General features: G+C 66.7%; 43 protein-coding genes. 23 read left to right on the top strand and 20 right to left on the bottom strand.

What is annotated here, in order from left to right; all coding sequences use genetic code 11:
- Window positions 1–120: DNA translocase FtsK (locus IP69_RS22525; protein WP_156323464.1), on the top strand; the 120-nt coding region annotated here is incomplete at its 5' end.
- An 864-nt stretch (window positions 121–984) separates the two neighbouring features.
- On the opposite strand, the gene IP69_RS14050 is transcribed toward IP69_RS22525, so the two are convergent.
- From IP69_RS14050 to IP69_RS14035, 4 genes are all read right to left on the bottom strand, one after another.
- Window positions 985–1,665, bottom strand: a complete 681-nt coding sequence (locus IP69_RS14050; protein ID WP_349236299.1) for an aspartate/glutamate racemase family protein — start codon at window positions 1,663–1,665, stop codon at window positions 985–987.
- Between the two features lie 11 nt (window positions 1,666–1,676).
- The gene (locus IP69_RS14045; protein WP_082359324.1) at window positions 1,677–2,594 is read right to left on the bottom strand and encodes a 3-hydroxyacyl-CoA dehydrogenase NAD-binding domain-containing protein; all 918 of its coding nucleotides are present in this window, start codon (window positions 2,592–2,594) and stop codon (window positions 1,677–1,679) included.
- Window positions 2,595–2,613: 19 nt separating this feature from the next.
- Window positions 2,614–3,588 (bottom strand): tripartite tricarboxylate transporter substrate binding protein, encoded by a 975-nt coding sequence (locus tag IP69_RS14040; protein WP_054143453.1) that lies wholly within the window; start codon window positions 3,586–3,588, stop codon window positions 2,614–2,616.
- A gap of 93 nt (window positions 3,589–3,681) precedes the next feature.
- Window positions 3,682–5,355, bottom strand: coding sequence for an IlvD/Edd family dehydratase (locus tag IP69_RS14035; protein WP_248306837.1), 1,674 nt, complete (start codon window positions 5,353–5,355; stop codon window positions 3,682–3,684).
- Between the two features lie 112 nt (window positions 5,356–5,467).
- Between IP69_RS14035 and IP69_RS14030 the strand changes: the two genes are divergently transcribed.
- The 4 genes from IP69_RS14030 to IP69_RS14015 all read left to right on the top strand — a co-directional run bounded on the left by IP69_RS14030 (window position 5,468) and on the right by IP69_RS14015 (window position 11,820).
- On the top strand, window positions 5,468–6,190 hold the full coding sequence (locus IP69_RS14030) for a GntR family transcriptional regulator (RefSeq protein ID WP_248306835.1): 723 nt from the start codon (window positions 5,468–5,470) through the stop codon (window positions 6,188–6,190).
- Between the two features lie 182 nt (window positions 6,191–6,372).
- Window positions 6,373–7,941, top strand: coding sequence for a cryptochrome/photolyase family protein (locus IP69_RS14025; protein WP_082359323.1), 1,569 nt, complete (start codon window positions 6,373–6,375; stop codon window positions 7,939–7,941).
- A gap of 127 nt (window positions 7,942–8,068) precedes the next feature.
- The gene (locus tag IP69_RS14020; RefSeq protein ID WP_054143450.1) at window positions 8,069–9,193 is read left to right on the top strand and encodes a metallophosphoesterase; all 1,125 of its coding nucleotides are present in this window, start codon (window positions 8,069–8,071) and stop codon (window positions 9,191–9,193) included.
- A complete protein-coding gene (locus IP69_RS14015) occupies window positions 9,190–11,820 on the top strand; it encodes a DNA-binding protein (protein ID WP_054143449.1) in 2,631 nt (876 codons plus the stop codon). Before IP69_RS14020 ends, IP69_RS14015 begins: the two co-directional genes overlap by 4 nt.
- A gap of 25 nt (window positions 11,821–11,845) precedes the next feature.
- Here IP69_RS14015 and IP69_RS14010 read toward each other — a convergent pair whose 3' ends face one another.
- Complete coding sequence (locus IP69_RS14010) at window positions 11,846–12,670, bottom strand: MipA/OmpV family protein (protein WP_054143448.1); 825 nt, start codon at window positions 12,668–12,670, stop codon at window positions 11,846–11,848.
- A 187-nt stretch (window positions 12,671–12,857) separates the two neighbouring features.
- Here IP69_RS14010 and IP69_RS14005 point away from each other — a divergent pair, with 187 nt between their 5' ends.
- From IP69_RS14005 to IP69_RS13995, 3 genes are all read left to right on the top strand, one after another.
- Window positions 12,858–14,945, top strand: a complete 2,088-nt coding sequence (locus tag IP69_RS14005) for a molybdopterin oxidoreductase family protein (protein ID WP_054143458.1) — start codon at window positions 12,858–12,860, stop codon at window positions 14,943–14,945.
- 103 nt (window positions 14,946–15,048) lie between these two features.
- The gene (locus IP69_RS14000; RefSeq protein ID WP_054143447.1) at window positions 15,049–15,411 is read left to right on the top strand and encodes a hypothetical protein; all 363 of its coding nucleotides are present in this window, start codon (window positions 15,049–15,051) and stop codon (window positions 15,409–15,411) included.
- A 137-nt stretch (window positions 15,412–15,548) separates the two neighbouring features.
- Complete coding sequence (locus tag IP69_RS13995; protein ID WP_082359321.1) at window positions 15,549–16,355, top strand: YafY family protein; 807 nt, start codon at window positions 15,549–15,551, stop codon at window positions 16,353–16,355.
- Here the strand turns inward: IP69_RS13995 and purN are convergent.
- The 4 genes from purN to IP69_RS13975 form a co-directional block, all read right to left on the bottom strand.
- Window positions 16,283–16,846, bottom strand: coding sequence for a phosphoribosylglycinamide formyltransferase (purN, locus tag IP69_RS13990; RefSeq protein ID WP_054143457.1), 564 nt, complete (start codon window positions 16,844–16,846; stop codon window positions 16,283–16,285). The two genes, IP69_RS13995 and purN, sit on opposite strands and share 73 nt — an antisense overlap.
- A 56-nt stretch (window positions 16,847–16,902) precedes the next feature.
- Window positions 16,903–17,976 (bottom strand): phosphoribosylformylglycinamidine cyclo-ligase, encoded by a 1,074-nt coding sequence (gene purM, locus IP69_RS13985; protein ID WP_054143446.1) that lies wholly within the window; start codon window positions 17,974–17,976, stop codon window positions 16,903–16,905.
- Between the two features lie 114 nt (window positions 17,977–18,090).
- Entirely contained in the window at window positions 18,091–19,398 is a 1,308-nt protein-coding gene (locus IP69_RS13980; RefSeq protein ID WP_054143445.1) for a M23 family metallopeptidase, read from the bottom strand.
- Window positions 19,399–19,485: 87 nt separating this feature from the next.
- On the bottom strand, window positions 19,486–19,950 hold the full coding sequence (locus tag IP69_RS13975; RefSeq protein WP_054143444.1) for a peroxiredoxin: 465 nt from the start codon (window positions 19,948–19,950) through the stop codon (window positions 19,486–19,488).
- Between the two features lie 224 nt (window positions 19,951–20,174).
- Here IP69_RS13975 and IP69_RS13970 point away from each other — a divergent pair, with 224 nt between their 5' ends.
- Window positions 20,175–23,633, top strand: coding sequence for a hypothetical protein (locus IP69_RS13970; protein WP_156323463.1), 3,459 nt, complete (start codon window positions 20,175–20,177; stop codon window positions 23,631–23,633).
- Window positions 23,634–23,639: 6 nt separating this feature from the next.
- Here IP69_RS13970 and tyrS read toward each other — a convergent pair whose 3' ends face one another.
- Both tyrS and IP69_RS13960 read right to left on the bottom strand, forming a co-directional pair.
- The gene (tyrS, locus tag IP69_RS13965) at window positions 23,640–24,884 is read right to left on the bottom strand and encodes a tyrosine--tRNA ligase (RefSeq protein WP_054143456.1); all 1,245 of its coding nucleotides are present in this window, start codon (window positions 24,882–24,884) and stop codon (window positions 23,640–23,642) included.
- Window positions 24,885–25,057: 173 nt separating this feature from the next.
- The gene (locus IP69_RS13960) at window positions 25,058–25,729 is read right to left on the bottom strand and encodes an alpha/beta hydrolase (protein WP_054143442.1); all 672 of its coding nucleotides are present in this window, start codon (window positions 25,727–25,729) and stop codon (window positions 25,058–25,060) included.
- A 297-nt stretch (window positions 25,730–26,026) separates the two neighbouring features.
- Between IP69_RS13960 and IP69_RS13955 the strand changes: the two genes are divergently transcribed.
- From IP69_RS13955 to IP69_RS13920, 8 genes are all read left to right on the top strand, one after another.
- On the top strand, window positions 26,027–27,232 hold the full coding sequence (locus IP69_RS13955) for a cysteine desulfurase family protein (protein WP_054143441.1): 1,206 nt from the start codon (window positions 26,027–26,029) through the stop codon (window positions 27,230–27,232).
- A 60-nt stretch (window positions 27,233–27,292) separates the two neighbouring features.
- A complete protein-coding gene (gene sufB / locus IP69_RS13950) occupies window positions 27,293–28,762 on the top strand; it encodes a Fe-S cluster assembly protein SufB (protein ID WP_054143440.1) in 1,470 nt (489 codons plus the stop codon).
- On the top strand, window positions 28,762–28,983 hold the full coding sequence (locus IP69_RS13945) for a hypothetical protein (RefSeq protein ID WP_054143439.1): 222 nt from the start codon (window positions 28,762–28,764) through the stop codon (window positions 28,981–28,983). The genes sufB and IP69_RS13945 overlap by 1 nt, the downstream gene beginning before the upstream one ends.
- Window positions 28,984–29,106: 123 nt before the next feature.
- Entirely contained in the window at window positions 29,107–29,859 is a 753-nt protein-coding gene (sufC, locus tag IP69_RS13940; protein ID WP_054143438.1) for a Fe-S cluster assembly ATPase SufC, read from the top strand.
- On the top strand, window positions 29,859–31,208 hold the full coding sequence (sufD, locus tag IP69_RS13935) for a Fe-S cluster assembly protein SufD (protein ID WP_054143437.1): 1,350 nt from the start codon (window positions 29,859–29,861) through the stop codon (window positions 31,206–31,208). Before sufC ends, sufD begins: the two co-directional genes overlap by 1 nt.
- Window positions 31,208–31,417, top strand: coding sequence for a 4-oxalocrotonate tautomerase family protein (locus IP69_RS13930; protein WP_054143436.1), 210 nt, complete (start codon window positions 31,208–31,210; stop codon window positions 31,415–31,417). The genes sufD and IP69_RS13930 overlap by 1 nt, the downstream gene beginning before the upstream one ends.
- A gap of 4 nt (window positions 31,418–31,421) precedes the next feature.
- Window positions 31,422–32,660, top strand: a complete 1,239-nt coding sequence (locus tag IP69_RS13925; protein WP_054143435.1) for a cysteine desulfurase — start codon at window positions 31,422–31,424, stop codon at window positions 32,658–32,660.
- Between the two features lie 62 nt (window positions 32,661–32,722).
- A complete protein-coding gene (locus tag IP69_RS13920) occupies window positions 32,723–33,061 on the top strand; it encodes an SUF system Fe-S cluster assembly protein (protein ID WP_248306836.1) in 339 nt (112 codons plus the stop codon).
- A 13-nt stretch (window positions 33,062–33,074) separates the two neighbouring features.
- On the opposite strand, the gene IP69_RS13915 is transcribed toward IP69_RS13920, so the two are convergent.
- A complete protein-coding gene (locus tag IP69_RS13915; RefSeq protein ID WP_156323462.1) occupies window positions 33,075–33,407 on the bottom strand; it encodes a hypothetical protein in 333 nt (110 codons plus the stop codon).
- 171 nt (window positions 33,408–33,578) lie between these two features.
- Here IP69_RS13915 and IP69_RS13910 point away from each other — a divergent pair, with 171 nt between their 5' ends.
- A complete protein-coding gene (locus IP69_RS13910; protein ID WP_054143432.1) occupies window positions 33,579–34,466 on the top strand; it encodes a PhzF family phenazine biosynthesis protein in 888 nt (295 codons plus the stop codon).
- A gap of 3 nt (window positions 34,467–34,469) precedes the next feature.
- On the opposite strand, the gene IP69_RS13905 is transcribed toward IP69_RS13910, so the two are convergent.
- The gene (locus IP69_RS13905) at window positions 34,470–35,546 is read right to left on the bottom strand and encodes a malate/lactate/ureidoglycolate dehydrogenase (RefSeq protein WP_197279883.1); all 1,077 of its coding nucleotides are present in this window, start codon (window positions 35,544–35,546) and stop codon (window positions 34,470–34,472) included.
- Window positions 35,547–35,749: 203 nt separating this feature from the next.
- Between IP69_RS13905 and IP69_RS13900 the strand changes: the two genes are divergently transcribed.
- Complete coding sequence (locus IP69_RS13900; RefSeq protein ID WP_054143430.1) at window positions 35,750–36,136, top strand: iron-sulfur cluster assembly accessory protein; 387 nt, start codon at window positions 35,750–35,752, stop codon at window positions 36,134–36,136.
- Between the two features lie 20 nt (window positions 36,137–36,156).
- Here IP69_RS13900 and IP69_RS13895 read toward each other — a convergent pair whose 3' ends face one another.
- Window positions 36,157–37,245, bottom strand: coding sequence for a GGDEF domain-containing protein (locus IP69_RS13895; RefSeq protein WP_197279880.1), 1,089 nt, complete (start codon window positions 37,243–37,245; stop codon window positions 36,157–36,159).
- Window positions 37,246–37,414: 169 nt separating this feature from the next.
- Window positions 37,415–39,004, bottom strand: coding sequence for a DEAD/DEAH box helicase (locus IP69_RS13890; protein WP_054143428.1), 1,590 nt, complete (start codon window positions 39,002–39,004; stop codon window positions 37,415–37,417).
- Window positions 39,005–39,167: 163 nt separating this feature from the next.
- Between IP69_RS13890 and IP69_RS13885 the strand changes: the two genes are divergently transcribed.
- Window positions 39,168–39,863 carry an alpha/beta fold hydrolase gene (locus tag IP69_RS13885; protein WP_054143427.1) on the top strand — a complete coding sequence of 232 codons (696 nt, stop codon included), beginning with the start codon at window positions 39,168–39,170 and terminating at the stop codon, window positions 39,861–39,863.
- 3 nt (window positions 39,864–39,866) lie between these two features.
- On the opposite strand, the gene IP69_RS13880 is transcribed toward IP69_RS13885, so the two are convergent.
- Both IP69_RS13880 and parE read right to left on the bottom strand, forming a co-directional pair.
- Window positions 39,867–40,124: a hypothetical protein gene (locus tag IP69_RS13880; RefSeq protein WP_156323461.1), complete on the bottom strand. Its 258-nt coding sequence runs from the start codon at window positions 40,122–40,124 to the stop codon at window positions 39,867–39,869.
- 114 nt (window positions 40,125–40,238) lie between these two features.
- Window positions 40,239–42,374 (bottom strand): DNA topoisomerase IV subunit B, encoded by a 2,136-nt coding sequence (parE, locus tag IP69_RS13875; RefSeq protein ID WP_082359317.1) that lies wholly within the window; start codon window positions 42,372–42,374, stop codon window positions 40,239–40,241.
- Between the two features lie 274 nt (window positions 42,375–42,648).
- Between parE and IP69_RS13870 the strand changes: the two genes are divergently transcribed.
- Window positions 42,649–42,864: a hypothetical protein gene (locus tag IP69_RS13870; RefSeq protein WP_054143425.1), complete on the top strand. Its 216-nt coding sequence runs from the start codon at window positions 42,649–42,651 to the stop codon at window positions 42,862–42,864.
- Between the two features lie 135 nt (window positions 42,865–42,999).
- Entirely contained in the window at window positions 43,000–44,460 is a 1,461-nt protein-coding gene (locus IP69_RS13865; protein WP_197279878.1) for a hypothetical protein, read from the top strand.
- Here the strand turns inward: IP69_RS13865 and IP69_RS13860 are convergent.
- The 3 genes from IP69_RS13860 to IP69_RS13850 all read right to left on the bottom strand — a co-directional run bounded on the left by IP69_RS13860 (window position 44,431) and on the right by IP69_RS13850 (window position 47,657).
- A complete protein-coding gene (locus IP69_RS13860) occupies window positions 44,431–45,570 on the bottom strand; it encodes a glycosyltransferase (RefSeq protein WP_082359316.1) in 1,140 nt (379 codons plus the stop codon). The genes IP69_RS13865 and IP69_RS13860 overlap by 30 nt on opposite strands.
- 245 nt (window positions 45,571–45,815) lie before the next feature.
- The gene (gene glnA / locus IP69_RS13855) at window positions 45,816–47,225 is read right to left on the bottom strand and encodes a type I glutamate--ammonia ligase (protein WP_054143423.1); all 1,410 of its coding nucleotides are present in this window, start codon (window positions 47,223–47,225) and stop codon (window positions 45,816–45,818) included.
- A 93-nt stretch (window positions 47,226–47,318) separates the two neighbouring features.
- Window positions 47,319–47,657: a P-II family nitrogen regulator gene (locus IP69_RS13850; RefSeq protein WP_054143422.1), complete on the bottom strand. Its 339-nt coding sequence runs from the start codon at window positions 47,655–47,657 to the stop codon at window positions 47,319–47,321.
- Between the two features lie 304 nt (window positions 47,658–47,961).
- Here IP69_RS13850 and IP69_RS13845 point away from each other — a divergent pair, with 304 nt between their 5' ends.
- Window positions 47,962–49,488 carry a bifunctional ADP-dependent NAD(P)H-hydrate dehydratase/NAD(P)H-hydrate epimerase gene (locus IP69_RS13845; RefSeq protein WP_054143421.1) on the top strand — a complete coding sequence of 509 codons (1,527 nt, stop codon included), beginning with the start codon at window positions 47,962–47,964 and terminating at the stop codon, window positions 49,486–49,488.
- The last annotated feature ends 31 nt before the right edge of the window (window positions 49,489–49,519 follow it).

The raw sequence follows: 49,519 nt of genomic DNA, 5'->3' as shown, positions 1-49,519 counted from the left end.
AACCGCGCCGCCTCGATCATGGAGCGGATGGAGCACGAAGGCATCGTCGGCCCCGCCAACCACGCCGGAAAACGCGAGATCCTGGTCGAGACCGGCAGGGCCAGGGAAGACGAGGATTAAGGGCGATACGATCGACACGCAACCATGCCATCACCCCGCGCGATCGAGTCGCGCCGAGCCGGCGCAACTTGCAGCAAGGCGGCGCCGCGGGAGAGGCGATCGTGGCAAGAGTGATGATTGGGCTGACGGCTTGCCGATCAAGAGCGGGTGTTGCTCGGCGAGTTCCCGCGCCGACTTTGGGCAAACCGGGCCATCATCAGACCTGGACACATCTAGAACCTCATCGGCTCACGCCAGTTGCGCGCTTTGCCGGCGCAGACCCAGTCTTTTTGCATCAGCCGCGACCCGATATATCGATATTGCGAGCTGCCGCCGGGTGCGGCGTTGACCGTGTGCCACGTATGCGAACGGCCTGGAACAATGCCGAACGCTCCGCAATCGGGCCCGCCACGCTGCTTTTGGGTGCATATCCGGGCATAGACGCGCCCATTGCACCGATTTGTCAGCCTAACGGTAAGGTTTGGACCACGCCAGCTTTGGCTGGAGGTCAGGCACCTGGGGGCGGGCTCAAAGCAGCCATCGCGATCCTGCGCCTGAGCAGCCCGGGTCGAGAATAAGGCGGCCACGATGGCCAGGGCGGCCAGCATCGTTGAATGGGGCAACAACTGCTGAATACGCCGACTCATGAACTTCCCCCCGTCGCTGTGTGACTGATGCCCGCTTTCGTCGCCGCCATGTCGAGTCAAGCGGCTGACCCGTCCTGACCCAAGATCACCGGATTCTGCCTGCCGATCAATTGTCTCAGCATCACGCATGGCTGGATCGGCAATCCAGATGAGATGGCCCCGCGTCGCAAATGCGTCGGCGCACCGCGAGGTTCACCGCGGTGTGGGGCGAACTGTCTCGATAAGGGCGGTCGCCCCTTCAGTTCTGTAGAGCCCGTTTCAGCCCGCGAATGGCCGCCTCCGGCGTCGTCACGACGCGCAGGCCCGTCGCCGCTTCGATTGCCGGTTTGGCGCGGGCGAGCGAGAACTGGCCGAGGATCAACGTGTCGACCCCCGTGAGGCGGGCAGCCGCTTCCGCCACCAGGCGGTCATGGGTGGCGCCATCGCCGGCCTTGAGCGCCGCCAGCGCGCCCTCGACAACAATGCCGGCGACATCGACCGGCTTGCCGGCCATCACGTTGAGTTCCTGCGTCAGCGCGGGCAGGGAGGGGGCGAAGGTCACGATCAGGCCGATCCGTCCGCCCAAGGCCAGCGCCTCGGCGAAGGCGGATTCATTGGGCCGCAGCACCGGGATCGGCAAGGCGCGCTTGACGGCGTCGATCGCCGGCCCAAACGCCGAGCAGGTGAACAGGATCGCCTGCGCCGGCCCGGCCGTGCCTTCGGTTGCCGCCGCATAGCGCCCCAGCGTCAGAAAGCGCTCGGTCATCGCCTCGTCGAGCCTGCCGCGGGCGGCCAGATCGGTCGCGAGCGATGTGTCGAGCAGGTCGAAGGCTTTAGCCTGCGGCCAGTGCGCGGCAAAGGCCGCTCGCGCCGGCAGCACGGATTCCTCGAGCGCATGGATCAGGGCGATGCGCGGGCCCGCTTCGGTCATATCGGTCATGGGTAGCCTTGTCAGTCGCTGACCAGCGTGCGGGTCTTCAGCAGGGCGAGCAAGCCCTCGTCGCGGCGCGCCTCCAGCTCGGCGATCGAGCGGCCGGCCGCTTCCTCCGCGACGCCCGCGACAATCTTGGCCTGGACCTCGGCATCGAGCGACGGATTGCCGAGCGATTCCCAGCGCCGCACCTGGCTGGGCCCGAGATGGGCGAGATAGCCGGCGATTCCGCCTTCGCCGCCGCCGAGATGATAGGTCATGTGCGGACCCATCAGGGCCCAGCGCAGGCCAGGACCGTTGCAGAGCGCCGCGTCGATGTCGGCGACGCTCGCCACGCCCTGCTCGACCAGATGAACCGCCTCGCGATAGAGCGCCGAGGCCAGCCTGTTGGCGATGTGCCCGGGCATTTCGCGGTTGAGCACGACCGGGCGGCGTCCGAGCGCGCGATAGAAATCCGCGGCCCGCGTCACGACATCGGGGTCGGCCCCGACGATCTCGACCAGCGGAACGAGATGCGGCGGATTGAACGGATGCGCCACGATGATCCGCCCCGGCCTGGCGCAATCGCCGACGATGCTGCTGCGGACCAGCGCCGAGGTCGAACTGGCGATGATGGCGTCCAGCGGGAGCAGGGCGTCGATCTTGGCGAGCAGCTTGCGCTTGACCGCCTCGTTCTCCGGCCCGTTTTCCTGGACGAAGCCGGCCCCCTCCAGCGCCTCTGCGAGGCTGCTGAAGAAGGAGACATTGCCGGTCCCGGTTAGCCCGAGCTCGGCCAGTTGAGCCCGCGCCCGTTCGACTTGAGACAGGAAGCGCGCCTCTGCCTCCGCATTGGGATCATAGGCGCGGACGGCCACGCCAAGCGCGCTGGCAAGTGCCGCCCAACTGGCGCCGATCATGCCGGCGCCGACGATGGCGAGTGTCTGGATGGGATCGCTCACAGCGTATGTTCCAGTACGCTCACTCGGCCTTGATCCCGCTCGACTTGATCAGCTCGCCCCATTTGGTGATCTCGGCGTCGATCCGGGCTGCGGCCTCGGCAGGCGTGCTCGGCGCGGGAACGACGCCCTGCAGCGCCAGCGCCTCTTTCAGCTTCGGGCTTTGCAAGGCCTTGTTCAGCTCGGCATTGAGTTTGTCCAGCACCGGCTGCGGCGTACCGGTCGGCGCGAGCAGGCCGAACCAGGACGAGACCTCGAAGCCGGCGAGCCCCTGCGAAATCGCGGTCGGCGTCTCCGGCATGAAGGTCGAGGCTTCCGTGCCGGTGGTCGCGATCGCCCGAAGCGAGCCGCCCTTCACATGCTGCAGCACGGCGGGAATCGTGTCGAACATGATCTTGACCTGGCCGGCGACCATGTCGGTCATGGCCGGGCCGGAGCCGCGATAGGGCACGACGGGCATCTTGGTGCCGGCCTTCAGGTTGAACAGTTCGCCGGAGAGATGCTGCGGCGAGCCCTGGCCCGAAGACGCGTAGGAATAGTCGTCGGGTTTCGCCTTGATCAGCGTGATCAGCTCGGGAACCGTCTTGGCCGGCACCGACGGGTGGACGACGAGCGCGAGCCCGACATTGCCGGCGAGCCCGACCGGTACGAACTCCTTCTTCAGGTCGAAGCCGGGCTTCGCCTGCAGGCTCATATTGATCGAATGGCTGGTCAGCGCGCCCAGAAGCAGGGTGTAGCCGTCGGGCTGCGCGCGTGCGGCCGCTGCCGCCCCGACGCTGCCGCCGGCTCCGGCCCGGTTCTCGACAACCAGGCGCTGGCCGAGGCTGTTCGACATCTCCTCGGCGACGACGCGGCCGATGATGTCGGTCGCTCCGCCTGGCGCATAGGGCACGATCAGCGTGATCGGCTTCTGCGGATAGGCCTGGGCGAAGGCCGTGGCGGGCAGCGCGATGGACAGGCCAGCGAGCGCACCGATGACGAGGCGACGGTTGATCATGGGGTTTTCTCCAAAGGGGCAGGGCGGACCGGTAGGCTCCAGTCTCGGTGGAAAGGCTTGGGCCGGGCTGGCCGTCAGCAGAAGTCCAAGTCGTCAGCAGAAGTCGAAGTCGCAGCCCTCATCCGCTTGCAGGACGGTGGTGAGATAGAGGTGGCGATAGCCGCGCGAGGGTTCCGCCAGATGGGCCGGCGGCTGCCACTCACTCTTGCGTCGTTCCAGTTCCGCATCGTCGACCAGCAGTGCGATCTCGCGGGCCTCGACATCGAGCCGGATCATGTCGCCGTTGCGGACGAGGCCGAGCGGGCCGCCGACGGCCGATTCCGGCGTGATGTGCAAAACGATCGTGCCGAAGGCCGTGCCGCTCATGCGGGCGTCCGAAATCCGGACCATGTCCTTGACGCCAGCCTGGGCCAGCTTCTTGGGGATCGGAATATAGCCGGCTTCGGGCATGCCGGGAGCGCCTCGCGGACCGGCATTCGTCAGAACGAGAACGTCGTCGGCCGCCACGTCGAGATCGGGGTCGTCCATCCGGCGAACCATGTCCTCGACCGAGGTGAAGACCACCGCGCGCCCGGTATGCTTCAGCAGGGCAGGCGAGGCAGCCGAATGCTTGATCACGGCCCCGCCCGGCGCGAGGTTGCCGCGCAGCACGGCCATGCCGCCGGTCGGCTTCACCGGGCTTGCGGTGGTGCGGATGATCGTCTGGTTGGGCACGTCCTCGGCCGCGTCGGCGATCTCGCCGATGGTGCGGCCGTCGATGGTTGGGGCCGAACGGTCGAGATGGTCGCCGAGCTCCTTCATCAGCTTGGGCACGCCACCGGCCCAGTGGAAATGCTCCATATAGTGATCGCCGGAGGGCTTGAGGTCGATCAGCACCGGCACCTTGCGGCCGATAGCGTCGAACTCCTCGAGATCGATCGAGAGCCCGGCGCGGCGCGCGATCGCCGCCAGATGGACGAGCCCGTTGGTCGAGCCGCCAATCGCCTGCAGCACGGTCAGCGCGTTGCGGAACGCGGTCTTGGTCAGCAATTCGCTCGGCTTGGGGCTGCCCTGGGCCAGCCGCACGGCCTCGCGCCCGCTGGCTTCTGCGGCGCGGATGCGGTCGGCATGGGTGGCGGGAATCGTGCCCGAGCCCGGCAGCGCGATGCCGAGCGCCTCGACCAGGCAGCCCATCGTCGAGGCCGTGCCCATGACCATGCAGGTGCCCTGCGTCGGCGCGAGCCGCCCGCTCAGCACCTCGATCTCGGCCTCGTCGATCTGGCCGGCGCGATGTTGGCCCCAGAGCCGGCGGCAATCGGTGCAGGCGCCGAGGATCTCGCCCTTGTGGTGGCCAACCAGCATCGGCCCCGTGATGAGCTGGATCGCCGGAACATCGGCTGAGACCGCGCCCATGAGCTGGGCCGGAACGGTCTTGTCGCAGCCGCCGATCAGCACGACGGAATCGCAGGGCTGGGCCCGGATCATCTCCTCGGTGTCGATCGCCATCAGATTGCGCAGGAACATCGAGGTCGGATTGGCGAAGGATTCGTGGATGGAGATCGTCGGGAACTCCATCGGCAACCCGCCCGCCAGCATCACGCCGCGCTTCACCGCCTCGATCAGCCGAGGCACATTGCCATGGCAGGGGTTGAAGTCGCTGAAGGTGTTGGTGATGCCGATGATCGGCCGGTCGAGCGCATCGTCGGAAAAGCCGGCGGCCTTGATGAAAGCCTTGCGCAGGAACAGCGAGAAGCCAGGGTCGCCATAGGTCGCGAGATTGCGGCGCATGCCGCGTGCAGCGGGCCTCAAGGATGGGGTATCGTCGGACGTGCTCATGGCGGTTAGGAATATGACCGACGCCAGGATTGTCAACAATTATGTCGAAGAGTTATAAGCTGGAATGAGCATGTCTTCCCTGAAGGAGCGGACCGCCCTCAAGGCCCAGACCACCGAGCGCGTGCGCGATGTCGCGGCCATGCTGGAGGAGGAGATCGTCCTCGGTTGGCTCCTGCCGCGCGAGCGGCTGGTCGAGGAGGAACTGGCCGAACGGCTTGCCGTGAAGCGCCATGTCGTGCGCGAGGCTCTGGCCGATCTGGAGCGTGTCGGCCTTGTCGAGCGCATCCCCAATCGGGGCGCGGTCGTGAAGCTGCTCGATCCCGTGGAGGTGCGGCAGATCTATTCGGTGCGCGAGGCGCTGGAGACGCTGGCCGCGCAGCAAATCCCGCTTCCGCTGTCTGGCCTGATCCTGGAAGAGTTGCACGCCGTCCAGCAACAGCATGCGGTGGCGGTCGAATGCGCCGATGCGCGGGCGGCGTTCCGCGCCAATATGCGGTTCCACGAGACGCTGTTTCGCGCCTGCGGCAATCGCCATCTCGTCGAGTTGATCCAGGCGATGGCGCAGAAGGTTCATGGCGCGCGGTCGATTACCGCCGCGAGCCCCGAGCATCTGCGCCTGGCCCGCGACCAGCACGCCGCGATGGTCGAGGCGCTGGCCAATGGCGACCGTGACCGCCTTGTCGCCCTCTGCCGCCAGCATCTGGGACCGTCGCGGGATGCCTATATCGCCACGGTGGAAGCCCGCTTCGCTCGGGACCGACAGCAGGTCGCGGCGCCGCAGCCATAGCCGGTCGAGGTCGCGGCCCCGTTCGCCACAGCCGCGCCTGCGCCAATCCCGCCGGCCTCGTCCGATCGGCGCGCCGCTGAACCGTTCCGTCACGCGCGGCGTAACCGTCGCAAAGCCAGGAGCGCTGTGATGGGACTGCTTCGATCCGGAGTGAGCTGCTGGTGCTTGCAGAGGCCTGCCCGTTGAAAACGCTGGTCCTCATCCTGGGCGACCAGCTGAGCCGCGACGTCGCGGCGCTCGACGGCATCGATGCCGCTCGCGACGTCGTGCTGATGGTCGAGGTCGGGCAGGAGGCGACCTATGTTCGCCACCACAAGCAGAAGATCGCTTTCATTCTCTCAGCGATGCGGCATTTCGCGCAGGAGCTTCGCGACGAGGGGCTGAGCGTCGATTATGTCAGGCTCGACGATCCGGCCAACACGGGCTCCTTCACCGGCGAGCTGGCGCGCGCGGTGTCGCGTCACGCACCCGATCGGGTCGTCGTCACCGAGCCCAGCGAATGGCGGGTGCGCCGGATGATGGACGACTGGTCGCGCGATATCGGCCTGCCGGTCGCGATTCGCGACGATGACAGGTTCCTGTGTTCGCGCGCCGACTTTGCCGCCTGGGCCGATGGGCGCAAAGCCTATCGCATGGAGTTTTTCTACCGCGAGATGCGCCGTCGATCCGGCCTGCTGATGGAGGGCGACGCGCCGGTCGGCGGGCAGTGGAATTTCGACGCCGAGAACCGCAAGCGCCTGCCGGCGTCGCTGGCGCTGCCGCCGCGCGGGCGGACGCGCCCCGATGCGGTCACCGCCGAGGTCATCGCCCTGGTGGCCGAGCGTTTCGCCGATCATTTCGGTGATCTCGACGGATTCGGCTGGGCGGTCACGCGTAACGACGCTCTCGCCGCGCTCGATCATTTTATCGCCGACGCCTTGCCGTTCTTCGGCGATTATCAGGATGCGATGGCTGAAGGAGAGCCCTTCATCTTCCACGCGTTGCTGTCGCCCTATCTCAATGTCGGCCTGCTGCTGCCGCGCGAGGTCTGTCTCGCAGCCGAGACCGGCTGGCGCGCCGGCCATGCGCCGCTCAACGCGGTCGAGGGTTTCATCCGGCAGATTCTCGGCTGGCGCGAATATGTCCGCGGCATCTACTGGCTCGAGATGCCCGGCTATGCGCAGACCAACGCCCTTGCCGCCGAGCGGCCGCTGCCCTGGTTTTACTGGTCGGGCGAAACCGAGATGAACTGCCTGGCCAACGCGATCGGCGATACGCGGCGCAACGCCTATGCTCACCATATCCAGCGGCTGATGGTGACCGGCAATTTCGCGCTGCTCGCCGGCATCCGCCCGGCCGAGGTCGAGGAGTGGTATCTTGCCGTCTATGCCGACGCTTTCGAATGGGTCGAGCTGCCCAACACCCATGGCATGGCGCTCTTCGCCGATGGCGGGCTTCTGGCCTCGAAACCCTATGCGGCGTCGGGGGCCTATATCGACCGGATGTCGAATTACTGTGGGTCTTGCGTCTACGACCCCAAGATCAAGACAGGCGAAGGCGCCTGCCCGTTCAACCCGCTCTATTGGAACTTCCTGATCGAGAACCGCGGCAGGCTCGGCAACAATCCGCGCATGGCGATGCCCTACAAGACGCTGGACAAGATGCCGGCCGACCGCGTCGCAACCATCATACGCGAGGCAAACGCCTTTCTCGACGCTCTCGAGGACGCAAAGCCGCTGCACAGGGCAGGGCAGCCGGATCTTTTCGCGTGATGCCGGCGCCTGACGGGCTTGGGCCAAGCCGGCCAGGTCTCCGGGTGGGTCGCCAAACGCAGCAAAGCCACGCAGTGTCGGTGTGAAGGCGGGAGCGGATTCGCGCACCCGCCCGCAGCGAGGCCTGATGTTCCGCTTTCTCCACTCCTCGGACCTGCATATCGGCAAGCGCTTCGGCAATATGCCGGAAGAGCTGCGCGGCCGGCTGCGCGAGGCGCGTCACGGCGTGATCGACCGGCTGGCGGCGCAGGCGCGGGCCGGCGGAGCCGGGACCATCCTGCTCGCGGGTGATTGTTTCGACACCGAGACGCCAAGCCCCGCCATGCTGCGCCAGGCGCTGGCGGCCATGGAAAGCCATGCGCCGCTGCGCTGGATCGTCCTGCCGGGCAACCATGATTCGCTGCAGGCGGATGAATTATGGGCGGCGGCGCGCGCTGCATTGCCGGCTCATGTCTTGCTGGCAACCGACGCCTCACCGATCGCGCTTGAGCCCGGCATTGTCGTCCTGCCAGCGCCGTGCACCACCCGCCGGCCCGGGCGCGATTTGACCGACTGGCTGGACAGCGCCGCGACGCCCGATGGCAGCCTGCGTATCGGGCTCGCTCATGGCGCGATCCAGAGCTTCGGTGAGGATGGGATCGGGCTCGAAATCATCGCCCCTGATCGGGCTCATCGTGCCGGGCTTGACTATCTCGCTCTCGGCGATTGGCACGGCCAGATGCAGATCGGCCCGCGCAGCTGGTACAGCGGCGCGCCCGAGCCGGACCGCTTCAAGCATGATCAGCCCGGCCGGGCGCTGCTTGTCTCGCTGGCTGCGCCCGGGGCCATGCCAGACGTCACGCCGGTTGAAACCGGCAGCTTCGACTGGCGCAGCCTGCCGCTCGACCTGATCTCCGGCGACGATGCGGCCGGCCTCCTGGCCGAGCGCTTGCCCCTGGGCCCCGTCCGACGGCAGACGCTGCTGCGCGTCATCGCCACGGGGCGGTTGCGGCCGCAAGCGCGGGCGGCGCTCGATGCCGCGGCGGCGCATGTCGCGCCGGAATTTGCCCATCTCGTGCTTGAAACCGAGGCGCTGGCGACCGATTGCGAGAGCGCGGATCTCGACGCGATCGACCGGGCCGGGGCGTTGCGCCAGGCGGCCGATCTCCTGCTGGCCGAAAGCCTCGACGACCATCGCCCAGCCGGCGAGCGCCAGGCGGCACGCGACGGCCTGGTCCGGCTGTTCACCTATTGCGAAGCGATGCCGTCATGAAGCTGACGGCGCTGCGGCTTTACAATGTCCGTCGATTCGCGGGGCAGGGCGTTGCCGTCGAGGGCATCGGCGACGGGGTCAACGTGCTCTGCGCCGCCAATGAATTCGGCAAATCGACCTGCTTTGACGCGCTGCATGCGCTGTTCTTCCAGCCCCATACGGGCACGCCCGGCGCCGTGCAGGCCCTGCGGCCCTATAGCGGCGGCAATCCGCTGGTCGAGGCCGACATCGCCACGGGCGAGGGCGCCTTTCGGCTGACCAAGCAGTTCTACGGCGGAAGGCGCGCGATGGTGCGCGAGCGCGGCTCGGGCCGCATCATTGCGCAGGCTGACGAGGCCGAGCGTTTCATCGCGCGGTTGGTCCAGGGTGGCACGAGCGGGCCGGCGGGGCTGCTCTGGGTGCGCCAGGGCATCACCGGCATCGAGCGGCGCTCGCCCAAGGACGAGGAGGGCGAGAAGCGCGCGCGCGAATCCGTGCTGACCTCGGTGCAGGGTGAGGTCGAATCGCTGACCGGGGGCCGGCGCATGGCCCAGGCGGTGGCAGCCTGCGAAACCGAATTGTCGGTTCTGGTGACGGCGACCGGGCGGCCCAAGACCGGCGGTGCCTATGCGCAGGCGATCGAGGAGCGCGACCGGCTGGTCGAAACCGAGAAGCGGCTTTCGGCGGAGGTCCGTGAACTGCGCGAGGCGCTGGACCGTCGTCGGTCCTTGCGCACAAGGCTGGCCGCGCTCGACGACCCGGACCAGCAGGGCATGCGGCTGCGCGACCTCTTCCAGGCGGAAGCGGCCTGGACGACCGCCAAGGCCCAGGGCGAGGCGCTGAAGACGGCGGACGTCGAGGCGGCGCTGGCGCGAAACCATCTCGATGCGGCACGCCAGACGCTCGAAATCTATCGCCAGAATCTGGCGCGGCACGGGCTGCTCGAAGCGCGCGAGGCTGATAGCCTGACCCAGCGCGACGCGGCCGCGTCCCAACAGCGCGAGGCGCGCGAGGCCGGACAACAGGCGACCCGTGCTGTCGAGGAAGCGGAAGCTGCCGAACGCGAAGCGCGCGATCTCCTGAGCCGACTAGAGAAATCGATGCAGGCGCGTGCGGCCGCCGAGCAACTGGCGCGGTTGCAGCACGATCATGCCCGTGCCGAAGCCGGCCGGGTGGAGGTCGAGACGATCCAGGCCGAGGTGAAGGCGCTCGCCTTGCCCCCAGGCGCGGTGAAGCAGCTGGAGGCGGCCGAAACCGCGCTCGTCGGGCTGCGGGCGGCCCAGACGGCGCAGATGCCGCTGCTGCGGGTCGACTACCGCGCCGGCGCGCTGGGCACGATCGGGCTCGACGGCGTGGCGCTGGCCGATGGCGAGGAGCGCGCGCTGACACGCCAGGCCACGATCGAGATCGAGGGCGTCGGGACGCTTAGCCTGACCCTGCCGCAGGCGCGCGAGGGGGAGACCGGTCTGGCCGAGGCGCTAGCGCGGCGGGTTGCGCTGCTGGCTGCGCTGGGCGTCGCCGATCTGGCAGAGGCGCGCCAGCGCGAGAGCGCCTTGCGCGACCTGAGCGGTCGCCTCGATCTGGCGCGGCAACGGCTCACCTTGCTCGCGCCCGACGGGCTGCCTGCGTTGCGGGAGGCGATCGCCAGGCTCGAGGCGCAAAGCCTCGCCGCAACCGAGATCAAGGGCGATCCCGAAGCCGTGCGCGGAAGCCTGGCGACGGCCGAGGCGCGCGTCACGGCCTCACGCGGGGCGCAGCGGGCGGCCCAGAGCGCGCGCGACGAAGCCGGGGCGGCGGTCGTCGCGGCCGAGCGGGCGCTGGCGAGCGTCACCTCGGAGCGGGCCGGGCTGGTGGCGGTGCTGGGCGCAGCGGACGGGCGCGCGGCCCATGAGGCGCAGTTGGCGAACGACTTGGCCCAGGCCGAAGCGATCTTGGAGGCTGCACAGGCGCGCGTCGAGACCCTGCGCGCCAGCGCCACCGATCTCGCCGGAGCGGAGGCGAAGTTCAGGCGGATGCGCTCGGTCGTCGATGGCGCGGCCACTGAAATCGCGAGCTTGCGAGAGGAGGCCGCCGAGCTGAACGGCCGGATCCGGGCGCGGGCGGATGCGGCCGTCGAGGAGGCGTGGCAGGAGGTGCTGGACCGGCTGGCCGCGGCAGGCACGCGGCTTGGCAGTCTGGAGCGGGAGGTCGCCCTGCTGACGCGCCTGCGCGATGCGCTGCAGACGGCGCGGACCCAGGCACGCGACCATTATTTCGCGCCGGTGATGGCGGAGCTTCGACCTTTGCTGGGGCTGCTCTTCGAGGGTGCGAGCGTGACCTTCGACGAGGAAACGCTCCTGCCTCGCACCGTCAGCCGCAACGGACTGGAGGAGCCGGTGGGCTTGCTCAGCGGCGGCATGCGCGAACAGCTCGCGGTGCTGACGCGGCTCGCCTTCGCGCGGCTCCTGGCCAAGGATGGCCAGCCGGCGCCGGTCATTCTCGACGATGCGCTGGTCTACTCCGACGACGACCGGATCGAGCGGATGTTCGACGCCCTGCACCGCCAGGCCAGCGACCAGCAGATCATCGTCTTCTCCTGCCGCCAGCGCGCCTTCGCGCAGCTTGGCGGCACTGTGCTGCGCATGGTCCCCTGGACGCCGGACGCGTGACGATCAGGCGTTGATTGAGCGATGGTCAAAAGCCCAGATCGAAGGCGTAGCTCGCCGAGACACCGACCGTGATCGAATCCCGCGAGCCGAAGCCGCGTACGACCGGCGACTTCGCGGCATCGCCGACGAGATGCTTGTATTCGACATAGGCCGTGGTCTGCAGGCGCTCGGACCAGTAGTAGGTCGCCTGGGCAATGGCGCCGTAGGACAGGACGCCGCTGTTGAAGCGCTGCAGCAGACCGCCGGTCCCGGCCGCGCCCGGGATCGACCCGAAATAGGTCCGGACATAATCGGCGCTGGTGACGACCATGCGCGGCCCGATGCCGAGCTTCCAAGTGTCGTTGATGCGGGCGAAGGCGTCGAGCTTCATCTCGGCGACGAGGCCGTCATGGGCGACGATGCCCCGGCGCAGATCGACGCGGGCGCGCAACCATGAGGCAGGGTAGAATTCGACGAAGGCGCCAGCCTCGGCCCCGAACTTGACGTCCGGCACGCCGATCAGGGCGCGATTGGTGCTGGCCTTGCGCTCCCACAGCAGATTGCCGGAGAAGCCAACCCGCCAGGCGGTACCGGAAAAGAACCCGATCGAGATGGCGTCGTCCTCGGCCGACCACCAGGTGCTTTTCAGTCCCCTGCCGAGCGAGATGATCGGCTTGGGGCGGAAGATGTAGTCGTTGGAGCCGAGGTAATCGGGCTGGCGATGCAGGCCGGCACCCAGCGTCAGTGTCCAGTTCTGCGCCGATTGCGGCGAGGTGAGGGTGCTGTACTCGGGTGACTGCGCGGCGGCGCGGTCCGCGGGTGACAGCAGGAGGCAGGCGACGAGGCCCGTCAGAAACGCAACGCTACGCATGGAACTCAACTCCGGCGCAACGGCGCCACTCATGACCTGATGCCGCCAAGCTGAACCATTAGGATTAACCCGAGGTTGACAGGCGCGCTCCCGCGAGAGGCGTCTCGAAATCCAGGCTGCGTCTCATGGAGCTCGAACCACGCCTGACAGCGGTTCCCTTTTTCGAGCCATGCGTTACCAAGGCGATATGACGGAACTGCCTCGCATCGCCCATCACCCCTCGACCTGCCCGCATGACTGTCCCTCCGCCTGTTCGCTGGAGGTGGAGGTCATCGACGGGCGCAGCATCGGTCGCGTTCGCGGCAGCAGGCGCCAGAGCTACACCGACGGCGTGATCTGCGCCAAGGTCGCCCGCTACGCCGAGCGCATCCATCATCCCGACAGGCTGCTGCACCCGCTGCGGCGGACTGGCCCCAAGGGTTCGGGCCAGTTCGAGCGCATCTCCTGGGACGAAGCGCTCGACGAGATCGCGCAGCGCTTCCTCGCCATCGAAGCGGAGCATGGCCCCGAGGCCGTCTGGCCCTATTACTATGCCGGCACGATGGGCCTCGTCATGCGCGACGGCATCAACCGCCTGCGGCATGCCAAGCGCTATTCCGGCCAGTATTCGACGATCTGCACGACCACGGCCTGGACCGGCTTCATCGCCGGAACGGGTCGGCTGGCGGGGCCCGATCCGCGCGAAATGGCCAAGTCCGACTGCGTGGTGATCTGGGGCACGAACGCCGTGCACACGCAGGTCAATGTGATGCACCACGCGATCAAGGCGCGAAAGACGCGCGGCGCCAAGATCGTCGCCATCGACATCTACCACAATGCGACGCTGGCCCAGGCCGACCTTGCCCTGGTGCTGCGGCCGGGCACCGATGCGGCGCTGGCCTGCGCCGTCATGCATGTGCTCTTCCGTGATGGCCATGCCGACCGGGCCTATCTCGCCGCCCACACCGACGCGCCCGAAGAGCTCGAGGCCCATCTCCAGAGCCGCACCCCCGAATGGGCTGCCGCGATCACCGGGCTCGACGTCGCGCAGATCGAGGAATTCGCCGCGCTCGTCGGCACGCGCAAGAACAGCTTCTTCCGCCTCGGCTATGGCTTCGCCCGGCAGCGCAATGGCGCGGTCTCGATGCATGCGGCGCTCTGCGTGCCGACGGTGACCGGCGCCTGGCAATATGAGGGCGGCGGCGCCTTCCACAGCAACAGCGGCATCTACAATTGGCGAAAAAGCCTGATCGAGGGCCTCGACGTCCGCGATCGGAGCGTGCGCGAACTCGACCAGTCGCAGATCGGCCGCATCCTGACGGGAGACGCCACCGCGCTGCGTCAGGGCGGGCCGGTGCGGGCCCTGCTGATCCAAAACACCAACCCGGTCTCGGTCGCGCCCGAGCAGGAACTCGTCAAGCAGGGCTTTGCCCGCGAGGACCTGTTCACGGTCGTGCACGAACAGTTCATGACCGAAACCGCGCGGATGGCCGACATCGTGCTGCCGGCGACGCAGTTCCTGGAGCATGACGACCTCTACCAGGGCGGCGGCCACCAGCACATCATGTGGGGTGGCAAGCTCGTCGAGCCGGCGGGCGAATGCCGCTCGAACCATGACCTCATCTGCGCACTCGCGAAACGGCTGGGTGCGCAGCATCGCGGCTTCGAGATGACGCCGCGCGAGATCGTCGACTGGACGATGCGCGAAACCGGGCGCGGCACGCTCGACGAGCTGATCGCCAATGATTTCATCGATATACAGCCGGATTTCCGCACCGCGCATTATCTCGACGGCTTCGGCTACCGCGACCGCAAATTCCGCTTCAAGCCGGACTGGCCGAAGGTCCCCAACGCCAATGCCGGCCCGGTCGGCCCTTGGGACCGGATGCCCGCGCTGCCCGACCAGTGGGACGTGCTCGACAATGTCGATGCCGACCACCCGTTCCGGCTGGCGACGAGCCCGGCCCGCAGCTTTCTGAACTCGACCTTCACCGAGACCCCGAGTTCGGTGAAGAAGGAGGTCGGCCCGACACTGATGCTGCATCCCGATGACGCGGCCCGCCTGGGCATCGCGGCGGGCGACGAGGTCATCGTCGGCAACAGCCGTGGCAGCGTGCATCTGGCGGCCGTGCTGTTTGCCGGCGTCGTGCAAGGCGTCGTCATCGCCGAATCCATCTGGCCCAACGCCGCCCACCGGCATGGCCGCGGCATCAACACGATCACTGGCGCCGACGGTCCCGCGCCTTTCGGCGGCGCCGCGTTCCATGACAATAAGGTCTGGATCAAAAAGGCGTGACCACTCGCACCCTTGATTTTCGGCCGGTGCTATGGACCATCGCCCGGGCGGGTGGGCCCATTTGGGGCGCCAGAACGCCAGCTTTCGAAGGACGAACGACATCATGATCATGCGGCGGATAGGTTCGGTCTTTCTGGCCGGTGGATTGTTTGTGCTGGCGGGGCTCGGCGCGCAGGCGGCGAGCGGTCCCAGCGCGTTGCCGCCGCCGGACCCGACGGCGAAGAACCTGACCCCCTACATGATCCAGCTGCGCGCCTTCGACGCTTGCCTGGTGACGCAGTCGCGCCTGATGGGCACGACCCGTGAAGCAGTGCATACCCCGTGCAGTTGCTACGCCAAGGGCACGGTCAGCGCGATGACCCGCGACGAGATCCAGGCTTTCCGCGACACGGGCTATTTCAACGATTCGGCCCGCGCCAAGGGGCTCGGCTTCGTTGATCGGTGCAAGCTCAGGCGGCCGATCTGATTGGATACGGCATTTCCTGCTGCATGATGTGCCGACGCGCCTAGCGAACCTTGGCGCCGGCTCCTGCCACCCTGCTGACAAATCCTGTCAGCAGGGGTAAGGCATGGTGACGTCGTTCAAGCCGGGAACCCGTCACCATGCAGCGCGCCGAACGATTGCTCGACATGATCCAGGGCTTGCGCCGCCGGCGCCGGCCGGTCACCGCCGAGACTCTGGCCTCCGAACTCGACGTGTCGGTGCGCACCGTCTACCGCGACATCGCCGCACTAGTGCGCCAGGGCGTTCCGGTGCGCGGCGAGGCCGGTATCGGCTACGTGCTCGATGCCGGGTTCGATCTGCCGCCCCTGATGCTGTCACCCGACGAGATCGAAGCGGTGCTGGTCGGCATGCGCTGGCTCGGCGAGCGCGCCGACCCGGTCCTGGCGCGAGCGGCGGAGGATGTCGTCAGCAAGATCGCAGCCGTGCTGCCGCCGCATCTGCGGCCGATCCTGTTGGACGGTGCCCTGTTTGCGCCGGCCTATGGCCGCGATGTGCCGGTGGATCTGGTCGATGTCGCGGCGGTGCGTGCGGCGATCCGCCAGGGCCGCAAGCTCGAGGTCCGCTATCGCGACGAAAGCGGCCAGGACACGCAGCGCATGATCTGGCCGATCGGCATGAGCTTTTATGAGCGCGTCCGTGTTGTCATCGCCTGGTGCGAATTGCGCCAGGCCTTCCGCCATTTCCGCACCGACCGCATCACCGATCTCGTGGCGCGCGAGGAGCGCTATCCCGCCCGCCGGGCCGATCTGTTCCGGCGCTGGCAGAAGGAAGAAGAAGCACGCTGCCTGGAGGACGCCAGCCGGCGTCAGGAGGCGGCGGGGCTCGAAGAGGCTCAGCGCCGGACAACCGCCCCGTCGACCAGTGCGACGCGGCCGGCAGCGACATCGGCCAGCGCGATCGGATAAAGGCGATGCTCTTCCACGAGGACGCGCGCCGACAGCGTGTCCTCGTCGTCGCCGTCCAGAACCGGCACCGTCGCCTGCATGATCACCGGCCCGGCATCGAGTTCGGGCACGACGAAATGAACGCTGCAGCCATGCTCGAAGACTCCGGCTTCCAGCGCCTGTCGATGCGTATGCGTGCCCTTGAACAAGGGTAGCAACGAGGGATGAATGTTGATCATCCGCCCCGCCCAGCGCTGGACGAACCAGGGCGTCATGATCCGCATGAAGCCGGCCAGCACGACGAGATCGATCTGGTTGATGCGCAGGACCTCGTCCATGGCGCGCTCGAAGGCTTCGCGATCCTTGGCGAAGGCACGATGATCGACGGTCGCGGTCGCGATGCCGAAGGCTTTGGCTCGGTCAAGTCCACCGGCGCCGGGCACATTGGAGAGCACGAGCGCGATCTCCGCCGGGAAGCCATCCGCCCGCGCCGCCTCGACCAGCGACACCATGTTGGAGCCGCGTCCCGAGATCAGGATCGCGACGCGCGGACGCGCAGCCGATGGGGTCACAGCGAGAGCTTGCCGCGATAGGCAACCTGCTCTTCGCCCTGCGCGACCGGCACGATTTCGCCGAGCCGCACCGGCGTCTCGCCGGCGGCCGTCAGCGCCGCCTCGACCTCGTCGGCCCGGGCGGCCTCGGCGGCGACGATCATGCCGATGCCGCAGTTGAAGGTCCGCAGCATCTCGCGTTCGGCGACGCCGCCGACCTTCGCCAGCCAGCCGAAGACGGGCGGAACGGGAATCGCGGCGAGATCGAGCCAAACGCCCAGCCCCTCAGGCAGCACCCGAGGAATGTTGTCGGGAAAACCCCCGCCGGTGATATGGGCGAGCGCCTTGATGCCGCTCGTCGCCCTGATCGCCTGGAGCAGCGGCTTGACGTAGATTCGTGTCGGCACGAGCAGCGCCTGCGCCAGGCTGGTCTCGGGCGCGAAGGGCGCAGGCGCATCCCAGGCGAGGCCGGTTAGCGCCACGATCCGCCGGACCAGCGAATAGCCGTTGGAATGGACGCCCGAGGACGGCAGGCCGAAGACGACATCGCCGGGCTGCAGATCGGCCCGCGGCAACAGCGAGCCGCGCTCGGCGGCGCCGACCGCAAAGCCCGCAAGGTCGTAATCCTTCTCGGCATACATGCCGGGCATTTCGGCGGTCTCGCCGCCGATCAGCGCGCAGCCCGCCTGACGGCAGCCATCGGCGATGCCACGCACGATCTCGATGCCCACCTGGGGATCGAGCTTGCCGGTGGCGTAGTAATCCAGAAACAGCAGCGGCTCGGCGCCCTGGACGATCAGATCGTTGACGCACATCGCCACGAGATCGATGCCGATCGTGGAATGCAGGCCGCTCTCGATCGCGATCTTGACCTTGGTGCCAACGCCGTCATTGGCGGCAACCAGGATCGGGTCGGCGAAGCCGGCGGCCTTCAGGTCGAACAGCCCGCCAAAGCCACCGATCTCCGCATCGGCGCCCGGCCGGCGCGTCGCGCGCACCAGCGGTTTGATGGCATCGACCATGGCGTTGCCGGCATCAATATCGACACCCGCCTGCGCGTAGGTCAGTCCGTTGCCGCCCGGATTGCTCATCTCGTATCCGCCTCGAATTGCGTTCGGGCGAGCGATAGGCAAGCGGACGGCACGATGCAAGGCGTTCGGGTGCGCTGGGCGGTGGAACCCCTTGGAAACCGGCTTGCTGCGTCGTCAGCGCAGGGTCGCGAGCTTGCCGCCGGCCCGCAGGAAGCGGCCGGGATCGACCGGCTCGTCATGGATGCGTGTTTCGTAGTGCAGATGCGGCCCCGTCGAGCGACCCGTCGAACCGACGCGGCCGATCACCGTGCCCGTCGTCACGCTTTGGCCGACCGAGGCAAGGATCGCCGACATATGGGCGTAGCGCGTGGTGATGCCGTTGGCGTGTTCGATCTCGACCATGTTGCCATAGCCGCCCGAATATTCCGCCGTCACCACCCTGCCGGGCGCCGTGGCGCGGATCGGCGATCCGCTTTCGGCGCGGAAATCGACGCCGGTATGCATGGCCGGACCGCGTGTGAACGGATCGACGCGATAGCCGTAATTCGAGGAGAAATCGACGTCGCCCGCCATCGGCTTGGCAAGCGGCAGCTGCTCGGCCAACCCGCGCAGGCGCATCACGGCGACAATGCGGGGTTGCAGCGCGCTCAGCGTCGCCTCGAAGGGGCCAGCCGAGGGGTTGATCTTGAAGGGTACGAACGGACCGCCCACGCCCTTCGCGACGCTGCCCTGCGCGGCGAGCCGGTCGGCATCGAGCCCGGTTTCCGAGAGTGCGCCGCGCAGGCGCTTCTGCGATTCGGCCAGCGTCTCGTCCATATCCTTGAGGGCCGCCAGCTGCGCACCGGCGGTCTTGGCAATGGCGCGGTCCAGATGGGTGAGGGCGGCCTCGACGCGCTTTGCCGGGGGCTGGATCTCGGCCTCCCCGGAATGCCAGGGCGAGGTGCGGGTTTCGTTGGCGCCCCGCAGTGTCGGTTGTTCGGGGGCCGGTGTCGGCTTGGTCGGCATGATCGGCGCGAAGCTTGTGACGCCTGAAGCCCTGACCGGTTCGTCAGGTTGAATCATGCGTGCGCGGAACGGGGTTTTCGGTGCGGTCACGATGCCGCCGGCCTGGAGCGTGTCGGCCAGGGCGGTCACGAGCGACTGCCGCGATTCGAGCTCGGCCTGGCGCGTCGCCAGTTCGTCGACGCGCGCCTCGACGCCATCCTGGTCTAGCAGGGCGCGGCTGGCGAGGCGGTCGACATCGGCGCGCAGGGCTGCGATGCGGTCCTCATAGGCGTATTGGCGGCTGGTTTCGCGCGCGATCAGCCTTGCCGCAAGGTCGTCCTTGCTCAGAATATACCAGCCAGCGGAGCCGCTGCCGGCGGTCGTCAGCGCCAGCCAGGCGAGGCCCAGCACCACCGTCGACCGCCGGATCGTATAAGTCTTGTGCGTGACCAAGCCCGAAACCGGGAGGGCGGGACCTGTCGAGGCGGAATGTGTCATGAACGCGGGACCGGAAAGTTACGCTGCCGATACCGTCATCAGACGCCGTTAAGGTTAATCTTTCGCAAACCGCCTTCTAAATCGGAGTCAGATCGCCTGGGCTGCCGCCAGCACCTCCGCGGCATGACCCGGCACCTTCACCTTGCGCCAGATCCGCGCGATCGTTCCGTCGCGGTCGATCAGGAAGGTGGTGCGCTCCACACCCATGTAGCTGCGGCCATACATGCTCTTCTCGACCCAGATGCCATAGGCCTGCAGCGCGACCTGCGCCTCGTCGGCGACGAGGGCGAAATCCAGCCCGTGCTTGGCCTTGAACTTGTCGTGGCTCTTCACCGGATCGGGGGAAATCCCGACGATCGCAGTGTCCGCAGCCGCGAACTCCTCCCGCAGGCCGTTGAAGGCGATCGCCTCCTGCGTGCAGCCAGGCGTGTCGTCTTTGGGGTAGGCGTAGAGCACGAGCTTCCGGCCCTTGAAGTCGGCCAGCGACACGGTGCCGCCGCCATCGCGCGCCAGCGTGAATTCAGGAGCTTGATCACCATCCTGCAAAGCCATTGATTTGCCTTCCTTTCGTCGCCTTCGCCCGGCATGCCCCAGCATGCGACGGTCGGCCATGATAATGTGCGTCCGGCCGGCAGCCAAACTGTCGCGTCTTGCCGAATCACCTGGCCGCGCCGCATCGACAAGAGGCCCCGCCGTCGCTTCAATGCTGGCATAGCGGCGGCGATGCGCCCGTTGTCGCCGCTGCGGATCATCCATTCAAGAGGATCGAGATAGCCTTGCTGGATCAAGAGGCGAACAAGCCGGGCGCTGCGGCGGCTTCGGTCACATCGCAATCCGAACCGGAGTGCGATGTCGCCGAGGTCAAGCGGCGCGCCAAGGCGGGTCTCGTCACTATCGCGGTGGCTGTGGTCGTGGCGGTCATGACATTGGCGGGCGCGGCTGCAACCCTGCTCGTCACAGGATTGGTGCCGCTATCGGGACTGGAAGGACGTATCGCCAATGCCATCGCGGACCGTCTGGGTCCTGACTGGACGGTTGAGGCTGCCGCGGCCGAACTGGGCCGTATCGACGGGCATTCGCACCTTCGCGTGCGTCAGGTCTCCTTCCGCCACAAGAGCGGCGCCGCCATTCGCGCGCCCGAAGCGGTGCTGGGATACGAGCCGATGGCGCTGCTGCGCGGCGAGATCCGGCTCAAATCGGTCGATCTGCGCGGCGTGAATGTCCGGCTCGGCGTGAACCGGGACGGTGCGCTGATCGTCAATGCCGACTCGGCTCCGGCGGAGTTGCCGCCTCCGTCCACGCTGCCCGATGCGGCACAGTGGAACGCCTTCACCGGCATCATGGCGGCCGTCTCGACGCTGGCCCAGGGGGACGGACTGCTCGGGGCGCTCGATACTGCCGGCATGAACGGGGCGCGACTGTCGCTGATCGATCCCGAAGGGCGGCAGAAGGCTAGCTTGGAGGATGTCGATATCCGTCTCACCCGGACGGGCGAGCGCGGCACGCGTCTGACGGTCAAGGGCCGGACAGGCCAGCGCTGGAAGGAACTCGCCATAGAGCTGTCGAGCGAGGCCGACGGTACGCAACGTGCCGAAATCGACATCATCCGTTTCGAGCCGGCGGAGGTCGTCGCATTGGCGCTCGGCACCGGCGGGCTGTCGATCGAGGGGCTGCCGCTGCGCGGCAAGGCCAGCCTCAGCCAGTCTCCCGCCGGCGCAAGATCGATCACGGCACGCATCGACGTCCTGCCCGGTGTGATCCGCTTCCCCGACAGCCCGGTGCCGCCCGTCACCGTGGACGGGGCCCATCTCGAACTCGCCAGCAGCGGAGACTTCTCCGTCATCGACGTGCGATCGGTCGAACTGAACGCCGGCGCGACACGGCTGAAGGGCACCGGCACCCTGCGCGCCGATGGCAGCGCCTGGCGCAGCAGCATCGCCGCGTCCGGACAGGTCGCGGGGGTGGATGCCGATCCTGCGGTCCGTATCGATGCTTTCAAGGCCGATATCCGGTTCGATCCGCGCACAGCCGAGGCGGTCATCGAATCGGCGTCCCTGCAGGGACCCGGGGTCCGCGCCGAGGGGCGAGGAACCATTCAGCAGGTCGGCGCCTCGCCGTGGCAGCGCTTTTCGATCAAGGCGACGGATCTGGATCCGCGCGCGGGCCTGGCGCTCTGGCCGCGCTGGACGTCGGAGGAGGTCCACCTCTCGCTCTCCCGTCAGTTCCTTGGCGGCCGCATCGCGTCGCTGCACGTCGAGATGGATCTACCGGCCGAGGATCACGCCCGCCTGTTGCAGGGCAGTGGCATTCCCGAGGATGCGCTCACGGTCGTCATCGATGCGTCGCAGGTGCGGTTCTTGCCCGGTCCCGGTCTGCCGCCGCTGATCGACGCCAGTGTCTCCGGGCGCATCACGGGGCGCACCGTCAAGATCGCGATCGCAAATGCGACGGCCGATCTCGGCCAAGGGCGGCAGCTTCGCCTGAACGAAGGCAGCTTCGACATCCCCGACACCTGGGGCAGGCGGCAGCCGGCCCGCGCGGCCTTTCGCAGCACCGGCTCGATGGAGGCCTTGGCTGCGCTGTTTGCCTTTCCGGCGCTGAAGGAATTTTCGCCCGGCGAGATCGACCCGGCCAGCCTGCGCGGCAGCAGCGACCTCAAGAGCGTCGTCAATCTCGTTCTGGCCGACGATCCCCGGCCGGGTGAGATCGTCGTCACCAGCACGGGGACGCTGAGCGGCGTGGCCTCCGATACCCTGCTCGGCCCGGAGAAACTCGACGGCGGCCAATTGGCGGTGAATTTCGACCGCACCGGGCTGACGGTGCGCGGCGAGGCCCGCATCGGCGGCGAGCGCGGCCAGATCGAGATCCGACAGGACCCGCGCGGCAAAGGCGAGGCGAGCGTGTCGCTGACGCTCGACAATGCAGCGCGGCAAAAGCGCGGGCTCGGCCCTGAAGCCGGGATCAACGGCCCGGTTCAGCTGAAGATCACCAAGGCGCTCGGCCGAGGTTCCGAGGGACCCGCGCGCGTCGAAGGCGATCTGAGCAAGGCGTCGATCGAGGGGGCGATCCCAGGCTTGAGCAAGCCGGCCGGGCGGGCGGCCAAGCTGACATTCACCTACCTTGCCGATCCCGACGGGGCTGACCTCGACGATGTGCTGTTTGAGTCGACTCCCATCCTGATCCGCGGAAGAATCGAGCTGAACCGCCAGAACGCATTCGAGAGCGCCAGCCTGTCCCAGCTTCGGCTGTCATCGGGCGACAATCTCAAGGTCGAAGCCAAACGCGACGGCAATCTGACGAAGCTCGTCATCCGAGGAGCGGTCGTCGATGTGCGGCCCTTCATTCGCAATCTTCAGAGCGCGTCCGGACCTGCTGCTGCCCGCGGCGAGAAAGCCGGATCGCGAAGCGGGGACATCGACGTCGATCTCGACGTGCCCATCCTGACCGGCTTCAACAGCGAGGCGATCACCAATGCTTCGCTCAAGCTGCAGAAGCGCGGCGGCGATCTGCGCACGATCGCCTTCCAGGGCCGGATCGGTCGAGCGGATGTCACGGTGAAGCAGGCCTCGCGCCTCGGGGAAGTGGCGGGGGGGCTGCTGGTCCAATCCGAGAACGGCGGCGCCTTGCTGCGCTTCGTCGATCTTTACCGCCGGGCCCATGGCGGCGACCTTATCCTCAATCTCGGGCCGGGCCAGACGCGCCAGAGCGGTGAACTGCTGTTTCGCAACTTCGTGGTCCGCGACGAGCCGGCGCTGCGGCGCGTCATCGGCGAGCAAGCGCTTGGAGGCGACCGGGCCGATAATGCGGCAACGCCCGTGCCGATCAATGTCAGCGAAGTCGCCTTCACCAAGCTGCGGGCCGAATTCACCCGCTCGGCCAGCCGCCTCGACGTCTCGGACATGGTGATCTGGGGCCAGCAGGTGGGCTTCACCCTGCAGGGCAATGTCGATTACGGCCGCGACCGGGTTGATATCGGCGGCACCTTCGTGCCGGGCTACGCCTTCAACAACGCCTTTGCGCAGGTTCCCCTCGTCGGGGCGCTGCTGGGCGGCGGCAGCCAGTATGGCGGACTCTTCGCGGTCAATTTCAGGATTGCCGGTGCCGCCAGCGCGCCGACCATGTCGATCAACCCGCTATCGGCGATCGCGCCCGGCATCCTGCGCCGCTTCGTCGATCCGCTCGGCGGGGCGCCGGCCCAGAAGCCCATCCAGCCCAATCAGGCGCCGACCCGCTGAAGCCGGCTAGTCCGGCCGCAGCAGGACGTGCTTCTTCTTGCCGAAGGAAAGCTTGACCGCGCCGTCAGCCGACAGATCGGCGCTGCCGAGCATGGCGCGCTCATCACTCACCAAGACATCGTTGACGCGCAAGCCCCCCGCCTTGACCTGACGTCGCGCCTCGCCGGTCGAGGGCACGAGCCCAGCCTTGACGAAGGCACTGAGCACGCCGAGCCCCGCTTCGAATTCGGCGCGCGCGATCCCCACGCTCGGCAGATCGGCGGCGAGCGAGCCTTCCTCGAAGGTCTTGCGCGCGGTCTCGGAGGCGGCCTCGGCGGCGGCGCGGCCATGCAACATGGCTGTCACTTCGGTCGCCAGCACCTTCTTGGCCTCGTTGATCTCGGCGCCGCCGAGCGCGGCGAGGCGCGCGACCTCCTCGAGAGGCAGCTTGGTGAAGAGCTTGAGGAAGCGCCCGACATCGGCGTCCTCGGTGTTGCGCCAGTACTGCCAGAACTCGAACACCGGCAGGAGCTTGGCGTCGAGCCAGACGGCGCCGGATGCGGTCTTACCCATCTTGTTGCCCGATGCGGTCGTCAGCAGCGGCGATGTCAGCGCGTAGAGCTGCACATCCGACATCCGATGGCCGAGATCGATGCCGTTGACGATGTTGCCCCACTGGTCGGAGCCGCCCATCTGCAGGATGCAGCCCGTGCGCTTGTTCAGCTCAACGAAGTCGTAGGCCTGCAGGATCATGTAATTGAATTCGAGGAAGGACAGCGACTGCTCGCGGTCGAGCCGCGTCTTCACGCTGTCGAAGGACAGCATGCGGTTGACCGAAAAGTGCCGGCCGACATCGCGCAGGAATTCGAGGTAGTTCAGCCCCAGCAGCCAGTCGGCATTGTTCAGCATGGTCGCCGGGCCGGAAAAGTCGAGATAGTTGGCGAAGACCGACCGGATGCCGGCAAGGTTCTGCTCGATCGTGTCCTGCGTCAGCAGCTTGCGCGCCTCGTCCTTGAAGGACGGGTCGCCGACCATGGTGGTGCCGCCGCCCATCAGCGCGATCGGCCTGTGTCCCGTCTCCTGCATCCAGTGCAGCATCATGATCTGCATCAGATGCCCGACATGCAGGCTCGTCGCAGTCGCGTCATAGCCGATATAGGCGCTGATCGGCCCCTTCACCGCCGCAGCGTCCAGCCCCTCCGGATCGGATATCTGGTGGATAAAGCCGCGCTGCGAGAGCGTCTGCAGGAAGTCGGATTTGAAGGCGGTCATGATGGTGCTCGGCATGCTGGCAAGCGGCGCTGCGCTCACGATTGAATGAGCCCTCATCCTGAGGAGCGGGCGTCAGCCTGCGTCTCGAAGGATGCTCCAGCGCCCTCTGGATCATCCTTCGAGACGCCGCTGGCGCGGCTCCTCAGGATGAGGGCTGTGTTTCGGACAGACTCTCAGACGCTTTCCTGCTCGGACTTCAGGATCTCCGGCCCGACCATGCGGTCGAGATAGGCGCCGACCTGCTCCATCAGCACATCGACCTTGCCGTCGAAGAAGTGGTTGGCGCCTTCGACCACGGTGTGCTCGATCTGGATGCCCTTCTGGGTCTTCACCTTCTCGATCACCGCCATCACCTCCTTGACCGGAGCGACGCGATCCTCGGAGCCGTGCACGAACAGGCCCGAGGACGGGCAGGGAGCCAGGAACGAGAAATCATAGCGGTTGGCCATCGCGGCGATCGACATGAAGCCCTCGATCTCGGGGCGGCGCATCAGAAGCTGCATGCCGATCCAGGCGCCGAAGGAGACACCGGTGATCCAGCAGCTCTTGGCTTCCGGATTCAGCGCCTGCATCCAGTCGAGCGCGGCGGCCGCATCGGACAACTCACCCGCGCCATGGTCGAAATGGCCCTGGCTGCGGCCGACGCCGCGGAAATTGAAGCGCAGCGCCGAAAAACCACGGTTCACGAAGGTGTAGAACAGGTTGTAGACGATCTGGTTGTTCATCGTCCCGCCGAATTGCGGGTGCGGGTGCAGGATGATGGCGAGCGGCGCGCCGCGCTTCTTGGCGGGCTGGTAGCGGCCCTCGATCCGGCCGGCGGGTCCGTTGAAAATCACCTCGGGCATCGTTGTCTCGCCTTTTGTTGGGCTGAAGGCCATCGACGCCGGGCACAGGCGGCAGAATGCCGCCCCGTGGCCCGGTCGCCCTTGACGGCCCCGCCGCTCGCGCCCTACATCAGAGCACTTAGAATGGTTCTAACGACCGTGAACAAGTCGGGAACAAGCGCGGATGCCGGAAGCGGCATGGGCGCGATCCCCGGCCGGACCGGTTCGGATGGGCGGCTATAGCACGGTGCAGGGGTGCCAATTCAAGCATTTCGTGCTGGCAGCCTGCGCAAGACAGCAACAGGAGCATCCGCGATCGTGACCGCGTCGGTCCGCGCCTATCTCGACCATAACGCGACCACTCCGGTTCGTCCCGAGGTGGCGGAGGCGATGGCGCGTGCGCTGGTGATGCCGGGCAATCCCTCGTCGGTGCATACCGAGGGCAGGGCGGCTCGCGCTGCCGTCGAGCGGGCGCGCGAGCAGGTCGCAGCACTGGTCGGCGCCAAGGCCTCCAATGTCGTGTTCACCAGCGGCGGCACTGAAGCCAACGCGACGGTTCTATCGCCCGGGCTGATGGATTGCGATGGCGGGCGCGACTGTGTCCGGACCCCAGCCTCGCTGCTGCTTTATGGCGCGACGGAGCATCCTTGCGTGCGCGACGGCCACCGTTTCCAGGCGGAGGCAGCCGAGGCGGTTCCCGTCGATGCTGATGGCGTTGTCGATCTCGCCTGGCTTGCGGCGCGACTGGAGCGCTTTGCGTCCGAGCATGCTGGCGCTCGCGCGCTGATCTCCGTCCATCTCGCCAATAATGAGACCGGCGCGATCCAGCCGATCGCCGAGGTCGCGGCGATCGGCCGGCGCTTCGGCGCGCTGCTGCATAGCGACGCGGTGCAGGCCGCCGGCAAGATCGACATCGATATCGCGACGCTGGGCGCCGACGTCATCACGTTGTCCGCCCACAAGCTGGGCGGCCCCAAGGGCGTCGGCGCGATCATCTTCCGCACCGGGGCGCTGGAGCTGGCCGACAAACCGCTGCGTGGCGGCGGGCAGGAGCGTGGCTGGCGCGCGGGCACCGAGAATCTGCCGGGCATCGTCGGTTTCGGCACAGCGGCTGCGCTTGCGAAGGCTGCGATCGCGACCGAGGCCGAGCGGATTTGCATCCTGCGCGACAGATTGGAAGCGGGGCTGCTCGCTCTCTCGCCCGAAACCGCGATCTTCGGCCGCGGCGCCCCGCGCCTGCCCAATACCAGCGCCTTCGCCACGCCCGGCCTGACGGCCGAGACGACGCTGATCAAGCTCGATCTGGCGGGCGTCTCGCTGTCTTCCGGCTCGGCCTGCTCCTCTGGCAAAGTTCGGCGCTCGCATGTGCTGGACGCCATGGCTATAGACCCTGCCATGAGCGCAGGGGCCTTGCGGGCGTCGCTCGGATGGACCACCTGCGAAGCCGACATCGAGCTTTTTCTCGCGGCCTATGCGAAAGCGCTGGCCGCCGACATCCATCGGAGCGCACGGGCTGCCGCCTGACGCGTTCCGCACGACGAAGACCAGACCGGCGGGCCTTGAACCCGCGACAGGAGAGCAGACATGGCAGCGGTCCAGGAGACCATCGATCAGGTCAAGTCGATCGACGTGACCGAATACAAATACGGCTTCGTCACCGAGATCGAGGTCGAGAAGCCCACCAAGGGGCTGACCGAAGACACGGTCCGCTACATTTCCGCGCGCAAGAACGAGCCGGAATGGATGCTCGAATGGCGGCTCGATGCCTTCCGTCGCTGGAAGACCATGACCGAGCCGGCCTGGTCGCGGGTGAACTACCCGCCGATCGACTACCAGAACATCTATTATTACGCCGCCCCCAAGGGCCCGGCGCCGCAGTCGCTCGACGAGGTCGATCCGGCGATTCTGGAGACCTACAAGAAGCTCGGCATCCCGCTCAGCGAGCAGGAGATCCTGGCGGGTATCGCACCGGAACGCCGCGTCGCGGTTGATGCCGTGTTCGATTCGGTCTCCGTGGTCACGACCTTCAAGAAGGAGCTGGCTCAGGCCGGCGTGATCTTCTGCTCGATCTCGGATGCGATCCATGAGCATCCCGAGCTGGTCAAGAAGTACCTCGCCACCGTGGTGCCGGTGACCGACAACTATTTCGCGACGCTGAACTGCGCCGTCTTCACCGACGGCTCCTTCGTCTACATCCCCAAGGGCGTGCGCTGCCCGATGGAGCTATCGACCTATTTCCGCATCAACGAGCAGAACACGGGGCAGTTCGAGCGCACGCTGATCATCGCCGACGAGGGCTCTTATGTCAGCTATCTCGAAGGCTGCACGGCGCCCAAGCGCGACGAGAACCAGCTCCATGCGGCGGTCGTCGAGCTGATCGCGCTCGACGACGCCGAGATCAAATACTCGACCGTCCAGAACTGGTATCCGGGCGATGCCGAGGGCAAGGGCGGCATCTACAACTTCGTCACCAAGCGCGGCGACTGCCGGGGCAAGAACTCCAAGATCTCCTGGACGCAGGTCGAGACCGGTTCGGCGATCACCTGGAAGTATCCGTCCTGCATCCTGCGTGGCGACGGCTCGCGCGGCGAGTTCTACTCGATCGCGGTGTCGAACGGCGCCCAGCAGGTCGATTCCGGCACCAAGATGATCCATCTCGGCAAGAACACCACCTCGAAGATTATCGCCAAGGGCATCGCTGCCGGCAAATCCGACTCGACCTATCGCGGCATGGTCTCGGCCCACCGCAAGGCGACGGGTGCGCGTAACTTCACCAATTGCGACTCGCTCCTGATCGGCGACCAGTGCGGCGCCCACACCATCCCCTATATCGAGGCCAAGACTGCCACCGCCGTCTTCGAGCACGAGGCCACCACGTCGAAGATCGGCGAGGACCAGATGTTCTACTGCCAGCAGCGCGGCCTCTCCGAGGAGGAGGCGGTGGCGCTGATCGTCAACGGCTTCGTCAAGGAGGTGCTGCAGCAGCTCCCGATGGAGTTCGCCGTCGAGGCGCAGAAGCTGATCACGATCTCGCTCGAGGGGAGCGTGGGGTGATGAACGACAAGGTCGAACATCTCATTCTCGAACATCTGCGGGCGATGCGCGCGGATATGTCGTCGATGAAGGACGAGATGACCGGCATGCGCGGCGAGATGATCGTCATGCGGCAACATATGGCGGGTCTGCTCGGCTCGCAGGCGCTGCACGATGGCGAGATCGCCGGGCTGAAAGCCCGGATCGACCGCATCGAGAAGCGCCTCGAACTGGTCGAATGATGCTGATCGACTGACCTGCCATGGTCGGGCCCGTCCCGACCATATCGCCACTCTTCAACGTTCAAGTCGTGGATGCTCGGCACAGGGCCCAGCATGACGCGGCGGAAATCCGGACCTGAAACCATGCTCGAAATTCGCAACCTCGTCGTCAAGATCGCCGACGAAGACAAGCAGATCCTCAACGGCCTGAACCTCACCGTCAATGACGGCGAGGTCGCCGCCATCATGGGGCCCAATGGCTCCGGCAAGTCGACGTTGAGCTATGTCATCGCCGGCAAGGAGGATTATGAGGTCCTCGACGGCGAGATCCTGCTCAATGGCGAAAATGTGCTGGAGATGGAGGCCGATGCGCGCGCCGCCGCCGGCATCTTCCTCGCCTTCCAGTACCCGCTGGAGATCCCCGGCGTCGCGACCATGACCTTCCTGAAGGCGGCGATGAACGCCCAGCGCCGCGCCCGCGGCGAGGCCGAACTGCTGACGCCCGACTTCATCAAGGCGGTCAACGCCGCTGCCGACCGCTTGAGCATCGACAAGGCCATGCTGCGCCGGCCGCTCAATGTCGGCTTCTCCGGCGGCGAGAAGAAGCGCATGGAAATCCTGCAGATGGCGCTGCTGCAGCCTTCGATGTGCATCCTCGACGAGACCGATTCCGGCCTCGACATCGATGCGCTGCGCATCGTCGCCGACGGCGTCAACGCCTTGCGCGACGCCAAACGCGGCTTCCTCGTCATCACCCATTACCAGCGCCTGCTCGATCACATCATCCCGGATACCGTCCACGTGATGTCGAAGGGCAGGATCGTGAAGACCGGCGGCAAGGATCTCGCGCTCGAACTCGAGAAGTCGGGCTATGCCGGCTATGTGGAGGCGGCGTGATGTCCGTCGTCACCCCGCTCAAGACGGCGGCCGAACAGACGCTCAGCGCCCAGTTCGCTGCCGCCAAGGCCGAATTGCCGGGCGCGTTGCCGGTGCGCAAGCTGCGTGAGGACGCCTTTGCCGGCTTCGAGGCGAAGGGCTTGCCGCATCGCCGGCTGGAGACCTGGCGGTACACCGATCTGCGCGCGCTGCTGCGCGATGCGCGGCCGCTCGCTGAGAGTGCGGTCGTCAGCGACGCGGTGCGCGCGCGGCTGGCCGCGCTGGCGCTCGACGGCCTGCGGCTCGTGCTCGTCGATGGCGTGTTCGTGCCCGAACTCTCGACGCTGGAAGGCTTGCCCGAGGGCCTGACCGTCCACAGCCTGGCCGACGCACTCGTCGCCGGTCGCGAGGACATCGCGCGTGTCCTGTCGGGCCCCGGAGTGGCCGACGCCGATGCCGGGCTGATGCTCAACACCGCCCTGATGCGCGACGGCGTGTTCATCGAGATCGCGGCGGGCACGGAGCTCGCCCAGCCGGTCGCCATCCTCTCCCTGGCTTCGGGCGAAGACGAGCGCGCGATCTTCCACCGTTCGGTCGTGCTGGCCGGGAACGGCGTCAAGGCGACGATCGTCGAGATCAGCGAAAGCGCAGGCCAAGCAGCTTCGCAGATCAACGGCGCCATTGTTTTCGAGACAGGCGACGAGAGCGACGTCCAGCATTTGCGTATGGTGACGCGCCATGTCGCCGAGACGGTCCAGGTCCAGAGCCTGCTTGCCACTGTCGGCGCGCAGGCGAACTTCGAATCCTTCGCGCTGGTCCTGAACGCTGGCACGCTGCGCCAGCAGTATTTCGTGCGCTATGCCGGCGAGCACAGCACGATCGGGCTGCGCGGGGTCAATCTGATCGACCGGTCCGAACACTGCGATGTGACGCTGGTGATGGACCATGAGGTGCCGCACGGCACCAGCCGCGAGATGTTCAAGTCGATCATCGGCGGAGAGGGCACCGGCGTCTTCCAGGGTAAGGTCATCGTGCGGCAATACGCGCAGAAGTCCGACGGCAACATGAAGAGCAATGCTCTGCTGCTGAACGACGGCGCGACCATGTTCAACAAGCCCGAGCTCGAGATCTTCGCCGACGACGTGGTCTGCGGCCATGGCGCCACCGTGGCGCAGATCGACGGCGAGCAGCTCTTCTATCTGATGGCGCGCGGCCTGCCGCGCCCGCAGGCCGAGGCGCTGGTGCTGCAGGCCTTCGCCGGCGAGGCGGTCGAGTTCGTGCAGGACGAGACGCTCCGTGGCCTCGTCATGACCGAGATCGAGGCCTGGCTGGGCGCGCGCGACGCCTCCTCCGTGGTGAGTGCGATCTGATGCCTTACGTCAATCTGCAGATCACCAAGGGCGCGACCCGCCAGCAGAAGGCGGAGATCGTCCAGGAGTTCACGCAGACGCTCGTCCGCGTGCTCGGCAAGAACCCTGAGAACACCCACATCGTGATCCAGGAGATCGAACGCGAGGATTGGGGCCATGCCGGCGAACTGGTCGCCGACAAGGCGCCTGCTTCGCCCGGAAAGGCATGAAGACATGAACGCGCTGGTGAAGCCGTACGATATCGAAGCGATCCGCCGGGATTTCCCCATCCTGTCGCGCGAGGTCTATGGCAAACCGCTGGTCTATCTCGACAATGCGGCTTCCGCCCAGAAGCCGGAGGTCGTCATCGAGGCGATGAGCCGGCTGATGCGCGAGGAGTATGCCAACGTCCATCGCGGGCTTCACTATCTCGCCAACGCCTCGACCGAAGCCTATGAGGCGGCTCGCGAAAGCGCGCGCCGCTTCCTCAACGCAGCCCATCTCGAAGAGATCGTGTTCACGCGCTCCTCGACCGGCGCGCTGAATACCATCGCCTCCTCGCTCGGCCGTCATCTGCAGCTTGGCGAGGGCGATGAGATCATCCTCTCGATCCTGGAGCATCACTCCAACATCGTGCCCTGGCACTATTGGCGCGAGCGCCATGGCGCCGTGATCAAATGGGCGCCGATCGACGAGGACGGCAACTTCCTCATCGAGGAATTTGAGAAGCTGATTTCGCCGCGCACCAAGGTCGTGGCGCTGACGCATATGTCGAACGCGATCGGTACCATCCTGCCCATCCCCGAGATCGCCGCGATCTGCCGCGCGCATGGCCTGCCGCTGGTCGTCGATGGCAGCCAAAGCGCTGTCCATCTGCCGATCGACGTGCAGGCGCTGGGCTGCGACTTCTACTGCTTCACCGGTCACAAGACCTATGGGCCGACCGGGTCGGGCATTCTGTGGGGCAAGCGCGAATGGCTGGAGAAACTGCCGCCCTATGAGGGCGGCGGCGAGATGATCGTGACCGTCACGGAAGACACGGTCACCTATAATGACCCGCCGCATCGTTTCGAGGCCGGCACGCCGGCGATCATCGAGGCGGTGGGCCTGGGCGCCGCGCTCGACTACATGATGGCGCTGGGCGCTGATAACATCGCCGCCCATGAGGCGCAGCTCGGCACTTATGCCATGCAGCGGCTGGGCGAGATGAACTCGATCCGCATCTTCGGCAAGGCGAAGGACAAGGGCGCCATCGTCGCCTTCGAGATGAAGGGCGCCCATGCCCATGACGTCGCCACCGTGATCGACCGGGCCGGCGTCGCGGTGCGCGCCGGCACCCATTGCACCATGCCGCTGATGGCACGATATGGTGTGACATCGACATGCCGGGCCTCGTTTGGCCTCTATAATACGCTGGACGAAGTCGACAGGTTGGTCGAAGCCCTGCAAAAGGCCGAAAGCCTGTTTGCTTGAGTAGGATTGCAAAGCCCATGACCGACACCGTCGCCGACGAGATCAAGCCGAACGCCCCGACCATGGGTGCCGGCACCGGCTTGGCCCCGGAGGAGATCGACCGCCTGACTGACGACATCATCGCGGCGCTGAAGACGGTCTACGATCCGGAAATCCCGTCCGACATCTATGAGCTCGGGCTGATCTACCGCGTCGACATCGCCGACGACCGCCAGGTCGCAATCGACATGACCCTGACCGCGCCCGGCTGCCCCGTGGCCGGCGAGATGCCGGGCTGGGTCGAGAATGCGGTCTCGACCGTGCAGGGCGTCGCAGGCGTCACCGTCAACATGACCTTCGACCCGCCCTGGGACCAGTCGCGCATGTCCGACGAGGCCAGGGTCGCGCTCGACATGTGGTGAGGCTGGACGACGCTTACTCCTGCGCCGTCTTCGAGCCATCGCGGTCGCGCCCGTGGCCGTTACCGCTGGTGGCGTCGCCATCGCCCGAGAGCACAACGGGATTGGCGCTGCTGAGGCCATCCTCGTTGGGGCTCCTGGCGCCTTCACCGTACTGGCCGGCGGCGTCCTGCCGGATGCGGTCTCCGCTGGCGCCGGATTCAGGCGTATAGGGCGCCTGCGGGCCAGTCGGATGCGCCGAATCCGGGCTGGGACCCGGGCGCGTCTGCGCCTCTTCGCCGGGCTGGCCAGGGCGGCGGGGTGTGTTGTATCCGGGCTTGTCGAGGGGCTTCCCCGTTTCGTTCGTCATGGCCACCATCTCCGTTGCTCGTGTCGAGGGAGAACCGAGGCGCGCAGCCTTCGTTCCGTCAGCCTGATCATCGGCTGTGATCGAATGCATCTGTGAGCGTGATTATCGCCGCGTCGGGATCGGTGGCATCAAGGCGACCGGACCGCGCCTCTCGCGCGGGAGGAGCCCACCATGCGAAAATTTGCCTATGAGACCGTCGACGTCTTCACGGAAGCCCGCTTCGGCGGAAACCAGCTCGCCGTCTTCACCGATGCCCGAGGCCTGAGCGATTCAGAGATGCAGTCGCTGGCCGGCGAGATGAACTACAGCGAAACGACCTTCGTGCTGCCGCCCGTCGATCCCGCCAACACCGCCAGGGTCCGCATCTTCACCCGCACCCATGAGATGCCCTTCGCCGGACATCCCAATGTCGGCACGGCCTTCGTCCTGGCTCGCCATGGCCGCGACAGCGGCGGGCTGCTGCGCTTCGAGGAGATCGCGGGTCTGGTCGAGGTCAAGGTCGCCCGCAATTGCGCCGGCGAAATCACCGGCACCACCATCGCGGCCCCGCAGCCGCTCTCGACCGGGGTCGAACTGCCGCCGACGGCGATCGCCGCCTGCGCCGGCCTGGCGCCCTCTGACATCCTGGTCGGCAACCACCAGCCCATCCGCGCCTCGGTCGGCGTGCATTTCGTTCTGGCGGAGGTCGCCGCCGATGCCCTGCCGCGGGCCACGCCCGACCTGGGCCAGTTCCGCGCCCTGCGTGATGCCACGCGGGGTCTGGAAGGCCGCCTGTCACTCTTCCTTTATGTCCGCGACGGGCAGTCGATCCGCGCGCGCATGTTCGCGCCGATCAGCGGCACCTGGGAGGATCCGGCGACCGGCAGCGCCAGCGCCACATTGGCGACCCTGCTGCTCTCGCTGGACGGCGGCGACAGCGCGAGCTTCACGCTGACCCAGGGCGTCGAGATGGGCCGTCCCAGCCTCTTGCATCTGACGGCTCAGCGCGGCAGCGACGGCATCCGCGCCACCGTCGGCGGCGCCTGCGTGCCGGTGTTTCGCGGCGAGGCGCTGCTGTAGCCGTCAGTATCTCTCCGCGTCCAGCCCATGCGCCGCGGCGGCGGCCTTGATCTGCGACCAGGTCTCGTCGTCGAGGGGGATACCGTCGCGTGTGCGGGCGATCCGCGTGGCGCGCTCCTTTTCGCCCGGCGTCAGCACCGGGTCGGCCGGGTCCTGCGGCTTGGCGGCGCGTACGAAGGCAAGGTAGCTCTCGACGCGGTCCTTGCGCAGCGCGGCATCGGGTTCGAGCCGCGCCGGATCGATCACGATCCCGAAGAGCGAGTTGAGGATCCAGCTCCTGGCCGGCTTCTGGTCGATACGCGCCGCGCCCATCAGGCCCGCCGAGAGCAGTTCCGCGATCAGCGCCAGGCCGGCGCCCTTGTGGTCGCCGAAGGGCAGGAGGGCACCCAATGTTTCGTCGCCGGCGATGCCGTGGAGAAAGACATGCCGGGGCTCAGTCGTCGGCCGGCCTTGCCCGTCGATGATGTAGCCGGGCGGCACCGCCTCGCCCTTGTTGAGCGCGACGCGGGCCTTGCCATGAGCCATCCGGCTGGTGGCGAAATCCAGGATGATCGGATCGCCGCCCGGCACGGGAATGCCGATCGCATGCGGGTTGGTACCAAAGCGCGCCTCCTTCGCGGCGTGGGGCGCAACGATCGGTGGGCGGCCGGCGACATTGACCCAGAACAGGGAGATCAAGCCATGTTCAGCCGCAGCCTCTGCATAATGGCCGATACGCCCGATATGGTGCGCGTCGAGCAGGTTGAGGATGGCGACGCCCCCCGCCTTGGCCATCGCGGCCGCCTGCTCAACGGCGTTGCGGGCGGCAGGCTGGCCAAGCGCGACGCCCGCATCGATGATCAGGAAGGGCGCGGCGTCGAGCCTCGCCTTCGGTTTGGCTTGAGGCGACAGGTTCCCATCCGCGAGCGATTGGAAATAGAGCGGCAGCATGCCGACGCCGTGGCTGTCATGGCCGCTGAGATTGGCGAGCACGAGGTGATCGGCGGTTTCGCGGGCCTCCTCCAAGGTCCAGCCGGCTGCTGTGACCATATCCGTGACGAGTGCGCGCAGTGCGTGCGGGCTGTGGGTACGGTAAGCCATGATTGTATCGCTGAAACTGAATGAGGCCGGACGGTTGCACGAGAGATGCGGCGCCACAGTGCATGGGCCCGCAAACCACGCAAGATCGTGCCAGACGTTGGTGCCCTGCGTCGCCACGCCTCGACCTTTTCGTCGGCAATCCTTATGTAGGAGTGTGCAATCTTGCTTCATCGGGCCTTGAACCCGATCGGGGAGGGACGACGATGTTTTCGATACCCGGCCTGAAGGTCGTTTCACTGACAGATGCCGCCGCCGCGCGCATTCGCGAGATCATGGCGCAATCGGCGGGCGAGACGCCGGCACTCGGCCTGCGCGTCGGCGTCAAGAAGGGCGGCTGCGCCGGCATGGAATACACCTTCGAGGTCGCGCGCGAGGCCGCCAAGGGCGACGAGATCGTCACCGAGAAGGACGCCACCGTCATTGTCGATGCCAAGGCGGTGCTCTTCCTCCTGGGCACGGAACTGGACTTCAGGACCGACCGCTTCTCCTCGACCTTCGTGTTCAACAACCCCAACCAGGTCTCAGCCTGCGGTTGCGGCGAATCGGTCGAGATCAAGCTGCAAGCGGAGCGCGCGCCGGCGGCGCATTGAGCGGCGCTGACGCGCCCGCGTCACGCGACGTGGCTGGTGGCCTCAATGGCGTCTTCGGTCACCGTGCGGTTGCGGCCGGTGCGCTTGGCCGCCATCAGCGCCTGATCGGCGCGATCGGTTAAAGACGCTGCCGTATCGCCCCGGGCATAGCTCGCCACTCCCAGCGAAATGGTGATGCGGCCGAGATTCTCATTGGTCGAGCGCTTGACCAGTTCGCGCGTGAGCAGGGCCTGGCGCACAGTTTCCGCGCCGAACTTGCCGGCGATCACATCGGCATCAGGCAGAATGATGGCGAATTCCTCGCCGCCGAAGCGCGTGATGATCGCCTTGTCCTTGAACTTGTCCTTCATCGTGCGCGCGACGAGGCGCAGCACCTGATCGCCCGTGAGGTGGCCATGAGCGTCGTTGAACTGCTTGAAGAAGTCGATATCGGCCATCACCAGGGCAAAGGGCTCGCGCCGCAAGGTCGCCTGGTCGATCGATTTCTGCAGCATCTCCTCGAAATGGCGGCGGTTGGCAAGCCCGGTCAGCGGGTCGGTGAGGGCCTCCGCCCGCGTCGATTCGAGCGCCTCGCGCAGATTGCGAATCTCGTTGGAAGAGTCGCGCAACTGCGCTTCCAGCCTCGTCTTGCGAGTGACCTCCTCGCGGGTCGACATCACCAATGCCTCGACCCATTCACGCAGCTTCTGCCGATCCGCGGGCGGCGGCACATCTTCGGACATCGCGCTCAGGCGGCCGTGATAACGCTCGCTTGAGTCCAGCGCCTTGTCGACCAGCGACATCAGCCCATCGATTTCGCCCAACACCTGGAGGCTGGTGCGCTCGGCATGCCGCGCCAGCCGCTCCGTGCTGATGAAACGGTCGTAAAGCGTATCGATGTCGGCGGCGCCCACCTTGGCGTCGCTGCCGGTGATAATGGCCTGCATCGCCAGGGTGATGGCCGGCATCTCACCGCTGAGATGGGCGTACCAGACCTCGAACGCGCGCGGATAGCTCGGCGACTGGTGTTGTCGCATGGCGGCGACCACGCGTTCGGCGAGGTCGTCCGACAGATGAGGGGGCGGCTCGCAATCGCTCATGCCAACAGTCCAGACGCGGGACTGGGTCATGGCCGTTGCCATGACAGCCCCGATTGAAATCGAAGCGGGGACATTTTGTCCGCATCAATGGCGGCATGCGCCCGTCCATGTTCGCGGCTCTCCGCGCCCACAAGTTGACCTTAGGCGAGGTTGGTTAAAATGCCGTTGATGATGGCAGCGACTTGGTCAGGACGCTGCTTCAGCCGACCCTGACAGGACGGAGCAGGAAGGCCGGGACGTGGTCGCCCAGGCCCTTGACCTTGGGACCGTCGTCATCGTCGCGCCGACGAGGCTCGGGCCGCTCGGATCGCGCTTCGCCGCCGCGCGGCGGCCTGCCGGGACGCGGCTCGGCCGCGCGTTCGGGTCGGGCTGAAACAGGCGCCGAGGGAGCGGCGGCAACGGCTGCGGCGGGGGGGGCTTCGCCCCTGATCTTCGTGCGGGTCGGCCCGTCAGCGGCCGGGCGGCGACGCGGCGCGGCGTCATCCTCGGATGCGACACGCTCGACCCGGATCGGGCGCGGCGTTTCGGGCTCGACCGCCCGCGGGCTGCGCTCGGAGCGACCACGACCGCGCTCGCCACCCCGGCTGGAACGGCTGTCGTCGCCGCGTCCGCCGCGGCTGCTCGGGCGATCCTCGCGGGGCGCTCCGGGCGGAAGAGCCTCGAGGCTTCGGCCCTCATCCCAGGAGATCGCCTGGCCCATCAGCTTCTCGATCGCGGCGACGAGCTTCTCGTCATGCTTGGTCACGATCGTGAAGGACGCGCCCTCGCGTCCGGCGCGGCCGGTGCGGCCGATCCGGTGGACGTAATCCTCGGCATGGGTTGGCACGTCGTAGTTGAAGACGTGGCTGACGGCGGGGATGTCCAACCCGCGCGCCGCGACATCGCTGGCTACCAGGATCGGGTTCTCGCCGGTGCGGAAGGATTCCAGCGCCGCCATGCGCGCATACTGGTCCATGTCGCCATGCAGAGAAACGGCCGGAAGGCCATGTTTCAGCAGGGATTTATGCAATGTCGCGACATCGCGCTTGCGGTTGCAGAATACGATCGCGTTCTGCAGGTCCTTCGCATTCTTGATCAACTGGCGCAGCGTTTCGCGCTTTTCGAAATCCTGCCCGTTGGAGGCGATCAGCCGCTGCGTGATGGTTGCGGCGGCGGTGGCCGGACGCGAGGCTTCGATGCGGATCGGGTTGTGCAGGAACTGCTCGCTGATGCGCGTGATCTCGGGCGGCATCGTCGCGGTGAAGAACAGGGTCTGGCGCGTGAAGGGCACCAGCTTGCAGACGCGTTCGATGTCGGGGATGAAGCCCATGTCGAGCATGCGGTCGGCCTCGTCGATGACGAGCAATTCGACGCCGGTCAAAAGCAGCTTTCCGCGCTCGACATGGTCGAGCAGGCGGCCGGGCGTCGCGATCAGCACATCGACGCCGCGGGTGATCTTGGCGTCCTGGTCGCCGAAGGATACGCCGCCGATGAGCAGCGCGACCGAGAGCTTCTGGTTGACGCCGTAGCGTGTGAAGTTCTCCTCGACCTGCGCGGCGAGTTCGCGCGTCGGCTCGAGGATCAGCGTGCGGGGCATCCTGGCGCGGGCGCGGCCGTTCTCCAGGATCGTCAGCATGGGAAGGGTGAAGGCGGCGGTCTTGCCCGTGCCGGTCTGGGCGATGCCCAGCACGTCGCGGCGGGCGAGGACATGGGGAATAGCCTGGGCCTGGATCGGGGTCGGGGTGGTGTAGCCTGCGGTCGTGACGGCTGTCAGAACCTTTTCACTCAGGCCGAGTTCGGCGAATGACATCGATGGTTGCGCTTCTTTTAGGGTCGGTGACACGTAGCGGGATGACCTACTCAACCGCGACGGTGGCGCGACTTCTCTTTCCTGCGCGCCTTCGGACCCGTGTCCCATGCAGAAAAAGCAGGGCAAAGTCAATAAACTAGACCTCGAGGAGCCTTGCAGACCGATGACCGAACCCCTTGTCCTGATCCCGGGCCTGAGTTGCGATGCCAGCCTCTATGCGCCGCAATGCCCGGCGCTGGCTCCCGGCCGGCCGATCCTGGTGGCGCAGCACGACCAGGACGAGAGCCTTGCCGGCCTCGTCGCGCGCCTGCTCGCGGTCGCGCCGGCGCGTTTTGCGCTGTGCGGCCTCTCGATGGGCGGCTATGCCGCCTTCGAAGTGATGCGCCAGGCGCCGGAGCGGGTGACGCGACTCGCCTTGCTCGACACCAGCGCCAAACCGGCGACACCGGAGACCAATGCGCCACGCGAGCAGATGATTGCCCTGGCCGAGAGGGGCGCCTTCGACAATGTCACGACTTTGCTCTGGCAAAAGCTGGTCGCGCCGGACCGTCTGGCCGACGAACCCTTGCGCCTGAGCGTGCGCGCGATGGCCGAACGGATCGGCGCCGGCGGTTTCGTCCGTCAGCAACGCGCGATCATGGGCCGGCCGGATTCGCGGCCGGGGCTCGCGGCGATCAAGGTGCCGACGCTCGTTCTGGTCGGCGAGGAGGACCTGATCACGCCTCCGGCCGAGGCGCATGAGATATCCAGTGGCATCGGTGCCCCCGCGCGGCTGGTCACCATCCCCGGTTGCGGCCATCTCTCGACGCTGGAGCAGCCAGATCGAGTGACGCGCGAACTGCTGGCCTGGCTCGCCTGAGCTTCAGCGCGGCAGAATGCAAGGGTCGAGCTTCGTTTCGCTGACGGCCTTGCGGAGGGATCCGGTCGTCATCGGGTCGCCGTTCCTTCCGGAAGCTGCGGCCGCCACCTTCGCCAGCCGGTCGCGGTCGAACTGCTCTGTCCGCGTGGCGACAAGATTGGCGGCGAGAAGCGAGAGCAACCCGATCGCTGCACCCGCCTTCGCGACATCGGCGACCATGGAGCCGCGCTGGTTCTTCAAGAACAGATCGATGAGCCGCATCCGGCGCTCCCGCGTGTCGGGACGCATGCTGGCGCCCTTCGAGAGCGACCATGGGGTATCAGCCGTAAAAAGAGGGTTAGCAGACCGTTGCGCGGGACGATGACATCGCGGAAATCACAGATCGATCAGCTCGCCCGCGAAGGCCGCCCGCTCCTGGATGAACAGGAAGCGCGCTTCCGGCTTGTTGCCCATGAGCCGCTCGACCACGTCAGCCGTCTCCTCGCGGGCCTCGTGCTCGACCATGACCTTGAGCAGGATCCGCCTGGCCGGATCCATCGTGGTCTCCTTGAGCTGGGCCGGCATCATTTCGCCCAGGCCCTTGAAGCGGCTGATCTCGGGTTTCTTTCCCTTGAACACCGAAGCAATCAGCTCGTCCTTGTGGAGATCGTTGCGGGCATAGACCGATTTGCCGCCATGCTGGAGCCGGTAGAGCGGCGGCACGGCAAGATAGAGATGCCCCTTCTCGATCAGCCGCGGCATCTGGCGCCAGAAGAAGGTGACCAAGAGCGAAGCGATATGGGCGCCGTCAACATCGGCGTCGGTCATCACAATGACCTTCTCGTAGCGGAGGTCGTCCTCGCGGAACTGGCTGCCTATGCCGCAGCCCAGCGCCAGGATTAGATCCGCAAGCTGCTGATTGGCATTGAGCTTCTCGCGCGTCGCATTGGCGACGTTGAGGATCTTGCCGCGCAGCGGCAGGATCGCCTGCGTCGCGCGGTTGCGCGCCTGCTTGGCCGAGCCGCCGGCCGAATCGCCCTCGACGATGAAGATCTCCGAGCCCGCCGCACCCGCATTGCTGCAATCGGCAAGCTTGCCGGGCAATCTCAGCTTCTTGGTCGCGGTCTTGCGCGAGACTTCCTTTTCGAGCCGGCGGCGCAGGCGCTCATCCGCCCGATCGACCGACCAGTCGAGCAGCTTGAGCGCCTGCTGCGGTGCCTGGGCGAGCCAGTGGTCGAAGGCGTCGCGCACCGCGTTCTCGACGATGCGGGAGGCCTCCAGCGTCGCCAGCTTGTCCTTGGTCTGGCCCTGGAATTCGGGCTCGCGGATGAAGACCGAGAGCATCGCCGCGCAGGTCGCCATCACGTCGTCGGAGGTGACCTGCGCCATGCGCTTGGACTGGCCGATGCGCTCGGCGTGGTCGCGCAAGCCGCGTAGTAGGGCGATGCGCAACCCCTGCTCATGGGTGCCGCCCTCGGGCGTGGGAATCGTGTTGCAATAGGATGACGAGAAGCCGTCCTCGCCGGTCGCCAGCCAGGCGATCGCCCATTCCAGCGAGCCGTGGCTGCCGGGCCTGGTGATCTTGCCGGCAAAGATCGGCTCGGCGACGAGATCCTTGCCCTCGATCTCGCGCGACAGGTAATCGCGCAAGCCGCCGGGAAATTTGAACACCGCCTCTGCGGCGACATCGCCCTCGGGGTTCAGCAGGCTCGGCGCGCAGCGCCAGCGAATCTCGACGCCGCCGAAGAGATAGGCCTTCGAGCGCGCCATTCTGAACAGCCGCGCCGGCACGAAATGGGCGGCCTCGCCGAAGATCTGCGGATCGGGATGGAAGCGCACGCGCGTCCCGCGCCGGTTGGCCACGGCCCCGACGGTCTCCAGCGGTCCCTGCGGCAGGCCGCGAGAGAAAACCTGACGATACAGCGTCTTGCCGCGTGCGACCTCGACCTCGAGGCGGTCGGACAGCGCGTTGACCACCGACACGCCGACGCCGTGCAGGCCGCCGGAGGTCTCATAGGCCTTGGAATCGAATTTGCCGCCGGCATGCAGCGTCGTCATGATGACTTCGAGCGCCGATTTCCCGGGGAACTTTGGATGCGGATCGACGGGGATGCCGCGGCCGTTGTCGGTCACCGCGATCGATCCGTCGTCGAGCACTTCGACATCGATGAAACTGGCGTGGCCCGCCACCGCCTCATCCATGGCGTTGTCGATCACTTCAGCGAAGAGATGATGCAAAGCACGCTCGTCGGTGCCGCCGATATACATGCCGGGCCGGCGCCGCACGGGCTCCAATCCCTCCAGCACCTCGATCGCGGAGGCGTCGTAACCCGTCTCCGAAAGTGTGCCGTTGCGCGGCGGCGTCGGGGCTGTGGGCTGGGCAAGCCGTGTGCTTGCCGAATCGGTCTCCGATGCCCCGGGTCGGGACGTTGTCGCGCGGGCCGGAGCCCCCGATCGCGGCGACGCGAGCGCCGGAGCGGCCGTCGCCGGCTGCTCCGCATCGGTGCCGAATAGATCGCCGTGCTCCGCCATCGTGTCCGCAGGTCCTGTGATTCGCCGTCTTGAACTCTATCGCAGATGCATCCGCGCTCATGCAGTCGCACCGATGCGGCTTAGCCGCGCTGCGGCTCTTCCTACAGGGAAGGGCGCGCCGATGAAATCTCCGCGTCATCACGAGGTCATGCGGAACCACACACTGGAGCAAGACGGAACCGATGGGCCTAGGCCACCTTAGCGCTTCAAGGGTCCGAAATCGGAATCGAGAATCGCAGGGGGGCCATGGCCGCTCCCGGGCCATGATCAAAACATGCAGGGGGATATCGTGGCGTCAGGGGCATGGGTGCCGAATCTCAGATCGGCAGGGCTGGAGCGGGTCGCGCGCTCTGCCGGCGAGGCGTTCGGACATGAGGACATGCCGGTGCTCCCGCGCTGGCGTTGGACCAGGCTTCATACCATGCGTTACCCGGCCATGATGTGTGGCGTGGCGATGGTGACGGTCGTGTCGATCCTCGCTCTGGCCTGATGCTGCGCTGACCGCATAGCGGAAAATCAACCTTTGCAGCCCAGGGTTCCGCCCCGGGGTTCGCCTCGCGTCGCGGCCCGTTGGGCCACGGCGCGCCGCGTGTTGGCCTCCGATACCAAGCGAGAGTAGAGCGCGATGGCGCAACTGGCGGCAGCAGGCGCCTATTTTTATCAGGCCGCCCTGGCGCTGGGGCTGGTCGTCGCCATCTCGCGGCTTTTGCCGGCGGCCGACTACACGGTCTATTCCTTCTTCATCGCGATCAGCCAGTTCGGCGCCATTCTCGCATTCGAGTGGATCCGCTTTGCCTGCAGCCGGTTCTATCCCGGCCCGTCCGTCGCCAGCGAAACGGCGGAGCGTCATGCGATGCGGTTCGGCTGCCTCGTCAGCGCAATCGCTTCCGTCGCCATAGGGCTGGTGGCCTGGCGCCTCGGGTTGCCAGGGGATATGGCGTTGATGGGCACCTGCGTTGCCATCTTTCAAGGCAGCTCCGATCTGCATCTCTCGATGCTACGGTTCCGAATCGCGTTTCGGGCGTTCTCGTGGTTGCAGAGTGCGCGCGCGACGATTCTGACCGCCGCCACATTGGCGGGAGCGGTCCTTGGTCAGACGGTGTTCTGGGCCATGGCTGGGCTGCTGGCTGGGTATTGTCTGTATGGTGTCGTCCTGATCGGCTTCACGCGCGGCATCGGCGGCCGGCTCGTAGCCCCGGACCTGGCTCTGGTTCGCAAACATCTCGTCTATGGCAGCGTGTCGGCCGGCGCCTCCGTGGCTTCGCTGCTGGCACCGATCGGCCTCAAGGCAATTCTGACGGCGGTGCTGGGCGCTCAAGCCGCGGCTGGTGCCCTGCTGGCGATCGATCTGCTGCAGCGGCCCTTCATCATGATGGTCCAGGCCGTTCAGGGAACATGCTATCCGCACATCGTCGCGCTGTATGACCGTGTGCCGCGTGGCGATGACTTCGACCGCTCGCTGGGGCAGTATTACGGCCTGCTGACGGGGCTGACTCTGATGACCGCGGCCGGTCTGCTGGCGGTCCTGGGACCTGCCGTACCGTTTCTGATTGCCGGCGATCTGCAAGCCGGGTTTCTGCAGGCAGCACCTTTCGTCATCGCGATTGCCGCGATGCGCGCGCTGATCCAGACGATGCTGCCGACGCCAGCCCATCTCACGCGCCGCCTGCCGGTCATTCTCCTGCTGGCGGTGGCCGACTGCGTGCTGTTGAACATCGCGGCCCTGCTTGCGATGAGCGGGTTCGGCTTCACCGGTATCATCCTTCTGGCAGGCGCGACGGTGGGCGCCGCCCTGGCCATGCTGCCGGGTCTGGTGCTGTTGCGGACCCTGCCGTTCCGGCTGCCATGGTTGCCGCTGGCGCTGGCCGCGACAGCTCTGGCAGTCGCAATACGGCAGTTGGACGGAACCGGCGCCCTTTCGGTCTCGGCCCTGGCCGGGTTGGCCGTCATCGGCCTCCTGTGCCTCGCGGCGTTGTGGCTTCTGTTTCGCGGCATGCGCAGCGCCCAGCTCCAGCCGGCCGCCCCGACAGCCGCTCGCGTCGAAACCCGATCGATGCTAGCCGGCCGCGATCCGGTCGTAGAATGACAGATGGGCGAGAGCCGCGTCGTCCCATGACGCGGCCAGGTCCACCGCCGACGCCTCGGCCCGATGGGCATGGGCAGCAAGGACCGCATCGGCAAATGTCTCCGGCTCCGCATCGACGGGGCACAGAACCGTGGCCGCATTGTCGATCTTGGCGTGCAGCGCCGGAGCCAGATCGAACTCGTCGGCTCTTTCGGGCGGCGTCGAGACCAGGGGGGTGGCGAGCTGGCTGACAGCCAGGAAGCTGCTGCGGCGCGTGCTGATCCCGTCCGTGAACGGAAGCAAAAAAACGTCCGCCGCGGACAGGGTTTCCATCAATTCGCTCTGATCGTCGATCCGGCCCCGGAAATCGAGCCAGTCGATAACCCCGAGCTCAGCTGCCAGTCCCAGAAAGGCGTCGCGGTCCTGAGGCTTGTCCCAGAGGAAGTCGCCGCAGACGAGAAGCCGCGCCTTCGTCCCGCGCCGATGCAGGGCCTGGATCACCCTCAGAAGCATGTCAGGGCGCTTGCTGGCGTACAGCACGCCGAAATAGCCGATGACGAGGTCGGCTTGCGTCGCTCCCTGGCCGCGCACGCGATCACGCTCCTGCATGACGCGACGCGGGTCGATCCGCGAAGGCATGATGTTGGGCCCGATAGGAATGACGGTCGCTGCCGCCTTGCGCGCTGTGCCGACGAGCGGCGTCTTGAGGAAGCTTTCGCGCTGCTGTCGCGACACGAAGATGAACCCGTCCGTCGCCAGGATGTCGGGCACCATCGACAGATAACGCAGACGGTTGAGCGAGGCCCATTCATGCAGCGTCGTCACGATCCGGCCGCGACGCGTCATCAGCCGCGCGGCCATCAGCGCCGAACCCGGCAGGAGCGCATTGCCCCATCCTTCGATCGGCAGCTGGAAATGCGCGATCTGCCCCTCGCGCAGGACATCGGCGATCGCTCCGACGAAGGCCGCCGGCCTGTCGGGTTCGATCATGCGCAGGGTCACGAAGCCGGGGCGCTGCCGATCGATCGCTTCGGCCAGCCGCTGGGCGTAGTCCATGACGGCGCATGTCATGGGTCGCGCCGAGCCGAAGATGACGACGCCGGGGGTCGCCACGGGGGAGGATGAAGGCATGCGTCCCTGGAATCCGACAGGAGGCTCGGCCTGATTCTATGGCACGAGATTGCTAAGTTTGCGTTCAGCCGGACGCGACGGCCAGCCGCCAACCGGCTGACTTGCGGTAACCCTGTCCGCCCCTTGCGGTAGGCTTCCAAGACACAAAAAAGCCGGGGCTGTGACGCCCCGGCTATTGAGTTAGACCGCGAAACGCACGGTCGGGAGGAAGCTCGCGGCCGGCCGTGAAGGCTCAGCCGAAACCCTCAATAGGAGTAGTACATCGCGAACTCGACCGGGTGCGGCGTCATCTCGAAGCGCGCCACATCCTGCATCTTGAGTTCGATATAGCTCTCGATGAAGTCGTCGTTGAAGACGCCGCCGGCCTTGAGATAGGCGTTGTCCTTCTTGAGCGAATCCAGTGCTTCGCGCAGCGAACCGCAGACCGTCGGGATCTTCTTCAGCTCGCGCGGCGGCAGGTCGTAGAGGTCCTTGTCCATGGCGGGACCCGGATCGATCTTGTTGATGATGCCGTCGAGGCCGGCCATCAGCATCGCGGCGAAGGCGAGATAGGGGTTTGCCATCGGATCGGGGAACCGAACCTCGACGCGCTTGGCCTTCGGCGAGGTCGTCCACGGAATACGGCAGGAGGCCGAGCGGTTGCGCGCCGAATAGGCAAGCAGCACCGGAGCCTCATAGCCCGGGACGAGGCGCTTGTAGGAGTTCGTCGACGGATTGGTGAAGGCGTTCAGGGACTTGGCGTGCTTGATGATGCCGCCGATGTACCACAGGCACTCCTGCGACAGGTCGGCGTACTTGTTGCCGGCCATGATCGGCTTGCCGCCCTTCCAGATCGACTGGTGGACATGCATGCCCGAGCCGTTGTCGCCATAGATGGGCTTGGGCATGAAGGTCGCGGTCTTGCCGTAGCTCTGCGCGACATTGTGGATCGCGTATTTGTAGACCTGCATGGTGTCGGCCATGTGGGTCAGCGTGTCGAACTTCAGGCCAAGCTCGTGCTGGGCGGAGGCGACCTCGTGATGGTGCTTCTCGACCTTGGCGCCCATGGCCGCCATGGCAGCCAGCATCTCGCCGCGCATGTCCTGCGCCGAATCCTGCGGCGGGACGGGGAAGTAGCCGCCCTTGGTGGCGATGCGGTGGCCGAGATTGCCACCCTCATAATCGGTCATGCCGTTGATGGGCAGCTCGACATTGTCGAGCTTGAAGCCGGTATTATAAGGGTCGGCAGCAATCTTGACGTCGTCGAAGACGAAGAACTCGGCCTCGGGGCCGATGAAGACCGTGTCGCCGATGCCGGTCGACTTGAGATAGGCCTCGGCCTTCTTGGCCATGCCGCGCGGGTCGCGACCATAGGGCTCGCCGGTCGCCGGCTCGAGCACGTCGCAGGTGATGACCATGGTCGCGGCCGAGAAGAACGGGTCCATGCAGGCCGTCGTCGGATCCGGCATCAGCAGCATGTCGGACTCATTGATCGCCTTCCAGCCGGCGATCGAGGAGCCGTCGAACATCGTGCCCTCGGCGAAGATGTCCTCGTCGATCATGGTGACGTCGAACGTCACATGCTGCCACTTGCCGCGCGGGTCGGTGAAGCGGAAATCGACATATTTGACGTCGTTGTCCTTGATCGCCTTGAGGACATCCTTGGCGTTCTTCATCTCAGCATTCCTCTTGTGGTCGTTTATCAACTCATTGATCCCTGGGGTCGCTCGACCTCCGGATCACCGAACTCTCAGGGCACGGGTTGAGCCTCAGATCGCGTCCGCGCCGGTTTCGCCGGTACGGATGCGGATCGCCCCCTCCACCGTCGATACAAAAATCTTGCCATCGCCGATGCGGCCGGTCTGGGCGGCCTTCATGATCGCTTCGATGGCGCCCTCGACCATCTCGTCGGAGAGCACGATCTCGATCTTCACCTTCGGCAGGAAATCGACGACATATTCGGCCCCGCGATAGAGCTCGGTATGGCCCTTCTGCCGCCCGAAGCCCTTGGCTTCGAGGACGGTGATGCCCTGCAGGCCGACTTCCTGAAGCGCTTCCTTCACTTCATCCAGCTTGAAGGGCTTGATGATCGCTTCGATCTTCTTCATGGGCCGACCGACCTCCCTCTGTCATCGCACCGGATTCCAGCATGACGCCGGAACCGTCTTCCTCCGCCATCCCGCCCGAACGACCGACCCTGCACAATGAGACCGGACCGATCGGAGCACTCGTCGGCTCGTTACCTTGCTCATAGCATCGGCGCTTGTCTCTCGCTACGCGGCAGCCCACGGACGTCTGCGCGATGATGATGCAGAAATCAGCTGATAAAATAGCCAAAAGCCTCTTATGTGTGCATATCGAGGATGGAGCGTTCTCCTTGCCGCCGCAAGCCCTGTCGCCGATGATGCGCCGATGAGCGTCCCTGCCATCACCGACCTTGCCCTCCTCGACGTCGCCGGCATGGCCGCCGCCGATGCAAGCGCGATTGCCGCCGGGACGCCCGGTGCCGTGCTCATGGAGCGGGCGGGGAAGGCGGTCGCGGACGCGGTCGATCGGCGCACGCCGCCTGGCGCGCGAATCCTCGTGCTATGCGGCCCCGGCAATAATGGAGGCGACGGTTTTGTCGCAGCGCGTCTCCTGGCCCGGCGCGGACGGCCGGTAACACTGGGCTTGGTGGGGGACCGCGACAGGCTGGCCGGCGACGCCGCTACCATGGCGCAGCTGTGGACAGGCTCGGTCGAACCGATCGCGGGGATCGTCCCCGAAGCTTATGGGCTGATCGTCGACGCACTGTTTGGCGCCGGTCTCACGCGGCCCCTCGACGGCGAGGTCGCGTTAGCGGTCGAAGCTGTCACCGCCTCAGGGCGGCCGGTGGTCGCGGTCGACGTTCCCAGCGGCCTGTCGGGCGATACAGGTCGTCACGATGGCGCCGTCATCCGCGCGACCGAAACCGTGACCTTTTTTCGCCCGAAGCCGGGCCATCTGCTATTGCCGGGCCGCGCTCTGTGCGGGACGCTGACCTTGGCTGATATCGGCATCGGCATCGAGCACGGCTTCCCGCCGGACCGGCCGGCCTTCATGTTCCGCAACGCGCCGATGCTGTGGCAGGCGGAGTGGCCGATTCACGCGGCCGACACGCACAAGTTTCGGCGCGGCACCGTTCTGGTCGTCGCGGGCGGATTGGAGGGCGTCGGTGCCCCTCGGCTGGGCGCGCGTGCGGCGTTGCGCGTTGGTGCAGGTCTGGTGACAATCGCCTGTCCGCCAGAAACTCTCAGCGCCCATGCCGCACGTGGGCCCGACGCGCTGATGCAACGCTCGGTCGCCGATGGCGAGGCGTTGGGCCGGGTGCTGGCGCAACCTCGGTTGTCCGCCGTGTTGATCGGGCCGGCGCTGGGGCTCGACGCGCGCGCGCGCGAGGCTGTGGCGGCCGTGCTGCGAACCGAAAGGCCCGCCGTTTTCGATGCCGACGCGCTGACCCTGATCGCACAATCGGGCTCCTTGCTTCATGGCTTGCGGCGTCGAGGCGCCGCAAGCGTCATGACCCCGCATGAAGGCGAGTTTGCGCGGTTGTTTGGATCCGTCGAGGATATTGTCCAAGCGGATTCGAAGCTCGCGAAAGCCCGGCGCGCGGCCGCCCACAGCGGTGCGGTCATCGTCCTAAAGGGCTCTGACACGGTGATCGCCTGCCCCAACGGTCGGGCAGCGATCAACACCACGGGAACGCCCGCGCTCGCAACCGCTGGTTCGGGCGACGTTCTCGGCGGATTGATCGCCGGTCTGCTGGCGCAGGGCATGCCGGCCTTCGAGGCCGCCTGCGCGGCAGTCTGGCTGCACGGTCGGACTGGCGAGGTCTTGGGTCCAGGGCTGATCGCGGATGATCTGCCCGAGGCGGCGGCTCGTCTCCTCGCGGAGGCTATGTCAAGCGCCGCGCCCGGCTAAAACGCGAGCGGCCCGCCTCCGGAGGAGGCGG

The sequence above is a fragment of the Allobosea sp. AAP35 genome (assembly GCF_001295925.1).
GTDB lineage: Bacteria > Pseudomonadota > Alphaproteobacteria > Rhizobiales > Beijerinckiaceae > Allobosea.
The sequence above is the reverse complement of the archived record's forward strand: the minus strand, read 5'-3'. Positions and strand labels throughout refer to the sequence as shown.

What these genes read in the sequence shown, in the direction of transcription:
- IP69_RS13905 (WP_197279883.1), bottom strand. Translation starts at nt 35,546, where the DNA reads ATGGCTTACCGTACCCACAGCCCGCACGCACTGCGCGCACTCGTCACG.
- IP69_RS13860 (WP_082359316.1), bottom strand. Translation starts at nt 45,570, where the DNA reads ATGCCTTCATCCTCCCCCGTGGCGACCCCCGGCGTCGTCATCTTCGGC.
- glnA (WP_054143423.1), bottom strand. Translation starts at nt 47,225, where the DNA reads ATGAAGAACGCCAAGGATGTCCTCAAGGCGATCAAGGACAACGACGTC.
- IP69_RS13845 (WP_054143421.1), top strand. Translation starts at nt 47,962, where the DNA reads ATGAGCGTCCCTGCCATCACCGACCTTGCCCTCCTCGACGTCGCCGGC.
- IP69_RS14040 (WP_054143453.1), bottom strand. Translation starts at nt 3,588, where the DNA reads ATGATCAACCGTCGCCTCGTCATCGGTGCGCTCGCTGGCCTGTCCATC.
- IP69_RS13915 (WP_156323462.1), bottom strand. Translation starts at nt 33,407, where the DNA reads ATGACGAACGAAACGGGGAAGCCCCTCGACAAGCCCGGATACAACACA.
- IP69_RS13920 (WP_248306836.1), top strand. Translation starts at nt 32,723, where the DNA reads ATGGGTGCCGGCACCGGCTTGGCCCCGGAGGAGATCGACCGCCTGACT.
- IP69_RS13995 (WP_082359321.1), top strand. Translation starts at nt 15,549, where the DNA reads ATGCAGCGCGCCGAACGATTGCTCGACATGATCCAGGGCTTGCGCCGC.
- sufB (WP_054143440.1), top strand. Translation starts at nt 27,293, where the DNA reads ATGGCAGCGGTCCAGGAGACCATCGATCAGGTCAAGTCGATCGACGTG.
- IP69_RS13870 (WP_054143425.1), top strand. Translation starts at nt 42,649, where the DNA reads ATGCAGGGGGATATCGTGGCGTCAGGGGCATGGGTGCCGAATCTCAGA.
- IP69_RS14010 (WP_054143448.1), bottom strand. Translation starts at nt 12,670, where the DNA reads ATGCGTAGCGTTGCGTTTCTGACGGGCCTCGTCGCCTGCCTCCTGCTG.
- IP69_RS13890 (WP_054143428.1), bottom strand. Translation starts at nt 39,004, where the DNA reads ATGTCATTCGCCGAACTCGGCCTGAGTGAAAAGGTTCTGACAGCCGTC.
- sufD (WP_054143437.1), top strand. Translation starts at nt 29,859, where the DNA reads ATGTCCGTCGTCACCCCGCTCAAGACGGCGGCCGAACAGACGCTCAGC.
- IP69_RS13960 (WP_054143442.1), bottom strand. Translation starts at nt 25,729, where the DNA reads ATGCCCGAGGTGATTTTCAACGGACCCGCCGGCCGGATCGAGGGCCGC.
- IP69_RS14020 (WP_054143450.1), top strand. Translation starts at nt 8,069, where the DNA reads ATGTTCCGCTTTCTCCACTCCTCGGACCTGCATATCGGCAAGCGCTTC.
- IP69_RS13930 (WP_054143436.1), top strand. Translation starts at nt 31,208, where the DNA reads ATGCCTTACGTCAATCTGCAGATCACCAAGGGCGCGACCCGCCAGCAG.
- IP69_RS13880 (WP_156323461.1), bottom strand. Translation starts at nt 40,124, where the DNA reads ATGCGGCTCATCGATCTGTTCTTGAAGAACCAGCGCGGCTCCATGGTC.
- IP69_RS13850 (WP_054143422.1), bottom strand. Translation starts at nt 47,657, where the DNA reads ATGAAGAAGATCGAAGCGATCATCAAGCCCTTCAAGCTGGATGAAGTG.
- IP69_RS14000 (WP_054143447.1), top strand. Translation starts at nt 15,049, where the DNA reads ATGATCATGCGGCGGATAGGTTCGGTCTTTCTGGCCGGTGGATTGTTT.
- IP69_RS13910 (WP_054143432.1), top strand. Translation starts at nt 33,579, where the DNA reads ATGCGAAAATTTGCCTATGAGACCGTCGACGTCTTCACGGAAGCCCGC.
- IP69_RS13900 (WP_054143430.1), top strand. Translation starts at nt 35,750, where the DNA reads ATGTTTTCGATACCCGGCCTGAAGGTCGTTTCACTGACAGATGCCGCC.
- IP69_RS13975 (WP_054143444.1), bottom strand. Translation starts at nt 19,950, where the DNA reads ATGGCTTTGCAGGATGGTGATCAAGCTCCTGAATTCACGCTGGCGCGC.
- parE (WP_082359317.1), bottom strand. Translation starts at nt 42,374, where the DNA reads ATGGCGGAGCACGGCGATCTATTCGGCACCGATGCGGAGCAGCCGGCG.
- sufC (WP_054143438.1), top strand. Translation starts at nt 29,107, where the DNA reads ATGCTCGAAATTCGCAACCTCGTCGTCAAGATCGCCGACGAAGACAAG.
- IP69_RS14005 (WP_054143458.1), top strand. Translation starts at nt 12,858, where the DNA reads ATGACGGAACTGCCTCGCATCGCCCATCACCCCTCGACCTGCCCGCAT.
- IP69_RS13895 (WP_197279880.1), bottom strand. Translation starts at nt 37,245, where the DNA reads ATGACCCAGTCCCGCGTCTGGACTGTTGGCATGAGCGATTGCGAGCCG.
- purN (WP_054143457.1), bottom strand. Translation starts at nt 16,846, where the DNA reads ATGGTGTCGCTGGTCGAGGCGGCGCGGGCGGATGGCTTCCCGGCGGAG.
- IP69_RS13865 (WP_197279878.1), top strand. Translation starts at nt 43,000, where the DNA reads ATGGCGCAACTGGCGGCAGCAGGCGCCTATTTTTATCAGGCCGCCCTG.
- IP69_RS13980 (WP_054143445.1), bottom strand. Translation starts at nt 19,398, where the DNA reads ATGACACATTCCGCCTCGACAGGTCCCGCCCTCCCGGTTTCGGGCTTG.
- IP69_RS13925 (WP_054143435.1), top strand. Translation starts at nt 31,422, where the DNA reads ATGAACGCGCTGGTGAAGCCGTACGATATCGAAGCGATCCGCCGGGAT.
- IP69_RS13885 (WP_054143427.1), top strand. Translation starts at nt 39,168, where the DNA reads ATGACCGAACCCCTTGTCCTGATCCCGGGCCTGAGTTGCGATGCCAGC.
- IP69_RS14050 (WP_349236299.1), bottom strand. Translation starts at nt 1,665, where the DNA reads ATGACCGATATGACCGAAGCGGGCCCGCGCATCGCCCTGATCCATGCG.
- tyrS (WP_054143456.1), bottom strand. Translation starts at nt 24,884, where the DNA reads ATGACCGCCTTCAAATCCGACTTCCTGCAGACGCTCTCGCAGCGCGGC.
- IP69_RS13945 (WP_054143439.1), top strand. Translation starts at nt 28,762, where the DNA reads ATGAACGACAAGGTCGAACATCTCATTCTCGAACATCTGCGGGCGATG.
- IP69_RS14015 (WP_054143449.1), top strand. Translation starts at nt 9,190, where the DNA reads ATGAAGCTGACGGCGCTGCGGCTTTACAATGTCCGTCGATTCGCGGGG.
- IP69_RS14035 (WP_248306837.1), bottom strand. Translation starts at nt 5,355, where the DNA reads ATGCGCCGCAATCTCGCGACCTATGGCGACCCTGGCTTCTCGCTGTTC.
- purM (WP_054143446.1), bottom strand. Translation starts at nt 17,976, where the DNA reads ATGAGCAATCCGGGCGGCAACGGACTGACCTACGCGCAGGCGGGTGTC.
- IP69_RS14030 (WP_248306835.1), top strand. Translation starts at nt 5,468, where the DNA reads ATGAGCATGTCTTCCCTGAAGGAGCGGACCGCCCTCAAGGCCCAGACC.